39 protein-coding genes, 1 other RNA gene and 1 pseudogene are annotated in these 40,644 nt (G+C 70.8%); 29 read left to right on the forward strand and 12 right to left on the reverse strand.

The features are described 5' to 3' along the window. Nucleotides 1–252, forward strand: a 252-nt coding sequence (locus tag VFH10_RS15795) for a hypothetical protein (protein ID WP_325130234.1), incomplete at its 5' end; no start/stop codon positions are given. A gap of 107 nt (nt 253–359) precedes the next feature. Here the strand turns inward: VFH10_RS15795 and VFH10_RS15800 are convergent. Beyond that, on the reverse strand, nt 360–1,676 hold the full coding sequence (locus VFH10_RS15800) for a hypothetical protein (protein ID WP_325130236.1): 1,317 nt from the start codon (nt 1,674–1,676) through the stop codon (nt 360–362). Nucleotides 1,677–1,771: 95 nt separating this feature from the next. Here VFH10_RS15800 and VFH10_RS15805 point away from each other — a divergent pair, with 95 nt between their 5' ends. Beyond that, nucleotides 1,772–3,220: a wax ester/triacylglycerol synthase family O-acyltransferase gene (locus tag VFH10_RS15805; protein WP_325130238.1), complete on the forward strand. Its 1,449-nt coding sequence runs from the start codon at nt 1,772–1,774 to the stop codon at nt 3,218–3,220. Further along, nucleotides 3,217–3,705 carry a DUF6912 family protein gene (locus VFH10_RS15810; RefSeq protein WP_325130240.1) on the forward strand — a complete coding sequence of 163 codons (489 nt, stop codon included), beginning with the start codon at nt 3,217–3,219 and terminating at the stop codon, nt 3,703–3,705. Before VFH10_RS15805 ends, VFH10_RS15810 begins: the two co-directional genes overlap by 4 nt. A 4-nt stretch (nt 3,706–3,709) precedes the next feature. On the opposite strand, the gene VFH10_RS15815 is transcribed toward VFH10_RS15810, so the two are convergent. Further along, nucleotides 3,710–4,813, reverse strand: coding sequence for a sulfotransferase family 2 domain-containing protein (locus tag VFH10_RS15815; RefSeq protein ID WP_325130242.1), 1,104 nt, complete (start codon nt 4,811–4,813; stop codon nt 3,710–3,712). A 29-nt stretch (nt 4,814–4,842) separates the two neighbouring features. Then, nucleotides 4,843–5,841, reverse strand: a complete 999-nt coding sequence (locus tag VFH10_RS15820) for a sulfotransferase family 2 domain-containing protein (protein ID WP_325130244.1) — start codon at nt 5,839–5,841, stop codon at nt 4,843–4,845. A gap of 71 nt (nt 5,842–5,912) precedes the next feature. Here VFH10_RS15820 and pruA point away from each other — a divergent pair, with 71 nt between their 5' ends. Beyond that, nucleotides 5,913–7,547 carry an L-glutamate gamma-semialdehyde dehydrogenase gene (pruA, locus tag VFH10_RS15825; RefSeq protein WP_325130246.1) on the forward strand — a complete coding sequence of 545 codons (1,635 nt, stop codon included), beginning with the start codon at nt 5,913–5,915 and terminating at the stop codon, nt 7,545–7,547. A gap of 85 nt (nt 7,548–7,632) precedes the next feature. On the opposite strand, the gene VFH10_RS15830 is transcribed toward pruA, so the two are convergent. Then, nucleotides 7,633–8,097, reverse strand: coding sequence for an SRPBCC domain-containing protein (locus VFH10_RS15830; RefSeq protein WP_325130249.1), 465 nt, complete (start codon nt 8,095–8,097; stop codon nt 7,633–7,635). Then, nucleotides 8,094–8,405, reverse strand: coding sequence for a metalloregulator ArsR/SmtB family transcription factor (locus VFH10_RS15835; protein WP_325130251.1), 312 nt, complete (start codon nt 8,403–8,405; stop codon nt 8,094–8,096). The genes VFH10_RS15830 and VFH10_RS15835 overlap by 4 nt, the downstream gene beginning before the upstream one ends. An 88-nt stretch (nt 8,406–8,493) precedes the next feature. Here VFH10_RS15835 and VFH10_RS15840 point away from each other — a divergent pair, with 88 nt between their 5' ends. Beyond that, complete coding sequence (locus VFH10_RS15840) at nt 8,494–8,688, forward strand: hypothetical protein (RefSeq protein ID WP_325130253.1); 195 nt, start codon at nt 8,494–8,496, stop codon at nt 8,686–8,688. Nucleotides 8,689–8,708: 20 nt separating this feature from the next. On the opposite strand, the gene VFH10_RS15845 is transcribed toward VFH10_RS15840, so the two are convergent. Both VFH10_RS15845 and VFH10_RS15850 read right to left on the reverse strand, forming a co-directional pair. After that, nucleotides 8,709–9,146 (reverse strand): hypothetical protein, encoded by a 438-nt coding sequence (locus VFH10_RS15845; RefSeq protein WP_325130255.1) that lies wholly within the window; start codon nt 9,144–9,146, stop codon nt 8,709–8,711. A 128-nt stretch (nt 9,147–9,274) separates the two neighbouring features. Continuing rightward, on the reverse strand, nt 9,275–9,751 hold the full coding sequence (locus tag VFH10_RS15850) for a DUF2505 domain-containing protein (RefSeq protein WP_325130256.1): 477 nt from the start codon (nt 9,749–9,751) through the stop codon (nt 9,275–9,277). Nucleotides 9,752–9,793: 42 nt separating this feature from the next. On the opposite strand from VFH10_RS15850, the gene VFH10_RS15855 reads away from it, so the two are divergent. The 7 genes from VFH10_RS15855 (at nt 9,794) to VFH10_RS15885 (ending at nt 21,359) form a co-directional block, all read left to right on the forward strand. Further along, nucleotides 9,794–10,666 (forward strand): tryptophan 2,3-dioxygenase, encoded by an 873-nt coding sequence (locus VFH10_RS15855; RefSeq protein WP_325130257.1) that lies wholly within the window; start codon nt 9,794–9,796, stop codon nt 10,664–10,666. 106 nt (nt 10,667–10,772) lie between these two features. Next, complete coding sequence (locus tag VFH10_RS15860) at nt 10,773–15,647, forward strand: NAD-glutamate dehydrogenase (RefSeq protein ID WP_325130259.1); 4,875 nt, start codon at nt 10,773–10,775, stop codon at nt 15,645–15,647. Continuing rightward, nucleotides 15,644–16,546 (forward strand): ABC transporter ATP-binding protein, encoded by a 903-nt coding sequence (locus VFH10_RS15865; RefSeq protein WP_325130261.1) that lies wholly within the window; start codon nt 15,644–15,646, stop codon nt 16,544–16,546. Before VFH10_RS15860 ends, VFH10_RS15865 begins: the two co-directional genes overlap by 4 nt. Then, complete coding sequence (locus VFH10_RS15870) at nt 16,543–17,607, forward strand: ABC transporter permease (RefSeq protein ID WP_325130263.1); 1,065 nt, start codon at nt 16,543–16,545, stop codon at nt 17,605–17,607. Before VFH10_RS15865 ends, VFH10_RS15870 begins: the two co-directional genes overlap by 4 nt. Before the next feature lie 44 nt (nt 17,608–17,651). After that, nucleotides 17,652–18,929, forward strand: coding sequence for an ArgE/DapE family deacylase (locus VFH10_RS15875; protein WP_325130265.1), 1,278 nt, complete (start codon nt 17,652–17,654; stop codon nt 18,927–18,929). A 91-nt stretch (nt 18,930–19,020) separates the two neighbouring features. Further along, nucleotides 19,021–20,418: an amidase gene (locus tag VFH10_RS15880; RefSeq protein WP_325130267.1), complete on the forward strand. Its 1,398-nt coding sequence runs from the start codon at nt 19,021–19,023 to the stop codon at nt 20,416–20,418. Then, entirely contained in the window at nt 20,415–21,359 is a 945-nt protein-coding gene (locus VFH10_RS15885) for an SDR family NAD(P)-dependent oxidoreductase (protein WP_325130268.1), read from the forward strand. Before VFH10_RS15880 ends, VFH10_RS15885 begins: the two co-directional genes overlap by 4 nt. Here the strand turns inward: VFH10_RS15885 and VFH10_RS15890 are convergent, their stop codons facing one another. Continuing rightward, on the reverse strand, nt 21,360–22,301 hold the full coding sequence (locus VFH10_RS15890) for a Ku protein (RefSeq protein ID WP_325130270.1): 942 nt from the start codon (nt 22,299–22,301) through the stop codon (nt 21,360–21,362). It abuts the gene before it with no gap. 124 nt (nt 22,302–22,425) lie between these two features. Between VFH10_RS15890 and ligD (VFH10_RS15895) the strand changes: the two genes are divergently transcribed. The 9 genes from ligD (VFH10_RS15895) (at nt 22,426) to VFH10_RS15935 (ending at nt 29,029) form a co-directional block, all read left to right on the forward strand. Continuing rightward, complete coding sequence (gene ligD, locus VFH10_RS15895) at nt 22,426–23,361, forward strand: non-homologous end-joining DNA ligase (RefSeq protein ID WP_325130272.1); 936 nt, start codon at nt 22,426–22,428, stop codon at nt 23,359–23,361. Then, complete coding sequence (gene ligD, locus VFH10_RS15900) at nt 23,361–24,263, forward strand: non-homologous end-joining DNA ligase (protein ID WP_325130274.1); 903 nt, start codon at nt 23,361–23,363, stop codon at nt 24,261–24,263. The genes ligD (VFH10_RS15895) and ligD (VFH10_RS15900) overlap by 1 nt, the downstream gene beginning before the upstream one ends. A gap of 265 nt (nt 24,264–24,528) precedes the next feature. Continuing rightward, entirely contained in the window at nt 24,529–25,779 is a 1,251-nt protein-coding gene (locus VFH10_RS15905) for a CpaF family protein (RefSeq protein WP_325130276.1), read from the forward strand. 1 nt (nt 25,780) lies between these two features. Continuing rightward, nucleotides 25,781–26,638, forward strand: coding sequence for a type II secretion system F family protein (locus VFH10_RS15910; protein ID WP_325130277.1), 858 nt, complete (start codon nt 25,781–25,783; stop codon nt 26,636–26,638). Next, the gene (locus tag VFH10_RS15915; RefSeq protein ID WP_325130279.1) at nt 26,635–27,558 is read left to right on the forward strand and encodes a type II secretion system F family protein; all 924 of its coding nucleotides are present in this window, start codon (nt 26,635–26,637) and stop codon (nt 27,556–27,558) included. Before VFH10_RS15910 ends, VFH10_RS15915 begins: the two co-directional genes overlap by 4 nt. A 26-nt stretch (nt 27,559–27,584) precedes the next feature. Then, on the forward strand, nt 27,585–27,773 hold the full coding sequence (locus tag VFH10_RS15920) for a hypothetical protein (protein ID WP_325130306.1): 189 nt from the start codon (nt 27,585–27,587) through the stop codon (nt 27,771–27,773). 4 nt (nt 27,774–27,777) lie between these two features. Continuing rightward, nucleotides 27,778–28,167 carry a TadE/TadG family type IV pilus assembly protein gene (locus VFH10_RS15925; protein ID WP_325130281.1) on the forward strand — a complete coding sequence of 130 codons (390 nt, stop codon included), beginning with the start codon at nt 27,778–27,780 and terminating at the stop codon, nt 28,165–28,167. Further along, nucleotides 28,167–28,601, forward strand: coding sequence for a hypothetical protein (locus VFH10_RS15930; RefSeq protein WP_325130283.1), 435 nt, complete (start codon nt 28,167–28,169; stop codon nt 28,599–28,601). Before VFH10_RS15925 ends, VFH10_RS15930 begins: the two co-directional genes overlap by 1 nt. Further along, entirely contained in the window at nt 28,598–29,029 is a 432-nt protein-coding gene (locus tag VFH10_RS15935) for a pilus assembly protein TadG-related protein (protein ID WP_325130285.1), read from the forward strand. The genes VFH10_RS15930 and VFH10_RS15935 overlap by 4 nt, the downstream gene beginning before the upstream one ends. 50 nt (nt 29,030–29,079) lie before the next feature. On the opposite strand, the pseudogene hemA reads toward VFH10_RS15935, so the two are convergent. The 3 genes and pseudogenes from hemA to VFH10_RS15950 all read right to left on the reverse strand — a co-directional run. Further along, nucleotides 29,080–30,279: pseudogene (gene hemA, locus VFH10_RS15940) on the reverse strand (glutamyl-tRNA reductase); the annotation flags it as partial. A gap of 90 nt (nt 30,280–30,369) precedes the next feature. Continuing rightward, nucleotides 30,370–30,855 (reverse strand): DUF6328 family protein, encoded by a 486-nt coding sequence (locus VFH10_RS15945; RefSeq protein ID WP_325130304.1) that lies wholly within the window; start codon nt 30,853–30,855, stop codon nt 30,370–30,372. Further along, nucleotides 30,852–31,178: a plasmid stabilization protein gene (locus VFH10_RS15950; RefSeq protein ID WP_325130288.1), complete on the reverse strand. Its 327-nt coding sequence runs from the start codon at nt 31,176–31,178 to the stop codon at nt 30,852–30,854. The genes VFH10_RS15945 and VFH10_RS15950 overlap by 4 nt, the downstream gene beginning before the upstream one ends. 93 nt (nt 31,179–31,271) lie before the next feature. Here VFH10_RS15950 and prfB point away from each other — a divergent pair, with 93 nt between their 5' ends. From prfB to VFH10_RS15985, 7 genes are all read left to right on the forward strand, one after another. Beyond that, entirely contained in the window at nt 31,272–32,390 is a 1,119-nt protein-coding gene (gene prfB, locus VFH10_RS15955) for a peptide chain release factor 2 (protein WP_325130290.1), read from the forward strand. Nucleotides 32,391–32,582: 192 nt separating this feature from the next. Beyond that, nucleotides 32,583–33,272: a cell division ATP-binding protein FtsE gene (gene ftsE, locus VFH10_RS15960; protein ID WP_325130292.1), complete on the forward strand. Its 690-nt coding sequence runs from the start codon at nt 32,583–32,585 to the stop codon at nt 33,270–33,272. Between the two features lie 50 nt (nt 33,273–33,322). Then, nucleotides 33,323–34,243: a permease-like cell division protein FtsX gene (gene ftsX, locus VFH10_RS15965; RefSeq protein ID WP_325130293.1), complete on the forward strand. Its 921-nt coding sequence runs from the start codon at nt 33,323–33,325 to the stop codon at nt 34,241–34,243. A gap of 117 nt (nt 34,244–34,360) precedes the next feature. Further along, on the forward strand, nt 34,361–35,692 hold the full coding sequence (locus VFH10_RS15970) for a peptidoglycan DD-metalloendopeptidase family protein (RefSeq protein WP_325130294.1): 1,332 nt from the start codon (nt 34,361–34,363) through the stop codon (nt 35,690–35,692). Between the two features lie 45 nt (nt 35,693–35,737). Further along, on the forward strand, nt 35,738–36,217 hold the full coding sequence (smpB, locus tag VFH10_RS15975) for an SsrA-binding protein SmpB (protein ID WP_325130296.1): 480 nt from the start codon (nt 35,738–35,740) through the stop codon (nt 36,215–36,217). A 9-nt stretch (nt 36,218–36,226) separates the two neighbouring features. Continuing rightward, nucleotides 36,227–37,144 (forward strand): amidohydrolase family protein, encoded by a 918-nt coding sequence (locus VFH10_RS15980; RefSeq protein ID WP_325130299.1) that lies wholly within the window; start codon nt 36,227–36,229, stop codon nt 37,142–37,144. Then, the gene (locus tag VFH10_RS15985) at nt 37,141–38,799 is read left to right on the forward strand and encodes a DUF885 domain-containing protein (protein WP_325130301.1); all 1,659 of its coding nucleotides are present in this window, start codon (nt 37,141–37,143) and stop codon (nt 38,797–38,799) included. The genes VFH10_RS15980 and VFH10_RS15985 overlap by 4 nt, the downstream gene beginning before the upstream one ends. Before the next feature lies 1 nt (nt 38,800). Here VFH10_RS15985 and VFH10_RS15990 read toward each other — a convergent pair whose 3' ends face one another. Beyond that, nucleotides 38,801–40,093: an HNH endonuclease gene (locus tag VFH10_RS15990; RefSeq protein WP_325130303.1), complete on the reverse strand. Its 1,293-nt coding sequence runs from the start codon at nt 40,091–40,093 to the stop codon at nt 38,801–38,803. 182 nt (nt 40,094–40,275) lie between these two features. Here VFH10_RS15990 and ssrA point away from each other — a divergent pair. Further along, nucleotides 40,276–40,644: a transfer-messenger RNA gene (gene ssrA / locus VFH10_RS15995) on the forward strand; the annotation flags it as partial.

A 40,644-nucleotide genomic window follows, 5' to 3' on the forward strand; every position in this document is an offset into this window, starting at 1 on the left:
CCGTCGCTGGGCTGGAGCGAGCGCGAGATCCACGCCATGGTCGAGGGCTTCGTCCGCGCCCGAGGCGTGCACTTCGTCCCCGACGACCGGGTCGCCGCCGACCGGGCCCTGATGGCCGGCCGCAGCCTCGTGGAGTCGGGCGACTCGGCCCTCCGGCGCGGCATCACCGCGGTCGCGGACGGTCTGGTCGGTGGTGGGGCGCCCGAGTCGTCGCCGCGTCGCTTCCGTCGTCGTACCCGCGCGGCCCGGTGAGTCACGGGAGCCACCTTCCCCAGGCAACCTCCCCGTTCCCGTGGGGAGTTCACACCGGGGAGCGACCGATTACCACGGGACCGTGGTAATCCACCCCCGCCGCACGCCTACGCGCTGAACAGCAGGTACAGCCCACCCACCGTGTAGAACACCATCACGAACAGCAGCGGCAGCTGGCCGGTGAGCTGGTGCCGCCTCGGGAGCAGCTTCACCGCCCGGTCGTGCGCCGAGACCACACCGAGCACGTGTCCGGTGACGACTGCGAGCACCTTGGTCACGGCGAGGAACGTGGGGTGCGTCGACAGCCAGTAGTTGACCTGGAGGTCGCCGGTGCCGAGCAGGTCGTCGCCACGGCCGAGCGGGTCGCTGAGCAGCACCAGCGTCTGCTGGCCGACCTCCACGAAGTAGCTCAGGTAGTGGGCGATCATGTACCCGACGATGATCGGTACGACGGAGTGGGCGAACCGGTCCGGCAGGGCCCGGCGCGCCGACCCCTCACCGACCCCGGTAGCCATCGTCGCGGCGGCGAAGCTGACCGCCACCACGCCGCAGAACACCAGCAGCATCACGGTGTTGAGCAAGGTGGCGTCCAGCGACGACGTCTGCGTGTACTGCAGCCAGAAGCTCGAGTCCTTGAAGCTGTCGAACGCCGTGCTGCCGAACAGCACCGCGACCACACCCACCAGGCCCGGCCAGGCGGGCGTCCCGTCGAGGTTGTTCAGCGGGCTCCGCAGCACCAGCGTGCCGTCCGGACGGCGCCCGAAGAACGACAACCGGCCGACCAACGTGGAGTACGCCTCGAACGGGTCGGCTCGGTCGATCCACCCGCTGCCGAAGATCCCGGCGCCGAGCACGACGATGGCGACGTAGACGGCGATCCACAGGCGCACCGGCCCGAGGTACGTCGACTGCGGGTACACGAGCTCGAGCCACACGAAGGCGAGCAGGCCGAGTGCCGCCGGCCAGTACCCGATCCGCGCCGGCAGCCCGACGAGTCCCCTCTCGGGGTCGCCGCCGGTGAGCCTCGAGAACACCAGGTGGATCGTCCGGACCGGGTTGACCGCCTTGTAGAACGGGCCGAACGCCAACGAGGCCGGCACGATCCCCACCCACAGGAACACGTAGAAGACGCCGAACGTCGGGTTCACCAGGAGGTCGGGACCGAAGACCGCGGCCCAGCCGGTGTACAGGAACAGCGCCATCCCGAGCACGCGCAGGACGACCTGGAAGACGGTCGAGTCGACGAGAGCGGCCAGCCACGCCGGCGCCGGCCGACCGCTGTTGACCCCGTCGAAGCGCGGGTTGCGCCAGGCCAGCGCGAGGACGATGAACGAGACGGCGAGTGCGGCGCCGGCCCCTGCGATGGCGTACTCGGCGGGGATCGGCAGGTCTTTCGCTCCGCCGATGCCGTGGGTGAAGACCACGTCAGACGTTCTCGTGGATCAGGGGGCGACGGGCGGGGTGATGCACCGTGCCAGAATCGCACAACGACCACACCCGGGCAGGGAAAGGGGTATCGATGAGTGAGCGGCTCCGCACCGACGACATGGCCTTCCTGGTCACCGAGTCGGCGAGCACGCCCATGCACAACGCCACCCTCGAAGTGTTCGAACCCCCTGCCGACGGTTTCGACTACGACCGCCTCGTCGGTCTGATCGCCGACCGGATCGCGTTCGTCCCCCGGTATCGGCAGCGGATCCGCACCGTTCCCGGTCGGCTCGCGAGTCCGGTGTGGGTCGACGACGAGGACTTCGACCTGACCTACCACGTACGACGCTCGGCGGTGCCGCGGCCGGGGTCGATGGACCAGCTGCGCGAGCTGACCGCACGGATCGTGTCCCGGCAGCTCGACCGAAACCGTCCGCTGTGGGAGGTGTACCTGATCGAGGGGCTGGACCACGGCCGGTTCGCGATCCTGTCGAAGTCGCACCAGGTGCTCGTCGACGGGGTCTCCACCGTCGACCTCGGGCAGGTGATCCTCGACGTCGACCCCGCGCCGCGCGACACGGTGCAGGACGACTGGCGTCCGCAGCCGGAGCCCAGCACCACGACCCTCGTGGCCGGAGCGCTCGGCGACACCCTCCGGGACCCGCGCACCGCCGCGGCGACCGTGCGTGACAACGCCGAGGTCGCGCTCCGGTCGGCCGCGGCCGCGGGCACGAGGGCACTCGACCTGGTCGGGTCGATGTCCGCCCGCCGGGCCGCGCCCGAGTCGCCGTTGAGCACGGTGCTGTCGCAGCAGCGGCGCGTCGCCACCGTGAAGACCGAGCTCGAGGACTACCGCCGGGTGCGGCGCCGGCACGGCGGCACCGTCAACGACGTCATCCTCGCCACCGTCACGGGCGCCCTGCGGACCTGGCTGATGACGCGCGCCGAGTCGGTGCACGGCAGCCGCACCTTCCGCGCGATGGTGCCGATGAGCGTGATCGACCACGACCTCGAACCGACGTCGTTGGGCAGCCAGGTCGCCGGCCACCTGCTCGCACTCCCGATCGGCGAGGCAAGCCCGGTCGTCCGTCTCCACCAGGTCTCCTACGCACTGAAGGCACACAAGGAGACCGGTCGCGCGGTCGCCGCGGACCGGCTCGCCGGGGTCGCCGGGTTCGCGCCGACGACCTTCCACGCCCTGGGCGCCCGGGTCGCCGCGGCGCAGACCCGACGTGGCTTCCACCTCGTCGTCACCAACGTGCCCGGCCCGCAGTTCCCGTTGTACGCCGCGGGCGCGACCATGCTCGAGAGCTACCCGATCCCCCCGTTGCTGCCCGGGCACGCGCTCGCGATCGGCGTGACGTCGTACGACGCACACGTGTACTTCGGGCTGGCCGGCGACCGCGACGCCGTGCCCGATCTCGACGTGCTCGCGCAGTGTCTCGTCGAGTCTCTCGAGGAGCTGGTCGACAGTGCCAGCGAGTCCCGTCAGCGGGCTCCGCGGGGCCGCAAGAAGGCCACCACCAAGGCCAAGTCATGAGCACCCGCGTCTACGTCCCCAGCAGCTGGGCCGGCCTGCGCGACCTGGTCGCCGCCGACGGGATCGGTCCCGCCCCGTTCCTGGCGCACGCGGTGACCGACGGCCTGCGCGCCGAGTTCCCCGAGGGCGGCGAGGAGGAGTGGGAGTACGCCGCGGCCGCGGCCGCTTCGCGCTCGTCGTTGTCGCTGATCCGCGACGTCGACCCACCGCGCCGCGCGGTGGTGGCGGTGGACGTCGAGACGTTGTCCGTGCCCGACATGGAGGACCCGACCGTGGTCGAGGTCGAGGAGGTCGTCCCGTTCCGCAGGATCGCGGCCGTGCTCGTCGACCTCGACGACGCGTCTGCAGACGTGCGGGCGGCCGCCGCGCGCTACGCCGACTCCGTGGACGGCGACCCCGAGGCGGAGGCGCTCGTCGAGGCGGCGCTCGACCACGAGCTGGCGTGGTACGCCGCCCAGGAGATCGGCGACCTGCTGGCCGAGTGAGGCGTCAGGCCCGCCGGAGCAGACGCCCGCGCAGCCGGCCGGTCAACCGGCCCAGGGATGCCTTGGGTGAACGCGCCGCGCGCGCGACCCGGCCGGCCAGCGACCGCCCGCGTCCGCGCGACTGCACCCGGCGGTTCTCCGCGCGCAGTCGTCTCGCCTCGGCCTCCGCCCGGCGGAGCCGCTTGCGCGCCGCCCGTTGCCGACGGGCCAGCTCGTCACGCTCGTGGCGCCACTGCTTGCCGGTCTTGTTGACGTGGTCGATCCAGTCGTTGGCGACGGTGTGGTACGCCGCGTGTGCGATCGCGTCGCGGTTCCAGCCGTCGGCGGCGAACTTCAGGGAGCCGAAGTCCCAGCGGTGCCCGTAGGCGTCGAAGTCCTCCTTGTAGAGCTCCTCGATCGCCTCCTTCACGCCGCCGCCCATCACCTCGCGCGTCATCGGCAGCGGGGTCTCGTTGGCCCGGGGGAGGTAGAGCTCCTGGTCCTTGCCGACGCCGCGCAGGTGGGCGTGCAGGTCGGCGGTGAAGGTGGAGAAGTCCCGCAGGTCGTAGACCTTCGTGTAGGGGATCCTGTCCGGCGCGAGCCACCGCATCTGGGTGTGGAAGTGGTTGTCGTTCCTGAGGATCGGGTCGCTCGTCCACGGGTGCAGCTCGACGAACCTCGCGAAGTCCTCGACCACGTCGGAGGCCCGCTGCGGCACCCTGGGGAAGAACGGCGCGTCCTCGAAGTTGGTGCGGTAGCGGTGGTGGCGGACCAGGAACTTGGACTGCCAGGCCGACCAGAGCCGGCTCCACGGGTCGCGCAGCAGGCCGAAGACGAACCAGCCGTTCTCCGGGTTGATCTCCGCGACCTGCTCCGGGGTCATCTTGTTGAGGCCGGTCGTGTGCCGGAAACGGCCGCGGCCGCGGTGGATGGTCATCAGCCGGCTCTGCACGCCGCTGGAGCCGTTGCGGAACACCTCGAGGTCCTCGCCCGCAAGGTCGGCCACCATCCACTTCAGGCTGGTGCAGGCGACCTTGGTGGTCGAGACGTAGACCAGCTTGTGCTCGGGGAGGACGAAGGAGTTCCCCGGCGTCTTGGTGAAGCGGGTGGTGCTGGGCTCGACCGGCATGGGGCGGATCCTAGTCAAGGGCGGGAGGGTCACGGGCGGGCGCTGAGCTGGTCGTTGCGCTCGCGCAGCCGACGGACCCGACGCTCGGTCTCGGCCAGGCGTCGCTCGATCCGGCGTACCTGTGTGCGCCTGCGGTCACGTTGCTTGCGCCAGCGCTTCCCGGTCGCCCAGACCTGGCCGATCCAGTCGTTGACCTCGGTCTGGTAGGCGACGTGGGCGATCGCGTCGGGCGTCCAGCCGTCGGTGCCGACCTTCACCCGCTCGAAGTCCCATCGCTCGCCGAAGGCGTCGAAGTCCTCGCGGAACAGCTCCTCGATCGCCTCCTTGACTCCGTCCGCGAGCACCTCCCGGGTCAGCGGCAGCGGGGTCTCGTTGGCCCGGGGGACGTAGAGCTCCTGGTCCTGGCCGCGCGCGCGCAGGTGGGCGTGCAGGTCGTCGGTCATCGACGAGAAGTCGGTGAGGTCGTAGATCCTGGTGAACGGGATCTGCTCCGGCTGCAACGCGCGGACCTGGGGGCGGAAGTGCAGGTCCGTCTGCAGCCGCGGGTCCGTCGTCCAGGGGTGCATCTCGACGAACTTCGCGAAGTCCTCGACCACGTCCGACGCCTTCTCGGGCACCCGCGGGAAGAACTCGTCGTCGCGGAAGTTGCGCACGTAGCGGTTGGCGCGGACGAGGAACTTCGACTGCCACGCGGACCACAGCCGGGTCCACGGGTCGCGCAGGGCGCCGAAGACGAACCACCCGTTGGCGGGGCTGATCCGGGCCACCTCGTCGGCGGGCATCGTGTGCACGGCCTTGACGTGCTCGAGCTCGGCGCGACCGGGGTGGATGGTCATCAGTCGGCTCTGCATGCCGCTCGCGACGTTCTTGATCCGGTCGTGGTCCTCGCCGGCGAGGTCGGCCACCATCCACTTCAGGGTCGTGCAGGCCACCTTCGCCGCGGACACGTAGACGACCTGGTGCTCGGGGACCACCCAGGTGTTGCCCGGGGTGGTCAGGAACGAGCCGGGGTGCGGTGCGTGCGGCATGGTGCGGATCCTACGTGGGGCGGTTCCGGGCGACTTTGGTCACAGCCCCGGCGTCTGACACCATCGGCCGCATGGACGCCATCACCACCCCTCCGGCTCCGGTGAACGAGCCGAACCTCACCTACGCCCCCGGCACCCCCGAGCGGGCCGCCCTGGAGCTGGAGCTCAAGCGTCAGGAGGACGTGCAGCTCGACCTCACCGCCACCATCGGCGGCGCCAAGAAGATGGGTGGTGGTGCCGAGATCGAGGTCGTCCAACCGCATGACCACGGCCACGTGCTCGGCGTTCTGAAGAACGCCACGCAGGCCGACGCCCGGGCGGCGGTCAAGGCCGCGCGCGACGCCGCGCCGGGCTGGGCCGCGATGTCGTTCGACGACCGGGCGGCGGTGCTGCTCAAGGCCGCCGACCTGCTTGCCGGCCCGTGGCGTCAGCGGATCAACGCGGCCACCATGCTCGGCCAGTCCAAGACGGCGTTCCAGGCGGAGATCGACAGCGCCTGCGAGCTGATCGACTTCTGGCGGTTCAACGTCCACTACGCGCGGCAGATCCTCGCCGACCAGCCGATCGCCAACGCCCGGGGCATCTGGAACCGCACCGACCACCGCCCCCTCGAGGGCTTCGTCTACGCGATCACCCCGTTCAACTTCACCGCCATCGCCGGCAACCTGCCCACCGCTCCGGCCCTGATGGGCAACACCGTGATCTGGAAGCCGTCGCCGACCCAGCAGGTCGCGGCGCACCTGACCATGGAGCTCTTGGAGGAGGCCGGGATGCCCCCCGGCGTCATCAACATGCTGCCCGGTGACGGCCTCGCGGTCTCCGAGGTGGCGCTGGCGCATCCGGACCTCGCCGGCATCCACTTCACCGGCTCGACGCCGACGTTCCAGCACCTCTGGTCCACGGTGGGCGCCAACATCTCGAAGTACCGCTCCTACCCGCGCATCGTCGGCGAGACCGGAGGCAAGGACTTCATCGTCGCGCACTCCTCGGCCGACCCGGACGTGCTCCGGGTGGCGATGCTGCGCGGCGCGTTCGAGTTCCAGGGCCAGAAGTGCTCGGCCGCGTCCCGGGCCTACGTCGCACGCTCGGTGTGGAACCGGGTGCGTGACGACTTCATCTCCGAGGTCGACGCGATCAGCCAGGGCGACGTCACGGACTTCTCCAACTTCATGGGCGCCGTGATCGACGACCGGGCGTTCGCCAAGCACAAGAAGGCCATCGCGCGGGCGAAGCGGTCCAAGACCCTCGACATCGTGGCCGGCGGCAAGGTCGACGACTCGGTCGGCTACTTCGTCCGGCCCACTGTGGTCGAGGGTGGTGACCCCACCGACCAGATGTTCTCCACGGAGTACTTCGGCCCGATCCTGGCCGTGCACGTCTTCGACGACGGCGACTTCGAGACGGTCGTGGACCAGATGGAGTCGATCGCGCCGTACGCCCTCACCGGTGCCGTCCTCGCGCAGGACCGCCGGGCGGTCGCGTGGGCGACCGAGCGGCTGCGCTTCGCCGCCGGCAACTTTTACATCAACGACAAGCCGACCGGTGCGGTCGTCGGCCAGCAGCCGTTCGGTGGTGGCCGCGCCTCGGGCACCAACGACAAGGCCGGCGCCGCGGTCAACCTGCTGCGCTGGACCTCGCCGCGGTCGATCAAGGAGACGTTCGACCCGCCGAAGGACTACCGCTACCCGTACATGAACCTCGACTGAGCGAGCCACCACCCCCGATATCGGTAGCGACAGCGTGAGCCATGGGTCACGGTCGGCATACCGATATCGGTGGGGGTGCGGCGGGTCAGGCCGGGGTCGCGGCGGCGGAGTACCGCTCGAGCACGACGACCCAGCCGGTCTCGTACGACGCGCGGATGTCGGCGTTGGCCCGCCGCTCCCAGCCGGTGTGCACGAGTGACACCCGGACCTGGTCGTCCTCGGCCGCGAACCGCACCTCGACCTCGGTCGCCTCGTCGGGGTCGACCCCCGGGTGCCAGCTGATCCGGAACCCGTGCGGAGGGTCCCAGTCGAGCACCTCGCCCCAGGTGCTGGCGCTCCGGCCGGCCCGCTCGACCAGGCGACCGTCCTCGAACGCGACGGTGGCGTGCTCGCCGAAGACGCTGTGCGTGGCCATCGGCCACCAGCTGCCGATCCGCTCGGTGAACAGGGCGAACGCCGTGTCGAGGTCGGTCCTGACCAGCACCTCGCGCACGACCGGCGCGACGGACCTGGCAGGGGGTTGAGGTGGACGTTCGGACTGCATGGTCATGGTTGCTCCTTCTCGACGTGCTCGGCGAAGGACGCGAGCACGTCGTCCCAGGTGGTGACGAGCCACTGCTGCAGGTCGACGAGGCCCTCGGGGGCCAGCGCGTAGAGGTTGCGGGTGCCGCGACTGCGGTGCCGCACGAGTCCGGCCCCCTCCAGCACCTTGAGGTGCTTGCTGACGGCGGGCCGGCCGACGGGCAGGTCCGCGGCGATCGCGCCGACCGGGCGGGGCCCGGTGGCGAGCAGCTCGACGATCCGGCGCCGGGTGGGGTCACCGAGCGCGTCGAGACAGAGTTCCGTTTGGTTGCTCATGAGTAACGGTTACTCTAGAGCAACCAACAACCCGGGGAAAGGCCCGGCCGGCACTGGTCCGGACCGGGTCGGGGAGAATGGCCCGATCATGGCCGCGCTCCTGCTCTCCCCGACGACGGCACTGGTGGTCGCCGCCCATCTCGGCGGGCTGCATCCCTACGAGAACGCGCTCGTGCTGGCGATCGCGTTCGGCCCGTTCATCGTGCTCGGCATCGTCGTGACCGTGCTACGACGTCGCGACGTCGCCGACGAGTCGAAGACGGAGAAGCGCATCCCCGACTGAGCCGTGAACCGAGGAAGGGCTCAGGAGACCGCGGCCTTCACCAGCTCGGCTACGCGTGCCTCCACCTCCGGGCTCCACTGCCGGAGCGCGTAGGACACCGGCCAGAGGTCCCCGTCGTCGAGGTTCGCCGTGTCCTGGAAGCCCAGCGTCGAGTACCGGTAGTTGAACTTGCCCGCGTCCTGGAAGAAGACGACGACCTTGCCGTCGGCGTTCGCGTAGGCCGGCATCCCGTACCACGTCTTGGGCGCCAGGTCGGGAGCGGTGCGCGTCACGGTCGCGTGCACGCTCTCGGCGAGCTCGCGGTCGTCCGGCGCCATCTGGGCGATCCGGTCGAGGACCGCCTGCAGGCCCTCGGCCTTCTTGCCCTCGGCCCGCAGCTCCGCGGCGCGTTCCTTCATCGCGGCGCGCTCCTGCGCGGTGAAGCCCTCGGACTCGGTCTTTGCGCTCTTCGCGGCCATGGTCGCGCTCCCTTCGATGCTCCAGGCCCGACGCTGTGTCGGCCATTGCTAGAAGGCTAGGCGCGGCCACGCCGTGGTGCTTCTCGATTCCTGACCGGTTGCGCAGGCGGCCCGCGCTCGTACGCCGGTCAGCGGCCGAGCCACCTCGCGCCGACCTTGCCCTCGGTGCGCAGGGCGGAGGCCAGCAGGTCGCCGATGAGCGACTCGAGCTTGCCGCCGACCAGCGGGATCGACACCTTGATGTCACCGGTCACGGTCTCGACGGTCTCGCCGTCCCGCTCCGCGAGCGTGATCTTGCCCTTGAAGTGACCCGGCTTGCCCGGGATGTTGACCTCGAGGTTCGCCCCGCTCGGGCCGGCCCAGGTCTCGTTCTGCACGACCTGGATCTTGTCGCCGACGAACTTCGTCGCGAAGGACGGGATCCCGTCGGCCGGCATCGTCCGGTCGACCACGACGTTCATCCCGGTGCCGGAGGGGGTGACCTGCACGGTGTGGGCCAGGGTGCCGCTCGCCTCGCAGACCTGCTCGCGGAACGCCTGCTCGCCGAGCATCGCGTAGACGTCGTCCGCACCCGCGGCGTACCGGATCTCGTGGTTGAACTTCATGGCGGACATCATGCATGACGCGCCGGGGTTACGGTGTCCGGCGTGACCGAGGAGAAGTACGCAGGGGAGTGGGGCGCGGCCAACGCCGCCCAGGACGACGTCGCGTTCGGCGAGCAGGGCGCGCGGTTGACCTACGGCAGCTACCTCCGGCTGGAGCAGCTGCTGGCGTCCCAGCAGCTCGAGTCCGAGCCGGCGGCGCACGACGAGCTGCTGTTCATCACCATCCACCAGGTCTACGAGCTGTGGTTCAAGCAGCTGCTGCACGAGGCGACCGCCGCACGCGACGCCATGATGGCAAGCGGGACGAGCGGGAGCAGCGGGGGCAGTTCCGGGGACAACCGGGTCTGGTGGGCCCAGCACCTGCTCCAGCGGATGCACGTCATCGAGCGCGTGCTCGTGCAGCAGATCGACGTGCTCGAGACCATGACCCCGCAGGACTTCCTGCAGTTCCGCCAGGCGCTCGCGCCCGCCAGCGGGTTCCAGTCGGTGCAGTTCCGTGAGCTGGAGTTCCTCTCCGGCGCGAAGGACCCGTCGTTCGTCGAGCGGTTCAAGGGCCTCACCCCAGGCGAGAAGGAGCGGCTCCGCACCCGGCTCGCCGAGCCGACGCTGTGGGACGCGTTCCTGCACGTCCTCGAGAGTCGCGGGTTGCCCGTGGCCGACGACGCGGAGATCACCGACTCGGTGCGGCGTACCGCCCACGACCGCGCCCGCTACGCGGATGTCTGGGCGCTCGCCGAGGCCCTGCTCCAGCACGACGAGCTCGCCGCCGCGTGGCGGGCCCGGCACGTGGTGATGGTCGAGCGGATGATCGGGACCAAGACCGGCACCGGCGGCTCGTCCGGCGCCAACTACCTCCGCAGCCGCCTCGACCTGCGCTACTTCCCGCTGCTCTGGGAGCTCCGCTCGCACCTCTGAAGGTCGGATTGCGGGCGTTTGCGCGCCCCGGTTGGTGGCGCGCGAGCACACGCAATAGTGTCGGGCTGACGGCACAACGGCGTGCCGAGAGAAGGGCCGGATACTCGTGCGTACGACGCTGGAAGAGACCAAGGACGACCTCATCGAGAGGGCCGCCTCCCTGGCTACTCACCGCAAGGGATCCGGGGCCCCGCCAGGCGAGGCGGCGACGCAGCTGCTCAAGATCTTCTACAAGCACGTCGCCCCCGAGGACATCAACGACCGCAGCGAGGTCGACCTCTACGGCGGCGCGATGGCGCAGTACAAGCTCGCCGCCAACCGGCCCCAGGGCACCGCCAACATCCGCGTGTTCACCCCGACCGTCTCCGAGCACGGCTGGTCGGCCGGGGGACACACCGTGGTCGAGGTCGTCACCGACGACATGCCGTTCCTGGTCGACTCGGTGACCATGGAGCTGACCGAGCGCTCCCGTGACGTCCACATGGTCGTGCACCCCCAGCTCCTCGTTCGCCGGGACGTCACCGGCGAGCTGAAGGAGGTCTTGGTCGACGACGAGATGACCCCGTCGGCGGACCTGCCCCACGACGTCTTCCGCGAGTCGTGGATGCACATCGAGATCGACCGGGAGAGCAGCCCCGAGCAGATCACCGAGCTCGAGCAGTCGCTCGCGAAGGTGCTCCTCGACGTCCGCGAGGCGGTCGAGGACTGGGAAAGGATGCGCGCGCAGGCCCGCGAGATCGTCGCCGAGCTCGACCGCGAGCCGCCGCCGCTGCCCGACGACGAGATCGAGGAGGGCAAGGCCCTTCTCGAGTGGCTGGCCGACGACCACTTCACCTTCCTCGGCTACCGCGAGTACCGCCTCGAGGGCGAGGGTGACGAGGTGGTCCTGCGCGCCGTCCCCGGCACCGGTTTCGGCATCCTCCGCTCCGACCAGGACATGTCCACGTCGTTCGGCAAGCTGCCGCCGATCGTGCGCGCCAAGGCTCGCGAGAAGACCCTGCTGGTGCTGGCCAAGGCCAACTCCAAGGCGACCGTGCACCGGCCCGTCTACCTCGACTACATCGGCGTCAAGACGTTCGACAAGGACGGCGAGGTCGTCGGCGAGCGCCGGTTCCTCGGCCTGTTCTCGTCGGCCGCCTACACCGAGTCGCTGACCAGGATCCCGGTCATCCGGCAGAAGGCGCAGGAGGTCATCGACCGCGCCGGCTTCGAGCCGCTGAGCCATACCGGCAAGGCGCTCATGGACGTCCTCGAGACCTACCCCCGCGACGAGCTGTTCCAGACCCCGATAGACGAGCTGGTCCCGATCGCCGAGGCGGTGCTGCACACCCGCGAGCGGCGCCAGCTGCGGCTGTTCGTGCGACGTGACACCTACGACCGCTACCTGTCCTGCCTCGTCTACCTACCGCGCGACCGCTACACGACGGCGGTCCGGGAGCGGATCGCGGCGATCCTCAAGGCCCAGCTCGGCGGCGAGTCGCTGGAGTACACCGCGCGGGTGTCGGAGTCGATGCTCGCCCGGCTGCACTTCGTCGTACGCCCTCCCAAGGGCGAGCTCATCGGCGACTTCGACCAGGAGGACCTCGAGCGCCGGCTGGCCGAGGCCGCCCGCTCGTGGCGTGACGACCTGGTCAGCGCGGTGCACGCGGAGTACGGCGAGGAGGAGGGCGCGCGGCTGTCCCGGGCGTACGCCGAGGCGTTCCCCGAGGCCTACAAGGAGGACTACCCGCCGCGCACCGGCGCCGTCGACCTGGGCCGGATCGAGGGGATCGAGGGCGACGAGGGCGTCGCGCTGTCGTTCTACCAGCTGATGGACTCAGGTCCGCTCGAGGCGCGGCTGAAGGTGTTCCGGGTCGGCCGACCGCTCTCGCTGAGCAACGTGCTGCCGGTGCTCAGCTCGATGGGCGTCGAGGTCATCGACGAGCGGCCCTACGACCTGGTCGGGCTCGACCGCGAGTCGCACATCTACGACTTCGGGCTGCGCTACACCAAGCCGCTCCCGGCCGCCGGCCGCGAGCTGTTCCAGGACGCGGTCAACGCCGTGTGGGAGGACCGCAACGAGATCGACGGCTTCAACGGCCTGGTCCTCGCCGCCGGCCTGACCTGGCGACAGGCGACCCTGCTGCGTGCCTACGCCAAGTACATGCGGCAGGGCGGCACGCCGTTCGCACAGGACTACATCGAGGGCGCGCTCAAGCAGAACGTCGACATCACCCGCTACCTCGTCGAGCTGTTCGAGGCGCGCTTCGACCCCGGCCGCACCGGCGATATGCCGAGCGACGCCGAGGCCCGGGTGGCCCGGTGCGAGGAGCTCGAGGGGCGGATCCACAAGGCCCTCGACGACGTGGTGAGCCTCGACCACGACCGCATCCTGAGGTCCTACCTGACCGTCCTCGAGGCCACCCTGCGCACCAACTACTTCCAGGTCGCGGCCGACGGGCGCCCGAAGCCCTACATCTCCTTCAAGATCCAGCCCGACCGGATCCCCGAGCTGCCGCAACCGCGGCCGAAGTTCGAGATCTTCGTGTACTCACCGCGGGTCGAGGGCGTGCACCTCCGCTTCGGCGCGGTCGCGCGAGGAGGCCTGCGCTGGTCCGACCGCCGCGACGACTTCCGCACCGAGGTGCTGGGCCTGGTCAAGGCGCAGATGGTGAAGAACGCCGTCATCGTGCCGGTCGGCGCCAAGGGTGGGTTCTTCTGCAAGCAGCTGCCCGACCCGTCAGACCGTGAGGCGTGGCTGGCCGAGGGTGTCGCCTGCTACAAGACGTTCATCTCCGGGATGCTCGACATCACCGACAACCTGGTCGCCGAGGCGACCGTCCCGCCTGACCACGTCGTGCGCCACGATGGCGACGACGCCTACCTCGTGGTGGCCGCCGACAAGGGCACCGCGACGTTCTCCGACATCGCCAACGGTGTCGCGCGCGACTACGGCTTCTGGCTCGGTGACGCCTTCGCCTCCGGTGGGTCGGTGGGTTACGACCACAAGGCCATGGGCATCACGGCACGCGGCGCGTGGGAGTCGGTCCGCCGGCACTTCCGCGAGCGCGGCATCGACTGCCAGGCCGAGGACTTCACGTGTGTGGGCGTCGGCGACATGTCGGGGGACGTCTTCGGCAACGGCATGCTGCTCTCCGAGCACATCCGGCTGGTCGCCGCCTTCGACCACCGCGACATCTTCCTCGACCCGACGCCCGACGCGGCGGCGTCGTACGTCGAGCGTCGCCGCCTGTTCGACCTGCCCCGATCGAGCTGGCAGGACTACGACCGGTCGCTCGTCTCCGAGGGCGGTGGCGTCTTCCCGCGCTCGGCCAAGTCCATCAAGATCACGCCGCAGGTGCGCCAGGCACTGTCGCTCGACGGCTCGGTCACCTCGATGACCCCGGCGGAGCTGATGCGCGCCATCCTGCTCGCGGACGTCGACCTGCTCTGGAACGGCGGGATCGGCACCTACGTGAAGGCCACGTCCGAGACCGACGCCGAGGTCGGTGACAAGGCCAACGACCCGATCCGGGTCAACGGCGGCGACCTGCGCTGCAAGGCGGTCGGCGAGGGCGGGAACCTCGGCCTGACCCAGCGAGGGCGGATCGAGTACGCCCGCAACGGTGGCCGGATCAACACCGACTTCATCGACAACTCCGCGGGCGTGGACACCTCCGACCACGAGGTGAACATCAAGATCCTGCTCGACCAGGTGGTCGCCAACGGCGACCTCACCGAGAAGCAGCGCAACGACCTGCTGGCCTCGATGACCGACGAGGTCGGACGGCTGGTGCTGGCCGACAACTACGAGCAGAACATCGCGCTCGCGTCCGCCGTGCGCAACGCCGTACCCCTCCTGCACGTGCACGAGGACTGGATCCGCCGGCTCGAGCGCGCGGGTCTGATGGACCGCGAGCTCGAGGCGCTGCCGAGCCGCAAGACGATGAACACCCTGCGCGAACGCAAGGAAGGACTCACCGTCCCGGAGCTGTCGGTGCTGCTCGCCTACACCAAGATCGTGCTCGCCGACGAGCTGCTCGCGACCGACCTGGCCGACGACCCGTTCCTGCGCAGCGACCTGTTCAGCTACTTCCCGAGCCCCATGCGGCAGACCTACCGGGAGCGGATGGAGGCGCACCCGCTGCGCCGGGAGATCGTGATCACCCAGGTCGTCAACGACCTCGTCAATGGGGCCGGCATCACGTTCTTCCACCGGCTCTCGGAGGAGACCGGCGCGACCGTCGACGAGCTGGTGCGGGCGAACTTCGTGGCTCGGGAGATCTTCGGGTCGCGGGCGCTCATCGACGAGGTGTGCGCCCACGACAACTCGATCCCGGCGGACGTGCAGACACACATGCGCCTGGAGATGCGGACGCTGGTCGAGCGCGCGTCGCGGTGGCTGATCAACAACCGCCGCCCACCGTTGGCCAGCGAGGCGACCGTCGACTTCTTCGGCGTCGTGGGCCAACAGGTGGTGCAGGCGCTGCCGGAGCTGCTCACCGGCCGCGAGCTCGCCGCGTTCGAGTCCCGCCGCGACGTGCTGGTCGGGCAAGGCGTTCCCGAGGACCTCGCGGTCCGGGTCGCGGTGCTGCCCCCGGCGTACGCCGCCCTGAGCATCGTCGAGACCGCCAAGCGCGACGACCTCGACCCGCTCGAGGTTGCGAGGGTGCACTTCGCGCTCGGCGAGCGCCTCGGGCTGTCCGCCCTGGTGGCGCGGATCCTGTCGCTGCCGCGTGACGACCGCTGGCAGACGATGGCCCGCGCGGCGCTCCGCGACGACCTGCACACGGTGCACGCGCAGCTCACCGCCCAGGTGCTGGGCGAGACGGCCGCCGGCCAGCCGGCGCCGGTGCGGATCGCCGACTGGGAGGAGGACGACGAGGTCGTCGTCTCCCGGGCGGTCGGCACGCTCGACGAGATCTGCGCCGACGACAGCGCCGACCTCGCCCGACTCTCGGTGGGGCTGCGGGTCGTCCGGACCATGCTCGCGACTCCGTGACAGCGGCGATCGAGGCCAGGTCTCTGCGCAAGGTCTACGGCGAGCTGGTCGCGGTCGACGACGTCAGCTTCAGTGTGGAGCCGGGAGAGATCTTCGGGATCCTCGGCCCCAACGGTGCCGGCAAGACCACGACGCTGGAGATGGTGGAGGGGCTGCGCGAGCCCGACGGTGGCGAGAGCCGGATCCTCGGCGAGCGCACCTGGCCACGCAACGCGGCCGTGCTGCCCCGGGTCGGCGTGCAGCTGCAGGCGTCGGCGTTCTTCGAGCGGCTCACCGCCCGCGAGCAGATCCGCACGTTCGCCTCGCTCTACGGCGTGCGTGCGGACCAGGCGGACTCGTGGCTCGAGCGCGTCGGGCTCACCGAGAAGGCCGACACCCGCTCGGAGCGGCTCTCGGGCGGGCAGCTGCAGCGGCTGGCGATCGCCTGCGCACTCGTGCACGAGCCCGAGGTGGTGTTCCTCGACGAGCCGACCGCGGGGGTCGACCCGCAGGCCCGACGCAACCTCTGGGACCTGCTCCGCGGGCTCAACGACGAGGGCCGCACGCTGGTTCTCACCACGCATCACCTCGACGAGGCCGAGGCGCTCTGCGACCGGGTCGCGATCATGGACCACGGCCGGATCCTGCAGCTGGACACGCCTGCGGCGCTGGTGCGCGGCCTCGACGCTCCGGTGCACGTGTACGTCGCGCCACAGCAGCTCACCCTCGACGCGGCCCGCGGCCTTCCGGGTGCCGACGAGGCGCACCTCGACGACACGTCCGTCGTGATCAGCACCCGCGCCCCGTCCGACGTACTCACGCGGCTGGCGGAGCTGGACGCGCTCGAGGGTCTGCAGGTCCGAGCAGCGACCCTGGAGGACGTGTTCCTGGACCTGACCGGCCGCGAGTACCGAGCATGACCACACCGTTCTGGGCGATCGCCGTCGCGATCGTCAAGGGCTTCGCGCGGGACCGCGCCGCAGTGTTCTTCGCGCTGGTCTTTCCGCTGATGTTCCTCGTGCTCTTCGGCGGCATCTTCACCTTCGACGGCACCTCGCGGCTCGACGTGATCCAGGTCGGCGACGTGGCGCTCCTGGACTCCCTGCCGCCCGGCGCCCGCGAGGCCTTCGACGACACCTTCGAGGTGAGCCGTTCCGACGACCTCGACGCCGCGCTGGCCGAGGTCCGCCAGGGCGACGCCGACGCGGTCATCGAGATGCAGGGCGGCACGCTGGTCGCGCACTACACCCAGACCGACCAGGTGAAGGCGGCGATGACCCAGGGGGCGCTGCGGGCGTTCGTCGACGGCGCCAACGTCGCCTCCTCCGGCCGCCCCCCGCAGTTCGACTTCCGGGCCGAGCAGGTCGAGGACGAGTCGCTCCAGGCGATCCAGTTCGTCACCCCCGGCCTGCTCGGCTGGGCGATCGCGATGAGCGCGTCGTTCGGCGCCGCGGCGACGTTGCAGGGCTGGCGACAGTCCAAGCTGATGCGTCGCCTGCAGCTGTCCCCGGTGCCCGCTCGCACGATCGTCGGTGCCCGGGTGCTGGTCACCGTCCTGGTCGCCCTGGTGCAGATGGCGATCTTCCTCGGGCTCGGCTTCTTCGCCTTCGGCCTCCAGCTCAACGGCTGGTGGTGGATGAGCGTGCCGCTGCTGGTCGTCGGGACGCTCTGCTTCATGTCGCTGGGGCTGCTCGCCGGTGCGGTCGCCAAGTCGACCGAGGGTGCCGTCAACATGGCCAACTTCCTGGTGCTGCCGATGGCGTTCCTGAGCGGGTCGTTCTTCCCGCTGGACGGGGCACCGGCCTGGCTGCAGAACATCTCCCTGGCCCTGCCGCTGCGGCACCTCAACGACGGCATGCTCGACCTGATGGTGCGCGGCGCGGGGCCGTCGGCCGTCGTCGTACCCATGGCGATCCTGCTCGCGTTCACGCTGGTGATGACCGGACTGGCGGCGCGGCTGTTCCGCTGGGACGCCGACTGACCCGTCGGCGTCGGCGCTCGGGGCGGGCTGTCACACTCGGCGCCATGAGCGACTCCCTGTCCGCCCTGGAACGGTCCGTGCTCGGCCACCTCGACGAGGACGCCCTGGTCGAGAGCCTGGTCGATCTCGTCCGGATCCCCAGCGTCGGAGGCTCCGACGCGGAGGTCGAGGTGCAGGAGCACGTCGGGTCGGTGCTGCGCGACCTCGACACCGACGTGGACCAGTGGGACATCGACCTCGACGAGCTCGCCGACGATCCTTGGTTCCCCGGCGTGGAGGTGGAGCGGTCGCGCGCGGTCGGCATCGTCGGTACGACGGAGGGCGACGGGCCGCCCGGCCTGGTCCTCAGCGGGCACACGGACGTCGTACCGGCCGGTGACGTCGAGACCTGGGGCGGCTCCGACCCGTTCTCGGCCGAGATCCGCAACAACGAGCTGCACGGTCGCGGAGCCTGCGACATGAAGGCCGGCGTCGCGGTCAACCTGGCGGTCGTGCGCACGCTCCGTGCCGCCGGCGTACGCCTCGAACGGCCGCTCGCCGTGCACTCCGTGATCGGCGAGGAGGACGGCGGGCTGGGTGCGTTCGCCACCCTCCGCCGCGGGCACCGCGGCGACGCGTGCGTGATCACCGAGCCGACCAGCGCCCAGATGGTGACCGCGACGGCCGGGGCGCTGACGTTCCGGATCGAGGTGATCGGCCGCTCCTCGCACGGTTCGCTGCGGCGGGAGGGGGTCAGCGCGTTCGAGCTGTTCCTGCCGATCCACCAGGCGCTCGTCGAGCTGGAGACCGAGCGCAACAAGGACGTCGACCGCGACTTCGTGAGCGACCTGCCGTACGCATTGTCCTTCGGGGTCGTGCAGTCGGGAGTGTGGTCGTCCAACGTGCCCGACAAGCTCGTCGCCGAGGGTCGCTTCGGCGTGCGGATCGACGAGGACCCGCGCACGGCCCGGATGCTGTTCGAGGATGTCGTCGCCGAGGTGGCCGCGCGGGACGCGTGGCTGCAGGAGCACCGGCCCGTGGTCACGTGGCCCGGCGGCCAGTTCGCGAGCGGCTGGCTCGACGACGACCATCCGCTGATCACCGAGACGTCCGATGCGGTGGCGGCCGCCGGCGGCGCCCGGATCCCGCCCAACGTGGCCGGCGTCTACGGCAGCGACCTGCGCCTCTACACCGGCATCGGCGGCGTCCCCACGCTGCACTACGGCCCGGGCAACATGCGGCTGGCGCACACGCCGGTGGAGCGCGTGGACCTCGACGAGGTCGCCCAGGTCGCGCGGGCGCTGCTCGTGCTGACGCTGCGGCGCTGCGGCGTGCGGGCCTGACCCCCCGATATCGGTAGCTGGGGAGTGACCCATGGACCACGGTTCGACTACCGATATCGGTGAGGATGTGACCGGCGAGTAACCTCGGCGCGTGGACGAGGACATCTTCTTCGCCGGGGTGGTCGGACAGGCCGAGGCGGTGCGCACCGGGCAGGTCGGCAGCCGGGAGCTCGTGGCCGCCACCCTGGAGCGGATCCAGCGGTACGACGGCCGGCTGAACGCCTTCACCGTGGTGCTGCACGACGCCGCGCTCGCCGAGGCCGCCGAGCGCGACGCGGCACCGGCCGACACCAGGGGCCCGCTGCACGGCGTCCCCGTGGCCATCAAGGAGGAGGTCGACGTCGCCGGCACGGTGACGACCTTCGGCGGCCGTGCCAACGTGACCCCGGCGACGGCGGACAGCGAGGTGGTGCGGCGGCTGCGCGCCGCGGGTGCCGTCGTGGTCGGCAAGACCAACATGCCGGAGTTCGGCCAGGTGCCGCTCACGGACTCCGGGGCGCACGGCATCACGCGGAACCCTTGGGACCCGACGCGGTCACCGGGCGGGTCCAGCGGCGGCTCGGCCGTCGCGGTGGCGACCGGCATGGTTCCGGTGGCGATCGGCGGCGACGGCGGCGGCTCGATCCGGGTGCCGGCGTCCTCGTGCGGCCTGTTCGGGCTCAAGCCTCAGCGGGGCCGGGTGAGCGACGCGCCGTACCAGCACCCGTGGTGGGCACTGGGCACGACCGGTCCGGTCACCCGCTCGGTGCTGGACAGCGCGCTCGTCTACGACGTGATCCGGGGCGCGCTGCCCACCGACCGGTTCCGTGCCGGTGAGCCGCGGACGTCGTTCGTGGAGGCAGCCCGCAGCGAGCCCGGCCCGCTCCGGATCGGCTGGTGGACGAAGGCGCCCGCGCCGGGAGTCAGACCGGACCCCGAGCACGTCCGGGCGGTGACCGACACGGCCGGGGTCCTCGCGGGGCTCGGACACCACGTCGAGGAGGTCGACCCGGAGTACCCGGACGGGACGGCTCCGTTCTTCGTGCAGTACCTCGGCGCGATCCGCCGCGAGGCCGCCCTCGTCGAGCGCCCCGACCTCCTGGAGCGACGCACCCGTGAGACGGCCCGGCTCGGGGCCTGGGTGCGGCCCGGCACCGTCGAGTGGGCGATGCGACAGGGTGAGAAGGTGTCGGCGAAGGCCAACCGCGTCTTCGACCGCTTCGACCTGCTGCTCACCCCGGCGGTCGCGCACCGGCCGCCCGTGGCCGGCTACGTGCAAGGTCTCGGGACCGTCCGCAGCCTGCTGCGCTCGCTGCCGGTGTCGGCCTACGCCGCACTGTGGAACGTGACGGGGAATCCGGCGGCCTCGGTCCCGGTCGGCTTCGCCCGGGACGGGCTGCCGCTCGCCGTCCAGCTCGTCGGTCGCACCGACGACGAGCCGACGATCCTCTCGGTCGCGGCCCAGCTGGAGGAGGCTCAGCCGTGGGCCGTGCGGAGGCCCGCGCTGTGAGCCTCCTGCTGACCACCCCGCGCGCGTGGCTCGCACGGCACGTGCGGTCCCACCTTCCCGGCGCCGAGCCGCGGAACCCCTTGCAGGGCAGGCGGATCCTGGTGACCGGTGCGTCCTCGGGCATCGGCGAGGCCACCGCGCTGGCGTGCGCGGCGCGCGGCGCCACGGTGCTGCTGGTGGCCCGGCGGGCCGACGAGCTCGAGCGCGTCCGGGCGCTGGTGGTCGGGTCCGGTGGTACGGCGTACGCGTTTCCGTGCGACCTCACCGACGCGGATGCGGTCGACCGGCTCGTGCACGCGATCCTGCGCGAGCACGGCGGCGTGGACATGCTCGTCAACAACGCGGGCCGGTCGATCCGGCGCTCGCTCGCGCTGTCCTACCGCCGGATGCACGACGTCGAGCGCACGATGTCGATCAACTACTTCGCGCCGGTGCGGCTGATGCTCGGCCTGCTCCCCGCGATGGTCGAGCAGGGCTTCGGGCACGTCGTGAACATCCAGACGTGGGGCGTGCAGGTCAAGGCACCGAAGTTCTCTGCGTACATCGCCTCCAAGACCGCGCTCGACTCCTGGAGCCGGATCGCGGGGCGCGAGCTGTACGGCGACGGCATCACGTTCACCAACATCCGGATGGCGCTGGTGCGCACCGCCATGATCGGGCCGACCGACGCCTATCGGAGCGCGCCCGCGATGACGCCGGAGCGAGCCGCCGCGAAGGTGGTGCGCGCGCTGGAGGACCGGCCGATCACGGTCAACGTGCTGGCCGGCTCGGCGGCCGAGGTGCTGAACCTGGTCGCACCACGGCTCTCCGACGCGCTGTTCCACCGCCTGGACCGGCGCTTCCCGGACTCACCCGCGGCCCGCGCCCACGCCGAGGAGTCAGAACATCAGGCCCCTCACCGGCGTGTCGCGACATCCGAGACCCCTCGCGAGACCGGCTGATCAGCTGGCCTTCTTGGCCGCCTTCTTGGTGGTGGTCTTCTTGGCGGTGGACTTCTTCGCGGCCTTCTTGGCCGGCGCCTTCTTCGCGGTCGACTTCTTGGCCGCGGTCTTCTTCGCCGCCGACTTCGAGCCGGAGTCGCTCTTGGACGTCGACTCACCGCGCGACGACTTGGCGGCGTCGACCGACTTCTGCAGCGCCGCGAGCAGGTCCACGACCTCGCCGCCGGTGGCCTCCTGCTTCTCGACCTGCTTGACCTCGCCGCCCTCGAGCTTCGCCCGGACCAGCGCCTCGAGCGCCTCCTGGTAGTCGTCCTCGAAGTCGTCGGCGTCGTAGTCGCCGGCCAGCGTCTCGACGAGCATCCGCGCCATCTGGAGCTCCTGCGGCTTCACGTCGAGGTCCGCGGAGTCGAGGCCTACGAAGTCGGGCTTGCGGATCTCGTCGGGCCACATCATGGTCTGCATCACGATCACGTCGTCGCGGACGCGCAGCACCGCGGTCGTCATCCGGCTGCGCAGCGACACGGTGACGACCGCGACCCGGTCGGCCTCCTTCAGCGCCTCGCGGAGGAGGGCGTAGGGCTTGGCCGCCGCCGCGTCCGGCTCGAGGTAGTAGGACTTCTCCAGCCACATCGGCTCGATCTGCTCGCGCGGCACGAACTTCTCCACCGAGATCTCCCGGCTGCTGCTCGCCGGCAGGTCGGCGAAGTCGTCGTCGTCGAGGACGACCATCTGTCCGTCGTCGGTCTCGTAGCCCTTGGCGATGTCGGCGTACGCGACCTCCTCGCCGTCGATGCTGCACACCCGCTGGTACTTGATCCGGCCGCCGTCCTTGGCGTGCACCTGCCGGAACGAGATGTCATGGCTCTCGGTCGCGGCGTACAGCTTCACGGGCACGCTGACCAGCCCGAAGGACACCGCACCCTTCCAGATCGCCCTCGGCATGCTCGCTGCTCCCTCGTGTCGTGGTCGAGACCGTTCCCGGTGGTCGAGCCCGTCTGTCCGGTGGTCGAGCCCGTCGAGACCTAGACCGTCACGGACCACCGTACTCATCGGTCAGGATGTACCCATGCGTCCGATGCTCGCTACCCGTGGCACGACCGTCCCTTCCGGTTCGGCGTGGCTGCACGAGGTGAAGTGGGACGGGATGCGGGTGCTCGTCGAGGTGTCCGGCGGGTCGGTGCGGGTCTGGTCGCGCAACGAGAACGACGTGACCGTGTCGTTCCCCGAGCTGCAAGACCTGGCCGGCTTCGAGCACGCCGTGCTCCTCGACGGCGAGGTCGTTGCCTTCCTCGACGGGATCCCCCGGTTCGGCGCGCTGGCCGACCGGATGCACGTGAGCCAAGCGGCGCGGGCCCGCACCCTGGCGGCCAAGAACCCGGTCACGTTGCTGGTGTTCGACCTGCTCCGGCTCGACGGCGAGGACCTGACCGGACGCCCCTTGTCGGACCGCCGGGACAGGCTGGAGGAGATCGGCCTCGTCGGTGCGCACTGGCAGGTGCCCGCGGCGTACGACGACGGCCTGATGCTGATGCGGGCGACCGAGCAGCAGGGCCTCGAGGGGATCGTGTCGAAGAAGCGGTCCTCGAGGTACCACCCAGGACGCCGCTCCGCGGACTGGCTGAAGTTCCCGCACCGACCGACCGGGTCGTACGTCGTGGGTGGCTGGCGCCGCGAGACCGACAGCGAGACCCGGCTCGGCGCGGTGCTGGTGGGCGAGCCGACGGCCGACGGGCTGAGGTACCGCGGCCGGGTCGGCAGCGGCATCGCCGGCAATGCCGGCCAGAGGTTGCTCGACGTCCTGCGTCCGCTGCAGGCGGAGGCGTCGCCGTTCTTCGACGAGGTGCCGAAGGTCGACGCGACCGGAACCACCTGGCTCGTCCCCGAGGTGGTCGTCGAGGTCGCGTCACTGGGTTTCACGCCGGCCGGCCGGCTGCGACAACCGGCCTTCCTCGGCGTACGCACGGACCTGACGCTCGCCGACCTGGCCAAGGAGCGTGCCTGATGCCCGACGAGGTGATGGTCGACGTTGACGGCCGGACGCTGAAGATCAGCAACCTGGCCAAGGTGCTCTATCCGGAGTCCGGCACGACGAAGGGTGAGGTGCTGCACTACTACGCGCAGGTCGCCCCGATCCTGCTGCCGCACATGGCGGACCGGGCGGTGACCCGGATCCGTTGGCCGGACGGCACGGCCAGCAACCAGTTCTTCGAGAAGAACCTGCCCAACGGCGCGCCCAGGTGGTTGCGTTCGGTGACCGTGACGTCCACCGGCTCGCGCGGCGGGGGCGACCGGATCACCTACCCGCTCGTCGACGACACCGCGGGGCTGACCTACCTCGCCAACCTGGCGTCGCTGGAGCTACACGTGCACCAGTGGAAGTTCGCCCCCAACCAGCGGCCCGAGAACCCCGACCGGATGGTCATCGACCTCGACCCCGGAGCGCCGGCCGGGCTGGGGGAGTGCTGTCAGGTGGCGCTCCTCGTGCGCGACAAGCTCGAGGAGCGTGGGCTGTCCTGCGCTCCGGTGACGTCGGGCAGCAAGGGCCTGCACCTGTACGCCGCGCTGCCCGGCGACCTCAACGCCGAGGAGGTGCGCGACCAGGCCCAGGAGGTCGCCCAGGAGCTGACCGAGGAGCGCAGCGACCTGGTGGTCTGGAAGATGACCAAGACGCTGCGCCCCGGGAAGGTGTTCCTCGACTGGTCGCAGAACACCGCGGCGAAGACCACGATCACGCCGTACTCGCTGCGCGGCCGTGGCCGGCCCTACGTCGCCGCCCCGCGCACCTGGGACGAGATCGAGGCCGGTGCCGAGGACGGGGAGGAGATCGAGCACCTGCTGCTCGACGAGGTGCTCGCTCGTGTCGACTCGGAGGGAGACATCTTCGGGGACCAGCTCTACGGCTGACCGGCCGGGAACGCGAAACCCGCCGTTCCCGAGAGACGGCGGGGCTTCACCGGTCATCAGAGTTCCCCATCGGCTCGCGCACAAACATCCGCGGGCCGATCTCGCTCGCGCCGGTCACACAGGCACCGAGCACCACGTCAGTCACGCGTCATCCACAGGACCCGGTTCTGGGGGTTCCCCGAGACCCGGCGCTTCGGGCAAACTGCGCGGAACGGCACCCCGACTCGGCGGGCGCCGAGCTCTCTCGGGAACGGGGGCAGGGGGCGTGAGCCTTACCTACACCGACGCGCACGACGGACACATCGACGAGCTCGACGAGCGCCTGCGCGCGGCGGTACGCCGTGACGCCCTCGACCCGCAGCGCGACGCCGCCGCGGTCCGTGCCCTGGCTGCCCGGGTCGTCGCCGACCACGACGAGCACTCCCTCACCGGTGCGGTCCTCCCGCTCGCGGACGCCGACGCCGCCGTCGAGGAGCTGGTCGCCCGGGTGTCCGGCTTCGGCGCGCTGCAGCGCTACCTCGACGACCCCGAGGTCGAGGAGATCTGGATCAACTCCCCCGAACGCGTGTTCGTCGCGAGGGCGGGGCGCCACGAGCTCACCGACACCATCCTCACCTCGGCTCAGGTGCACGAGCTGGTCGAGCGGATGCTCAAGTCGAGCGGACGCAGGGTCGACGTCTCGCAGCCGTTCGTCGACGCGATGCTGCCCGACGGCCACCGCCTGCACGTGGTGCTGGAAGGCATCTCGCGGGGCTTCTCGGCCGTCAACATCCGCAAGTTCGTCGTCCGGGCGTCCCTGCTCGAGGACCTGGTCGGCCTCGGCAGCCTGTCGACGCAGGCCGCGAAGTTCCTCGACGCCGCCATCGTCTCCGGGCTCAACGTGCTGGTGTCCGGCGCCACCCAGGCGGGGAAGACCACGATGCTCAACTGTCTGGCGTCGTCGATCCCCGGGCGCGAGCGGGTGGTCTCCGTGGAAGAGGTCTACGAGCTGCGCTTCCACCACCCGGACTGGGTGGCCATGCAGACCCGCCAGCAGGGGCTCGAGGGCACCGGCGAGATCCGGCTGCGCGACCTGGTCAAGGAGAGCCTGAGGATGCGGCCCACGCGGGTCATCGTGGGCGAGGTGCGCGCCGAGGAGTGCCTCGACCTGCTGCTCGCCCTCAACGCCGGTCTGCCGGGCATGGCCTCGCTGCACGCCAACAGCGCCCGCGAGGCCCTGGTCAAGATGTGCACGCTGCCGCTCCTCGCGGGAGAGAACATCTCGCCCCGCTTCGTCGTACCCACGGTCGCGGCGTCCGTCGACCTGGTCGTGCACCTGGGCATCGACGCGAACGGCCACCGTCGCGTCCAGGAGATCGTCGGGGTGCCCGGCAGGGTGGAGAACGACGTGATCGAGACCGAGGCGATCTTCGTACGCCGGGGCGACGAGCTGGTGCGGGCCCAGGGGATGCCGCCGCGGCGGGAGCACTTCGCGCGAGCCGGCCACGACCTCACCACGCTGCTGGCGGGGGCCTGACATGGGGCTCGCCGTCGGACTCGCCGCGGGAGCGGGGCTGTTGCTGATCTGGCTCGCCCTGACCGCACCCGATGCGCCGAAGCCGCGCGGGCGCGGAGGCCCGTCCCGCGTCCGCGAGCTGCTCGCCCGCGCCGGCCTGGAGCAGACCACGCCCGCGGGCCTGTTCGTCGTCTGCGCGGTGAGCGCCGTGGTCGCCTTCCTCGCGGTGCAGGTGCTCTCCGGCACCGCGACCGTCGCCGCGGCGTTCGGCCTGCTGGCGGCGTACCTGCCCGTCGCGCTGGTCACCGGCCGGGCCCGGCGCCGGCAGCGGGAGCTGCTGGACGTGTGGCCCGAGGCAGTGGACAACCTCGCTTCCGCCGTGCGCGCCGGCCTGTCGCTGCCCGAGGCGCTGGCCTCGCTGGGTGGACGGGGTCCGGTCCCGCTCCGCCCGCACTTCGATGCGTTCGCCGCCGACTACCAGCTCACGGGCCGCTTCGGCGACTCGCTCGACGGGCTCAAGGAGGGGCTCGCCGACCCTGTCGGGGATCGTGTCGTCGAGGGGCTCCGCGTGGCGCGCGAGGTCGGCGGTGGCGAGCTCGGCCTGGTGCTGCGCAACCTCTCGGGGTTCCTGCGTGACGACGCGCGCACCCGGTCCGAGCTGGAGTCGCGGCAGACCTGGACCGTGGTGGGGGCCCGGCTCGCGGTCGCCGCGCCGTGGCTGGTGCTGCTCATGCTGAGCTTCCAGCGCGACGTGATCAGCCGCTACTCCTCACCCGAGGGCGCCGTCGTGCTCATGGTCGGGGGCGGGCTGACGCTCGTGGCCTACCGGCTGATGGTGCGCATCGGCCGGCTCCCTGTCGAGAGTCGGGTCCTGCGGTGAGCGCCCTGGGTGCGTTCGCCGGTGCCATGCTCGGCTCGGGGTTGTTCCTCGTCGCGCGGGGGGTGCTCGGTCGCCGTCCGGCCCTGGAGGTCCGGGTGCTGCCCTACATCCGCGACCTGCCGCACATGGCCCGGCAGCCACTGGTCGGCACGCGCCCGGCCGGCCCGTTCCGGGCCGTGTTCGGGCCGGTCCTCTCCGCGGCCGCCGGGTCCGTCGAGCGCGTCCTCGGCGGCAGCGCATCCATCCGCCGTCGCCTCGAGCGGACCGGGCTCGAGCTGACCGTCCGCGAGTTCCGCGTCGAGCAGGTGATGTGGGGTCTGGTCGGGTTCGCGGTCACCGCGGCCGTGACCCTCGTCGTCGCGTTGCAGGCGCCGTCGCGCACGTTGCCGCTGCTCGTCCTGTGCGTGGTGGCGTTCGCGTTCGGCGTCCTGCTCCGGGAGAACCGGCTCACCGCTCAGGCCACCGAGCGGGAACGCCGGCTGATGGTCGAGTTCCCGACCGTGGCCGAGCTGCTCGCCCTGGCGGTCGGGGCCGGTGAGGGACCGGTGGCCGCCCTCGACCGGGTGGCCGTCAGGTGTCGCGGTGAGATGGCGGGCGAGATCGGCCGGGTGCTGGCCGACGTCCGCACCGGCACCCCGGTGGCCGCCGCGCTCGATGCCTGGGCCGCGCGGTCCGGTCTGCCGGCCGTGGCCCGGTTCGCGGAGGCGATGGCGGTGGCCGTGGACCGCGGCACCCCGCTCGCCGCCGTGCTCCATGCCCAGGCCGCCGACGCCCGAGAGGCGGGTCGACGCGCCCTGATCGAGTCGGGCGCCCGCCGGGAGGTCGTGATGATGGTGCCCGTCGTCTTCCTGGTCCTGCCCGTCACCGTCCTGTTCGCGTTCTGGCCCGGAGTGGTCGGACTCCAGCTGGTCAGCCCTTGACCGCCAACACAGACAAGGAACCGCCCATGACCCCGAGGTTGATGTTGTGTCTCCAGCTCCTCGCCGACACCCGCGACCGGCGCACGGAGCGCGGCGACGTGCCCGGCTGGGTGCTTATCACGGTGATGACCGCTGGGCTGGTCGCCGCCCTGTGGGCCATCGCCGGTCCGCAGCTCGCAGGCATGCTGCGCGACGCGCTGAGCTCGGTGCGCTGAGCCGTTGTCCCGACCCGACCACGGCGAACGAGGGTCGGCGGTCGTCGACTTCGTGCTCGTGGTGCTGGTCGTCCTGCCGCTGTTCCTCGGGATCCTCCAGGTCGCGCTCGTGCTCCACGTCCGCAACACGCTGACCTCAGCGGCGTCCGAAGGGGCCCGGTACGCCGCCACCGCGGACCGCACGTTCGCCGACGGCGCGGCCCGCACTCGGCAGCAGATCACCGGTGCCCTCGCCGCCCGCTTCGCGCAGGAGGTGTCTGCACATCCCGGCACCGTCCGCGGGATGGCCGGTGTCGAGGTGCGCGTCGCGGCCGAGGTGCCGGCGCTGGGTCTGTGGGGGCCCGCCGTCCGGCTGGTCGCGACAGGCCACGCGGTCGAGGAGGTCGCGCCGTGATGCGCCGCGACGAGTCCGGCACCGCCCTCGTCGAGGTCACCTGGCTCGCGATCCTCCTCCTGGTCCCGCTCGTGTACCTCGTCCTCGCGGTGTACGACGTGCAGAGGCACGCCTTCGCGACAACCGCCGCGGCCCGGGCGGCCGGACGCGCGTTCGTGCTCGCCCCCGACGTCGCGCAGGGGTCCGCGGCGGCCCGGGCGGCCGCGGAGGTGGCGCTGCACGACCAGGGAGTCGATGCTGGGGGCGTGGACCTCCGGCTCACCTGCCTGCCCGCCGGCGACTGTCTGGCGCCGGGCTCGGTTGTGCGGGTCGACGTCCACAGCCAGGTCCGGCTCCCGCTGGTGCCGTCAGCGCTCGGAGGCGGCGCGCCGAGCATCCGGGTCGACGCCCGCCACACCGTCCCTTACGGCACCTTCCGCGAGGACCGGTCGTGAGGGCCCGCGACGAAGCCGGCCAGACCATGGTGCTCATCGTCGGGCTCGCCGTCGTCGCGCTGCTGCTCATCGGCGTCACCGTCGACGCGTCGGCGGCCTACCTGCGCCGGCAGGGGCTCGACAACCTCGCCGACGGTGCCGCCCTGGCCGCCGCCGACGGAGTGCAGGGACTTCAGGTCTACGAGGGCGGGCTGGGGGAACGGGCGCTGATCGACCCGGTGGCGGCACGCGAGTACGTCGCGACGTACCTGCTCGAGATCGACGCCGCCCGGGCCTACCCCGGGCTTCAATTCGCGGTCGACGCGACGGCCGACCGGGTCGTGGTGCGGGTCTCGGCGCCGCTGGACCTGCCGATCTCGCCGCCCGGCTGGGACGTCAGGCCCCTGATCAGCTCCACCGCGGCGTCGTACGTCGTGGTCAGCGACTGAGCCGCCCGGTCCGACAGCACGCGGCTCGACCAGGACACCCCGAACGCCTCGGACAGGACCAGCAGCCTCGCCTCGTCACCCGACGCCGCCGCATCCCGCGCGAGCATGATCACCGGGTGTGCCAGACGACCGGCCACCAGGTGCGCCTCGACGGCCAGCTCTTGGCGTGCCGCCGACGGCCTGGTGCGGAGGAGACTCTCCAGGCACACCTCCTCCACGCGCTGCCGGATGGCCGCGATGAGGGGACCGGCCCCCCGGGCGGCGACGTGCTCGACGTGCCGACGCGTCGCCTCGCGCACCAGGGCCTCGGCGTGCACCAGCGGCGCGGCGAGCTCCGGGTCGGCCGCGGGGTCCGTGTCCAGGTCCTCGATGTCCACCAGCCGCACCAGCGCACGGTCGCCGACCGCCGGCTCGACGTTCCGGGGCACCGAGAGGTCCACGACCGTGAGCGGCCGCGTGCGGTTCCTCGTCGCGCGCTCGACCTGGCCGACGGTGACGAGCGCCTGGCTCGCGGCGGTGGCGCTGATCAGCAGGTCCGCGTGCCCGATCTCGGTCGTCAGCTGGTCGAGCGACCGGGCAGCGTCCGCGCCGACCAGCCGGGCGGCGTGCTGGAGGCTGCGGGCGACCACGACGGGTCGGTGGCCGAGCTGCCGCAGACGCTCCACGGCTGCGGTGGCCATCCGCCCCGAGCCCAGCACCACGACCTGCGGGCGGGGCACGCTGGTGATCGACGCCAGTCCCAGGTCGACTGCCCGGTGTGCCAGTGAGCGCGCCTGCGAGACGACCGAGGTCTTGCGGCGCACCTCGGCGCCCGCACGCAGTGCGGCCGGGAAGAGCTCGCCGAGCGTGCCGGCGACCATGCCGGCGGCGTACGCCTGCCGGAAGGCCGCGCGCACCTGGCTGCGGATCTCGGGCTCGCCGACCACCCGGGAGTCCAGCCCCGCGACCACGCGGAACAGGTGGTGCACGGCGTCGTCCCCCATGCGCGTCTGCGCGGCCGCACGCAGCTGAGGCGTCCAGCCTCCGGCACGGTCGGCCAACAGCTCGAGCAGGCGGTCCGGATCCTCGTCCGACGGCCCGGCGTAGATCTCCGTCCGGCTGCACGTCGACAGCACGACGGCCTCTGAGAAGCCGGCGGCACGCACGGCGCGCAGCAGCGGCTCCTGCTCGGAATGTGGCACGGACACCCGTTCGAGCACGCCGAGCGCGCACGAACGATGGGTGAACCCCACCATCGACACCGCCGCCATCGAGCCCCCCTCGAAACGCCCCACCGGTTCGGTACGAGGGGACCAGAACGGCGCAAAGAGTCCGTAAAGTCCCAGGTCAGGCGGGATTCGTCAGTCGGCCCGCTTGACCAGGGGGAGGACGCCCCACAGGAGCACCAGGAACACCAGGAACCCGCCACCGGCGACGATGGCCGCGGTGCGCGACACCACCACGTCGAAGACCAGCCACACGACGCCGGCGAGGGTGAGCGCCAGGATCAGCAACCCGGCACGCGCGCACCAGTTGGCGGCGTGCACGAGCCACTCCTTCTCGCCCTGACGGAAGAGGGTCCGGTGCAGGGCCACCGGCGCGATGATGAACCCGGTCGCGATCACCGAGCCGAGCAGCACGGCCAGGTAGCCGGTGGTCTGCACCGAGTCGAGGTCCGGAAACCGCTGCGTGAACGGCACCGTGAGCAGGAACCCGGTCAGGATCTGTACGCCGGTCTGGGTGACCCGCAGCTCCTGGAGCAGCTCGTTGAAGTTCCGGGCGAGACGGTCCTGGTCGGACTCGGCCCCGGTCGTCGGCTGAGGGCCCGAACCCTCCGGAGCGCTCAGCGCCCCACCGCCTTCTCGAGCTCCGCCTTGGACATCTTCGACCTGCCCTCGACGTTCTTCTTCTTGGCCTCGTTGTAGAGCTGCGCCTTGGTCCGTCCCTGGGAGCCGCTGTGCGAGCGCTTGCCGCCGCGCTGCCCCGAGGAGATGTCCCTCGTCGATGAGCGGCTGGCCTCGCGGGACTCACCGGACCGCGCGCGCTCCTTGTTGACGGTGCGCGCCGCGATCTCCTCCGCCGTGTCCTCGCTGCGGCCGCGGTCCTCCAGACCCTCCTTGATGTGTTCGTACTGCCGCTCGCGCTTGTTGCTCCAGGCCTGCTGAGGCATGGGGTCCTCCGTTCGATCGCGTGCACAAGTCTCCTACCCGGTCGGCCCCCTGGCCATGCGTCGGCCGACCCCCGCTGGCGTAGGCTCCGTCTCGTGGCAGGCCCCGATTTCGAGACCCAGATCAAGCAGCTGCAGGCGACCATGCACACCGTCGAGCAGGTGCTGGACCTCGACGCGATGCGCGCGGAGATCGCCGACCTCGGGGAGCAGGTCGCCGCACCAGACCTCTGGGACGACCAGGCCAACGCCCAGCGCGTCACCGGCCGGCTGTCCGCGCTGCAGGGCGAGCTCGACCGGTTCACGTCGCTGCAGAGCCGCCTCGACGACCTGACCCTGATGGTCGAGATGGCCCAGGAGGAGGGCGACAGCGACGCCCTCTCCGAGTCCGAGCGCGAGCTCGCCCGGCTGCAGAAGGCCGTGGAGCTGCTCGAGGTCCGCACGCTGCTCTCCGGGGAGTTCGACTCCCGCGAGGCACTGGTGACCATCCGGTCCGGGGCGGGCGGCGTGGACGCGGCCGACTTCGCCGAGATGCTGATGCGCATGTACGTCCGCTGGGCCGAGCGCAACAAGTACCCGGTCGAGGTGTTCGACACGTCGTACGCCGAGGAGGCCGGGCTCAAGTCCGCGACCTTCGCCATCCACGCGCCCTACGCCTACGGCACCCTGTCGGTCGAGGCCGGCACCCACCGGCTGGTGCGGATCAGCCCGTTCGACAACCAGGGCCGCCGCCAGACGTCGTTCGCGGCCGTGGAGGTAGTCCCGGTGCTCGAGCAGACCGACGAGATCGACATCCCGGAGGAGGAGGTCAGGATCGACGTCTACCGCTCGTCGGGCCCCGGCGGACAGTCGGTCAACACCACCGACTCGGCGGTCCGGCTGACCCACATCCCGACCGGCACGGTCGTCTCCTGCCAGAACGAGAAGAGCCAGCTGCAGAACAAGGCCTCCGCCATGGTGATCCTCAAGGCCAAGCTGCTCGCCATCAAGAAGGCGGAGGAGCGCGCCCAGCTCGACGAGCTGCGCGGTGACGTGGCCGCGTCGTGGGGCGACCAGATGCGCAACTACGTGCTGAACCCCTACCAGATGGTCAAGGACCTGCGCACCGAGCAGGAGTCCGGCAACCCGCAGGCGGTCCTCGACGGCGAGATCGACGAGTTCCTCGAGGCGGGGATCCGCTGGCGGCGCGGTGCCGAGAAGGCCGCCGCCAACTGAGCGGACTCGCCGGTCCCGGATGTCGGGGATCGGCATGACGTTCGGCACACCGATGCCTGCGACGTGTCGGGGCCTCTCAGGGTCGTCGCCTAGACTCAACTGTTGGTCGGATGCCGCTGCACCGCACCCGGGGGAAGCCCAGGTGGATCGGCATGCTCCCCGTGTCCCCGAACCCGGCCACACCCACTGCCTGTGATCCGCTTCGAGAATGTCACCAAATCCTATGCCGGCCAGAGCCGTGCTGCCCTCGACGACGTCACCGTCGAGGTCGAGAAGGGCGAGTTCGTCTTCCTCGTGGGCGCATCCGGCTCCGGCAAGTCGACCTTCCTGCGCCTCGTGCTCCGGGAGGCCCGGCCCACCCACGGCAGGGTCTACGTCGCGGGCAAGGAGATCAACCGGCTGGCCACCTGGAAGGTGCCCGGTCTGCGTCGCCAGATCGGCACCGTGTTCCAGGACTTCCGGCTGCTCCCCAACAAGACGGTCGGGGAGAACGTCGCGTTCGCGCTCCAGGTGATCGGGAAGCCGCGCAGCCACATCACCAAGGTGGTCCCCGAGACGCTCGAGCTGGTCGGGCTCGAGGGCAAGGGCGACCGGATGCCCGACGAGCTCTCGGGTGGTGAGCAGCAGCGCGTCGCGATCGCGCGGGCGTTCGTCAACCGGCCGATGATCCTGATCGCCGACGAGCCGACCGGCAACCTCGACCCCAACACCTCGGTCGGGATCATGAAGCTGCTCGACCGGATCAACCGCACCGGCACGACGGTGCTGATGGCCACCCACGACGCCGGGATCGTCGACCAGATGCGCAAGCGTGTCATCGAGCTGTCCAACGGCAGCGTCGTACGCGACCAGTCTCGCGGCGTGTACGGCTACCAGCACTAGCTCCCGGAGACCACCGGACAACAGGTACGACGACCAGAGGGTTCCTCTCCATGCAGCTCACGTACGTCTTCTCGGAGCTCGGCAACGGGCTCAAGCGCAACGTGTCGATGACGATCGCCGTCATCGTCACGATCTTCGTCTCGCTCACGCTGGTGGGCATGGGCCTGCTGCTCAACGCCCAGGCAGCCAAGGCCGAGGAGTACTGGGGCAGCAAGCTCCAGATCACCGTCTTCCTCTGCAACGAGAACTCCACGACGGCCAACTGCGTCAACGGTGAGGTGACCGACGCGCAGAAGACCGAGATCGAGAACGTGCTCGACACCAACAACGAGGTCTCGTCATGGCGGCTGCAGAGCAAGCAGGAGGCCTACGACAAGTGGCGGGCGGCGTACATCTCCGACGACGACACCGAGCAGCGCGTCTACGAGTCGATCCGGCCCTCGGACATGCAGGAGTCCTACTGGGTGCAGCTGGAGGACCCCGAGAAGTTCCTCGGCATCAAGTCGGCGGTCCAGGGACTGCCGGGCGTCAACACCGTTCGTGACCTGCGCGAGGTGCTGAAGCCGATCTACTTCTGGATGAACGTCATGAAGTGGGGCGCCATCAGCATCGCGGCGTTCCTGGTGGTGGCGGCGATCCTCCAGGTGGGCAACACCATCCGGCTGGCCGCTTTCGCCCGACGCCGCGAGATCGGGATCATGCGCCTGGTGGGCGCCTCGAGCCTCTACATCCAGCTGCCCTTCCTGATGGAGTCCCTCGTCGCCGCGCTCATCGGGGTCAGCCTCGCCGGCGGCGCCTTGATGGTCTTCATGTGGGTGGTGATCTACGGAACGCTGCGGCCCACCTCCAACATCGTGGCCTGGGTGGACTGGGGCGACGGACTCTGGGCGGTGGGCAGCATCGCCCTCCTCGGTCTGGCGCTCACTCTGATTCCGACGCTCGTAATGACCCGGAAATACCTCAAAGTGTGACGTTCCTCCGTTACCGTCGATCTGGCTCTCGCTCAGGACAACAAGCAAGGCAGACCGGTGGTTCGCAACTTCCCCCGTACTACCCGGCGCCCCGCCAGGACGGCGGCGGCCGCTGTCATGGTCCTCGCATGCCTTGTCTCCGGCCTCGCGGTGTCGCCCACGGCGACCGCCGCTGACGGCAAGAAGGGCGACAAGGGCGGGCAGCGGTCGAACCACAAGGGCGACAGCAAGAAGGCCGAGGCGCTGCGGAAGAAGAAGTCCGAGGAGCTCAAGAAGGACCAGGCAAAGCTCAAGCGTGAGATGGGTGCGGCCAACCAGGACCTCGAGCACTCCAGCGCCGAGCTTCGCGAGGCGGCCGCGGCGCTCGGCGCCGCCCAGAACCAGCTCGACCAGGCGCAGGCACACCTGGCCGAGACCCGCGGCGAGCTCGCCGCCGCCGAGGCGCTCGACCGGCAGATGCAGGCCCAGCTCGACGCGGCGATCCAGCGGCTGGAGCAGGCCCGGGTCGACCTGGACGCGGGACACGTGAAGGTGGCCGAGCAGGAGAACGCGCTCGGCCAGATCGTCGTCTCCAACTACCAGACCGGTGACCCGGCGTTGATGGGGCTCTCGATGGTGCTCACCAGCCAGGACCCGGCCGAGCTCACCGGACAGCTCAACTCGGTGCAGAGCGTGATCGACAAGGAAGCGGTGACGCTGTCTCGCCTCGAGGCGTCGAAGGTGCTCCTGACCGTGCAGGAGCAGGAGGTCGAGGCGGCCAAGGACGACGTGGCCCGCAAGCGCCGCGCCGCCGCGGAGAACCTCGCCAAGAAGCAGGACCTCGAGCGTCGCGCCGCCGACCAGGAGCTGCAGGTGCAGAACCTGGTCACGCTGCGTGAGGAGGCCGAGGACGAGGCCGAGAGGGCCCGACTGGCCGACCTGGCCACGCTGAAGAGCCTCGAGAAGGAGCAGGACCGGATCACCGAGATCCTGCGCAAGCGGGCCGCCGCCGCGCGTCGACGCGCCGCCGCGGCCGCCGCGGCCGCCAACCAGGCGGTCGGGCCGGTCAGCTCCAACGGGTTCCTCGACTACCCCGTGCCCGGTGCGGTCACGTCGCCGTACGGCTATCGGCAGCACCCGATCTACGGCTACCGCGCCCTGCACGACGGCATGGACTTCGGCAACGCGTGCGGCACCCCGATCCTCGCGCCGGCCAGTGGTCGCGTGCTGCAGATGTACTACCAGTCGGCCTGGGGCAACCGGATCATCCTCGACCACGGCTTCCACCGCGGTGTGGGGCTGGCCTCGATCTCCAACCACCTCAGCGGCTACGCCGTGCACGAGGGCCAGTGGGTCGAGCGCGGACAGGTGATCGGGTATGTCGGCACGACCGGCTGGTCCACCGGGTGCCACCTGCACTTCACCGTGCTGGAGAACGGCACGTCCGTGAACCCGATGCGTTGGTTGTAGCCGCCCGCGTCAACTCGGTTGCTCCCTGCTGAGAGAATCGGCCGCATGGCCAGGGAGCAGGGGCAGAAGATGGTGGCGCAGAACAAGAAGGCGCGCCACGACTTCCACATCGAGGACACCTACGAGGCCGGCCTGGTCCTGGTCGGCACCGAGGTCAAGTCCCTGCGCGCCGGACGCGCCTCCCTGGTCGACGGGTTCGCCGACATCGAGAACCACGAGGTCTGGCTGCACGGCGTGCACATCCCCGAGTACACGCAGGGCACCTGGACCAACCACTCGGCCCGCCGCAAGCGCAAGCTGCTGCTGAACCGGGTCGAGATCGACAAGATCGAGCGCCGGGTCAACGAGAAGGGGCTGACCATCGTCCCGCTCGCGCTCTATTTCAAGGACGGCCGCGCGAAGGTCGAGATCGCGCTGGCTCGAGGCAAGAAGGCCTACGACAAGCGCGCCACGCTCGCCGAGAAGCAGGCGCAGCGTGAGACCGAGCAGGCGATCGGCCGCCGGCTCAAGGGCTACAAGGACTGACGGCCCGCGTTGTCCCCGGTCGAGACCCTCTCGGACGCCCACGTCCCCGGCTGGTGGGCGGAGCTCGACCTGCCCGGTCTGTTCGACGTGCACGTGCACTTCCTGCCACCGCCCGTGATGCGCAAGGTGCGCGCCCAGTTCGACGGTGCCGGCCCGCTGATCGGGCGGGAGTGGCCGCTGCATTACCGCGGCGACGACCAGGAGCGGGTTGCCCAGCTGCGTGCCCTCGGCGTACGACGGTTCGGCGCGCTGCCCTACGCGCACAAGCCGGGGATCGCGGAGTACCTCAACGACTGGGCCGCAGGACTCGCCGCCACGGTCCCCGAGGTGCTCACATCCGCCACGTTCTTCCCCGAGCCCGAGGCGGCGTCGTACGTCGCCCGCCGGATCGCCGACGGCACCGACGTCTTCAAGGTGCACGTGCAGGTCGGCGACTTCGACGTCCTCGACCCGCACCTCCGCGCTGTGTGGGGCGCGCTCGAGGACGCCCGCACGCCCGTGGTCATCCACGTCAACTCCGGACCCGTGGCGACGTCGCGCACCGGCCCCGGCGCGCTGCGCGACCTGGTGACGGCGTACCCGGCTCTCACCCTGGTGCTCGCCCACATGGGCGCGCCCCACTACGACGAGTTCATGGCGGTGGCGGGGAAGTACGACCGGGTGCACCTCGACACGACGATGGCGTTCACCGACTTCTGGGAGGAGATGGCACCGTTCCCGGCGGACCTGCTTCCGCGGTTGCGTGACCTTCGGGAGAAGGTGCTTCTCGGTTCCGACTTCCCGAACATCCCCTACCCCTACGCCCACCAGCTCGAGGCGCTGGCGCGTCTCGGGCTCGGTGACGAGTGGCTTCGGGACGTGTGCTGGTACAACGGCACCCGTCTGTTTGGAGCGCCGTCCGAGCACCCCACGAAAGGACCCGCATGACCATGCCCGACCAGATCGACCAGCTCGCCGACGAGTACTGGGACTACCACCTCGCCACCAACCCGACCGAGGCGCACCTCTACGGGCACTACGAGCACGCCGGGCGCTTCGAGGACGCGACACGGGCCGGCGAGGACGACGTGATCGCGGCGCTGCGCGAGTTCGCCCGCCGGGCTGAGGCGATCGACGAGACGACGCTCGACGACCAGGGCCGGATCACGCGCGCCGTGCTCGCCGCCGACGCGGTGGCGCGAGCCGACCTGCTCGAGACCCGGCAGACCGAGCTGGCCGCCGACGCGATCTTCGGTCTGCAGGTGGAGATGCCGATCGTGGTCGGCATGCTCGCGTTGCCGGACGCCGAGGTGGCGGAGAAGCTCCTGGACACCTACCGCGGTGTCGGGCGGCACTACCGCGAGCTGGTGGATCGGCTGCGTGAAGGTCTGGCGGCCGGTCGGGCGCCGGCGGAGTTCGCCGTCTCCGGGACCATCGAGCAGATCGACGCGATCCTGGCTTCGTCCGTGGACGACGACGCGCTGCTCGGGACGACCCCGCCGCCCGAGGGGCTCGATGCCGACGCGTGGCGCGAGCGGCTCAAGGCGGTCATCGAGTCCGACTTACGGCCGGGGATGGCGGTCTACCGCGACGTCCTCCGCGACGAGGTCCTCCCGGTGGCGCGACCCGACGACAAGGCCGGGCTGAGCTGGATCCCGGGAGGCTCGGAGGCGTACGACGCGGCGCTGCGCTACTACACGACCACGACGAAGACCGCCCAGGAGATCCACGACCTCGGGCTCGCACAGATCGAGAAGCTCGCCGACGAGTACCGCGCGCTCGGCCCAGAGGTGGTCGGCAGCGACGACCTGGCCACGATCTTCGAGGCGATGCGCACCGACCCCAAGCTGCACTTCACCCGGGGCGAGGAGCTCGTCGAGGCGTCCAAGGTGGCCATGCAGCGGGCCTGGGACGCGATGCCCGGCTGGTTCGAGGTGCTGCCGCAGGCACCCTGCGCCGTCGAGGGCACCATGACGGGCGGCAAGGCGTTCTACTTCCCGCCCGCCACCGACGGCAGCCGGGGAGGGACGTTCTTCATCAACATCGACGACCCGGAGTCGTGGGGCACCTTCGAGCTGGAGTCGATGGCCTTCCACGAGGGCATCCCGGGCCACCACCTCCAGCTCGCGATCGCCTCCGAGCTCGAGGGCGTGCCGGAGTTCCGCAAGCACATCCACAACTCGGCGTACGCCGAGGGCTGGGGGCTCTACACCGAGCGGCTCTCCGACGAGATGGGGCTGTACTCGGGGGCGGTCGACCGGATGGGAATGTATGCCGCGGACTCCATGCGCGCCAGCCGGCTCGTCGTCGACACCGGCCTGCACGCTCTGGGCTGGAGCCGGCAGCAGGCGGTCGATTTCATGGTCGCCAACTCGCCCCTGACCGAGTCGATGTGCCGCCCCGAGGTGGACCGGTACATCGTGCACCCGGGCCAGGCCACGTCGTACATGGTCGGCCGCGTGGAGATCGAGCGGATGCGGGCCGAGGCCGAGCAGCGCCAGGGAGCCGGCTTCGACATCAAGAAGTTCCACTCCGCCGTGCTCGACTCCGGGTCCCTGCAGCTCGGCGTGCTCGACGAGGTCGTCCGGGCCCGGCTGCCCTGACTCAGGCGGCTCGCACGAGCTCCGCGAACCGGCGTTCCATCGGTGTGACCGGGCTCGGCCGGCCCGGCAGGGTCGGCAGCGTGCTCTCGTAGGCGTGCCCGGTGGGCGTCAGCACGGTGATCGCGCCGGGCAGGTGGATCGGGCCGGCCCGCGTGCGGGTGGCCGCCCAACCCGGTGCCTCCTTGGCCTGGTTGCAGCGCTGGCAGAGCCCTTGCCCGTTGTCGGCGCTGGTCGGGCCGCCGTCGGCGGCGCGGACGACGTGGTCGGCGTGTCGGATCGGCGCGTCGCACCAGGGCGTCCGGCAGACCTCGTCGCGGGCGATCAGGAACGACCGGATCCCGGCGGGGAAGGTCCGTCGGCGCGAGTCGAGGGCGACCAGCTCGCCGGTGGTCGGTGACGTGAAGAGCCGGCGTAGCCACACCTGAGCGTCGGTCGAGCGGAGCAGAGTGCGCGCGAGGGCGGCAGGGACGGGGCCGTGGCCGACGACGCGGGCCGGCGTGCGGTCGTCGGTGAGCAGGGCGTGGTCGGTCATCAGGAGCTGGACCTCGACCGGCACCGCGTCGGCGGTGGACTGACCGGTGAGACGCTCCACGAAGGTGTCCGCCATGATCTGCCCACGGCTTCGAGCGTCGCCCCCGGCGCGGAGGGAGTCGGCGTGCGCCGTGAGCGCGGCGTGGACGGCCACCCCCTGGGCGACCGGTAGGAAGCCGGTCACGAGGCTCATGGTGTCGGGGGCGGGGCGCACGGTCACCCGTCGGTCGGCTTCGGCGCCCCGGTTGCGTCGCATGAAGGAGGCCGGGTCGAGGCGGTAGGCGATCCGCTTCGCCTCCCGCTCCACCCCGCGGTCGCCCAGCACGGCCAGCCGACTTCCCAGCTCCTCGTCGACGCGACGACGGTGCTCGGCCGAGAGCACGGCGGTCTCGCGAACCAGGATCGTGGCGCGCCACTCGCTGATCCGCCCCGCCGCCAGCTCCTGCAAGGTGCGTGGCATCTCGGCGACCAGGGCGCGTGCCAGACCGAGGTGTCGTCCGCCACGGGCGGGGGAGTCGTGCCGGGCCAGTGCCACCTGGCTCGCCACGCCTTGTCCTTGCTCCGAGGAGGGCACTCCCAGATCCGCCTGCTCGGCTCGTTGCGACCGGTCGAAGGCGAAGGTCACACGGGCCTGCGCGGCCGCGGCGGCGCCCTTGAGCCGCTCGAGCGCGGCGATGAGCTCGATCCGGTCGTGGTCGGTCGCCGCGTCATCGTCGTACCCGAGGCGGGCGATGTAGTCGTCGACCTCGGCCCCGGTGGGCATGGCTGTCGCGCGCCTCACTGAGGGCGAGATCGCCACACCGCCTCCTTGACTCGAACGTATGTTCGATTCTGCCAGGTGCTCGTCGGCGGGTCAATGCCCTTCGGCGAAGTTGGGGACGGAATATGCCGCGCGGCTTGTCCGTTGTGCCCGCTACAGTGGGAGCACTGTTTGAAAACTCAAGAGGGGCTGATCGGTTTCGACTTGGGACGTTAGTTCCAGGGGAAGCGGGTCGAGGATCCACGGTCATCTCGTAAACGATCCGTGGAAACCAACAACTGCCAACGCTAAGCGCAGTTCGTTCGCTCTCGCCGCCTGAGGCGACCAGTGAACGGGTCGGTCTGAGGGCGCCTCCGCCTCAGTAGCCGGCCTCATCTAGGAGGCTTGCTGTCCAGCTCGGGTCACGAGGGCTGGACGGGACTTTTCCGTGACTGAGCCCGTAGGTGACGTGTTCGTGGGAGCGCCTGGGCCGAGAAAAACGACATCACGAACTGCACCCGGAGAAGACCTGGCACGGCGCCGAAGGACGCGGGTTCGATTCCCGCCAGCTCCAC

Source organism: Nocardioides sp. (assembly GCF_035697785.1).
GTDB lineage: Bacteria > Actinomycetota > Actinomycetes > Propionibacteriales > Nocardioidaceae > Nocardioides_B.

Excerpts from the sequence above, each read along its gene's own strand:
- VFH10_RS15990 (WP_325130303.1), bottom strand. The coding sequence starts at position 40,093 with ATGCCCACCGGGGCCGAGGTCGACGACTACATCGCCCGCCTCGGGTAC.
- VFH10_RS15850 (WP_325130256.1), bottom strand. The coding sequence starts at position 9,751 with ATGAAGTTCAACCACGAGATCCGGTACGCCGCGGGTGCGGACGACGTC.
- pruA (WP_325130246.1), top strand. The coding sequence starts at position 5,913 with ATGGACGCCATCACCACCCCTCCGGCTCCGGTGAACGAGCCGAACCTC.
- VFH10_RS15875 (WP_325130265.1), top strand. The coding sequence starts at position 17,652 with ATGAGCGACTCCCTGTCCGCCCTGGAACGGTCCGTGCTCGGCCACCTC.
- VFH10_RS15870 (WP_325130263.1), top strand. The coding sequence starts at position 16,543 with ATGACCACACCGTTCTGGGCGATCGCCGTCGCGATCGTCAAGGGCTTC.
- smpB (WP_325130296.1), top strand. The coding sequence starts at position 35,738 with ATGGCCAGGGAGCAGGGGCAGAAGATGGTGGCGCAGAACAAGAAGGCG.
- VFH10_RS15930 (WP_325130283.1), top strand. The coding sequence starts at position 28,167 with ATGCGCCGCGACGAGTCCGGCACCGCCCTCGTCGAGGTCACCTGGCTC.
- VFH10_RS15950 (WP_325130288.1), bottom strand. The coding sequence starts at position 31,178 with ATGCCTCAGCAGGCCTGGAGCAACAAGCGCGAGCGGCAGTACGAACAC.
- VFH10_RS15910 (WP_325130277.1), top strand. The coding sequence starts at position 25,781 with ATGGGGCTCGCCGTCGGACTCGCCGCGGGAGCGGGGCTGTTGCTGATC.
- VFH10_RS15840 (WP_325130253.1), top strand. The coding sequence starts at position 8,494 with ATGGCCGCGCTCCTGCTCTCCCCGACGACGGCACTGGTGGTCGCCGCC.
- VFH10_RS15835 (WP_325130251.1), bottom strand. The coding sequence starts at position 8,405 with ATGAGCAACCAAACGGAACTCTGTCTCGACGCGCTCGGTGACCCCACC.
- VFH10_RS15970 (WP_325130294.1), top strand. The coding sequence starts at position 34,361 with ATGGTCCTCGCATGCCTTGTCTCCGGCCTCGCGGTGTCGCCCACGGCG.
- ligD (WP_325130272.1), top strand. The coding sequence starts at position 22,426 with ATGCGTCCGATGCTCGCTACCCGTGGCACGACCGTCCCTTCCGGTTCG.
- VFH10_RS15820 (WP_325130244.1), bottom strand. The coding sequence starts at position 5,841 with ATGCCGCACGCACCGCACCCCGGCTCGTTCCTGACCACCCCGGGCAAC.
- VFH10_RS15985 (WP_325130301.1), top strand. The coding sequence starts at position 37,141 with ATGACCATGCCCGACCAGATCGACCAGCTCGCCGACGAGTACTGGGAC.
- VFH10_RS15845 (WP_325130255.1), bottom strand. The coding sequence starts at position 9,146 with ATGGCCGCGAAGAGCGCAAAGACCGAGTCCGAGGGCTTCACCGCGCAG.
- VFH10_RS15815 (WP_325130242.1), bottom strand. The coding sequence starts at position 4,813 with ATGCCGGTCGAGCCCAGCACCACCCGCTTCACCAAGACGCCGGGGAAC.
- VFH10_RS15830 (WP_325130249.1), bottom strand. The coding sequence starts at position 8,097 with ATGACCATGCAGTCCGAACGTCCACCTCAACCCCCTGCCAGGTCCGTC.
- VFH10_RS15890 (WP_325130270.1), bottom strand. The coding sequence starts at position 22,301 with ATGCCGAGGGCGATCTGGAAGGGTGCGGTGTCCTTCGGGCTGGTCAGC.
- VFH10_RS15810 (WP_325130240.1), top strand. The coding sequence starts at position 3,217 with ATGAGCACCCGCGTCTACGTCCCCAGCAGCTGGGCCGGCCTGCGCGAC.
- VFH10_RS15805 (WP_325130238.1), top strand. The coding sequence starts at position 1,772 with ATGAGTGAGCGGCTCCGCACCGACGACATGGCCTTCCTGGTCACCGAG.
- VFH10_RS15920 (WP_325130306.1), top strand. The coding sequence starts at position 27,585 with ATGACCCCGAGGTTGATGTTGTGTCTCCAGCTCCTCGCCGACACCCGC.
- ligD (WP_325130274.1), top strand. The coding sequence starts at position 23,361 with ATGCCCGACGAGGTGATGGTCGACGTTGACGGCCGGACGCTGAAGATC.
- ftsX (WP_325130293.1), top strand. The coding sequence starts at position 33,323 with ATGCAGCTCACGTACGTCTTCTCGGAGCTCGGCAACGGGCTCAAGCGC.